The organism is Bifidobacterium sp. KRGSERBCFTRI (genome assembly GCF_025908335.1).
On sequence record NZ_CP109653.1, the window covers coordinates 1,191,826 to 1,249,496 of the forward strand.

Annotated in this window: 45 protein-coding genes, 1 pseudogene and 4 riboswitches (2 of these 50 only partly in view); of the genes and pseudogenes, 27 read left to right on the forward strand and 19 right to left on the reverse strand. The window is 60.2% G+C overall.

Annotation, left to right across the window (positions count from 1 at the left end):
- Positions 1-1,710: the 5' portion of a DEAD/DEAH box helicase gene (locus OGI63_RS05010; protein WP_004218140.1), read on the reverse strand. Its footprint begins 879 nt before the window's first position; 1,710 of the gene's 2,589 nt are visible here — the first part of the coding sequence; the start codon lies at positions 1,708-1,710; its stop codon lies beyond the left edge, outside the window.
- Positions 1,711-1,840: 130 nt separating this feature from the next.
- Between OGI63_RS05010 and OGI63_RS05015 the strand changes: the two genes are divergently transcribed.
- Together OGI63_RS05015 and OGI63_RS05020 are read left to right on the forward strand one after the other, a co-directional pair.
- Entirely contained in the window at positions 1,841-3,355 is a 1,515-nt protein-coding gene (locus OGI63_RS05015) for a replication-associated recombination protein A (protein WP_004218139.1), read from the forward strand.
- Positions 3,297-4,799 (forward strand): MFS transporter, encoded by a 1,503-nt coding sequence (locus OGI63_RS05020; protein ID WP_004218138.1) that lies wholly within the window; start codon positions 3,297-3,299, stop codon positions 4,797-4,799. The genes OGI63_RS05015 and OGI63_RS05020 overlap by 59 nt, the downstream gene beginning before the upstream one ends.
- 77 nt (positions 4,800-4,876) lie before the next feature.
- On the opposite strand, the gene OGI63_RS05025 is transcribed toward OGI63_RS05020, so the two are convergent.
- Complete coding sequence (locus OGI63_RS05025) at positions 4,877-6,766, reverse strand: AMP-dependent synthetase/ligase (RefSeq protein WP_012619963.1); 1,890 nt, start codon at positions 6,764-6,766, stop codon at positions 4,877-4,879.
- 226 nt (positions 6,767-6,992) lie between these two features.
- Here OGI63_RS05025 and OGI63_RS05030 point away from each other — a divergent pair, with 226 nt between their 5' ends.
- From OGI63_RS05030 to OGI63_RS05050, 5 genes are all read left to right on the forward strand, one after another.
- Positions 6,993-8,072 (forward strand): IS256 family transposase, encoded by a 1,080-nt coding sequence (locus OGI63_RS05030; protein WP_004218136.1) that lies wholly within the window; start codon positions 6,993-6,995, stop codon positions 8,070-8,072.
- 29 nt (positions 8,073-8,101) lie between these two features.
- Positions 8,102-8,254, forward strand: a complete 153-nt coding sequence (locus OGI63_RS05035) for a hypothetical protein (RefSeq protein ID WP_012619965.1) — start codon at positions 8,102-8,104, stop codon at positions 8,252-8,254.
- 284 nt (positions 8,255-8,538) lie between these two features.
- A complete protein-coding gene (locus tag OGI63_RS05040) occupies positions 8,539-10,104 on the forward strand; it encodes a DUF6508 domain-containing protein (RefSeq protein WP_004218134.1) in 1,566 nt (521 codons plus the stop codon).
- Between the two features lie 45 nt (positions 10,105-10,149).
- The gene (locus tag OGI63_RS05045; protein ID WP_012619967.1) at positions 10,150-10,866 is read left to right on the forward strand and encodes a GNAT family N-acetyltransferase; all 717 of its coding nucleotides are present in this window, start codon (positions 10,150-10,152) and stop codon (positions 10,864-10,866) included.
- 16 nt (positions 10,867-10,882) lie between these two features.
- A complete protein-coding gene (locus OGI63_RS05050) occupies positions 10,883-11,251 on the forward strand; it encodes a metallopeptidase family protein (RefSeq protein WP_004218132.1) in 369 nt (122 codons plus the stop codon).
- Positions 11,252-11,329: 78 nt separating this feature from the next.
- Here the strand turns inward: OGI63_RS05050 and OGI63_RS05055 are convergent, their stop codons facing one another.
- On the reverse strand, positions 11,330-11,740 hold the full coding sequence (locus OGI63_RS05055) for a YccF domain-containing protein (protein WP_004218129.1): 411 nt from the start codon (positions 11,738-11,740) through the stop codon (positions 11,330-11,332).
- Positions 11,741-11,804: 64 nt separating this feature from the next.
- Positions 11,805-11,904: riboswitch (TPP riboswitch) on the forward strand.
- Between OGI63_RS05055 and tenA the strand changes: the two genes are divergently transcribed.
- A complete protein-coding gene (tenA, locus tag OGI63_RS05060) occupies positions 11,895-12,635 on the forward strand; it encodes a thiaminase II (RefSeq protein WP_004218127.1) in 741 nt (246 codons plus the stop codon). It overlaps the preceding riboswitch by 10 nt.
- A gap of 122 nt (positions 12,636-12,757) precedes the next feature.
- Here the strand turns inward: tenA and yhbY are convergent, their stop codons facing one another.
- The 4 genes from yhbY to OGI63_RS05080 form a co-directional block, all read right to left on the reverse strand.
- Complete coding sequence (yhbY, locus tag OGI63_RS05065) at positions 12,758-13,063, reverse strand: ribosome assembly RNA-binding protein YhbY (protein WP_004218126.1); 306 nt, start codon at positions 13,061-13,063, stop codon at positions 12,758-12,760.
- 270 nt (positions 13,064-13,333) lie between these two features.
- Positions 13,334-14,170 carry an aldo/keto reductase gene (locus OGI63_RS05070; RefSeq protein WP_004218125.1) on the reverse strand — a complete coding sequence of 279 codons (837 nt, stop codon included), beginning with the start codon at positions 14,168-14,170 and terminating at the stop codon, positions 13,334-13,336.
- Between the two features lie 360 nt (positions 14,171-14,530).
- Positions 14,531-16,828: an energy-coupling factor transporter ATPase gene (locus OGI63_RS05075; protein ID WP_004218124.1), complete on the reverse strand. Its 2,298-nt coding sequence runs from the start codon at positions 16,826-16,828 to the stop codon at positions 14,531-14,533.
- Entirely contained in the window at positions 16,825-17,421 is a 597-nt protein-coding gene (locus tag OGI63_RS05080) for an ECF transporter S component (RefSeq protein ID WP_004218122.1), read from the reverse strand. The genes OGI63_RS05075 and OGI63_RS05080 overlap by 4 nt, the downstream gene beginning before the upstream one ends.
- A gap of 3 nt (positions 17,422-17,424) precedes the next feature.
- A riboswitch (FMN riboswitch) is annotated at positions 17,425-17,568 on the reverse strand.
- 293 nt (positions 17,569-17,861) lie between these two features.
- Here OGI63_RS05080 and ppgK point away from each other — a divergent pair.
- Both ppgK and OGI63_RS05090 read left to right on the forward strand, forming a co-directional pair.
- Positions 17,862-18,632: a polyphosphate--glucose phosphotransferase gene (gene ppgK, locus OGI63_RS05085; protein WP_004218121.1), complete on the forward strand. Its 771-nt coding sequence runs from the start codon at positions 17,862-17,864 to the stop codon at positions 18,630-18,632.
- Positions 18,633-18,733: 101 nt separating this feature from the next.
- Positions 18,734-19,897 carry a pyridoxal phosphate-dependent aminotransferase gene (locus OGI63_RS05090; protein WP_012619969.1) on the forward strand — a complete coding sequence of 388 codons (1,164 nt, stop codon included), beginning with the start codon at positions 18,734-18,736 and terminating at the stop codon, positions 19,895-19,897.
- Here the strand turns inward: OGI63_RS05090 and OGI63_RS05095 are convergent.
- Together OGI63_RS05095 and OGI63_RS05100 are read right to left on the reverse strand one after the other, a co-directional pair.
- Positions 19,876-20,691, reverse strand: coding sequence for an ATP-binding cassette domain-containing protein (locus tag OGI63_RS05095; protein WP_004218119.1), 816 nt, complete (start codon positions 20,689-20,691; stop codon positions 19,876-19,878). The genes OGI63_RS05090 and OGI63_RS05095 overlap by 22 nt on opposite strands.
- A 69-nt stretch (positions 20,692-20,760) precedes the next feature.
- Entirely contained in the window at positions 20,761-22,974 is a 2,214-nt protein-coding gene (locus OGI63_RS05100; RefSeq protein WP_004218118.1) for a hypothetical protein, read from the reverse strand.
- Between the two features lie 82 nt (positions 22,975-23,056).
- Here OGI63_RS05100 and OGI63_RS05105 point away from each other — a divergent pair, with 82 nt between their 5' ends.
- Both OGI63_RS05105 and ligA read left to right on the forward strand, forming a co-directional pair.
- Positions 23,057-26,386: a hypothetical protein gene (locus tag OGI63_RS05105; RefSeq protein ID WP_004218117.1), complete on the forward strand. Its 3,330-nt coding sequence runs from the start codon at positions 23,057-23,059 to the stop codon at positions 26,384-26,386.
- A gap of 113 nt (positions 26,387-26,499) precedes the next feature.
- A complete protein-coding gene (ligA, locus tag OGI63_RS05110; protein WP_004218116.1) occupies positions 26,500-29,091 on the forward strand; it encodes an NAD-dependent DNA ligase LigA in 2,592 nt (863 codons plus the stop codon).
- Between the two features lie 69 nt (positions 29,092-29,160).
- Here the strand turns inward: ligA and OGI63_RS05115 are convergent, their stop codons facing one another.
- The 6 genes from OGI63_RS05115 to OGI63_RS05140 all read right to left on the reverse strand — a co-directional run bounded on the left by OGI63_RS05115 (position 29,161) and on the right by OGI63_RS05140 (position 36,167).
- A complete protein-coding gene (locus OGI63_RS05115; protein ID WP_004218112.1) occupies positions 29,161-30,273 on the reverse strand; it encodes an Mrp/NBP35 family ATP-binding protein in 1,113 nt (370 codons plus the stop codon).
- A 130-nt stretch (positions 30,274-30,403) separates the two neighbouring features.
- Positions 30,404-31,012, reverse strand: a complete 609-nt coding sequence (locus OGI63_RS05120; protein ID WP_004218111.1) for an ECF transporter S component — start codon at positions 31,010-31,012, stop codon at positions 30,404-30,406.
- 25 nt (positions 31,013-31,037) lie between these two features.
- A riboswitch (TPP riboswitch) is annotated at positions 31,038-31,145 on the reverse strand.
- A gap of 104 nt (positions 31,146-31,249) precedes the next feature.
- On the reverse strand, positions 31,250-32,686 hold the full coding sequence (glnA, locus tag OGI63_RS05125) for a type I glutamate--ammonia ligase (protein ID WP_004218110.1): 1,437 nt from the start codon (positions 32,684-32,686) through the stop codon (positions 31,250-31,252).
- A 283-nt stretch (positions 32,687-32,969) separates the two neighbouring features.
- Positions 32,970-33,758 (reverse strand): DUF4191 domain-containing protein, encoded by a 789-nt coding sequence (locus tag OGI63_RS05130; RefSeq protein ID WP_014483157.1) that lies wholly within the window; start codon positions 33,756-33,758, stop codon positions 32,970-32,972.
- Between the two features lie 98 nt (positions 33,759-33,856).
- Positions 33,857-35,338 (reverse strand): dihydrolipoyl dehydrogenase family protein, encoded by a 1,482-nt coding sequence (locus OGI63_RS05135; protein ID WP_004218108.1) that lies wholly within the window; start codon positions 35,336-35,338, stop codon positions 33,857-33,859.
- Between the two features lie 220 nt (positions 35,339-35,558).
- A complete protein-coding gene (locus tag OGI63_RS05140; protein ID WP_004218107.1) occupies positions 35,559-36,167 on the reverse strand; it encodes a DUF3043 domain-containing protein in 609 nt (202 codons plus the stop codon).
- A gap of 110 nt (positions 36,168-36,277) precedes the next feature.
- Here OGI63_RS05140 and OGI63_RS05145 point away from each other — a divergent pair, with 110 nt between their 5' ends.
- Entirely contained in the window at positions 36,278-37,645 is a 1,368-nt protein-coding gene (locus tag OGI63_RS05145; protein ID WP_004218106.1) for a dipeptidase, read from the forward strand.
- A 202-nt stretch (positions 37,646-37,847) separates the two neighbouring features.
- Positions 37,848-39,005: a sensor histidine kinase gene (locus tag OGI63_RS05150; protein ID WP_004218104.1), complete on the forward strand. Its 1,158-nt coding sequence runs from the start codon at positions 37,848-37,850 to the stop codon at positions 39,003-39,005.
- A gap of 18 nt (positions 39,006-39,023) precedes the next feature.
- Here the strand turns inward: OGI63_RS05150 and OGI63_RS05155 are convergent, their stop codons facing one another.
- A complete protein-coding gene (locus OGI63_RS05155; RefSeq protein ID WP_004218103.1) occupies positions 39,024-39,464 on the reverse strand; it encodes a hypothetical protein in 441 nt (146 codons plus the stop codon).
- A 752-nt stretch (positions 39,465-40,216) separates the two neighbouring features.
- Here OGI63_RS05155 and OGI63_RS05160 point away from each other — a divergent pair.
- The 6 genes and pseudogenes from OGI63_RS05160 to OGI63_RS05185 all read left to right on the forward strand — a co-directional run bounded on the left by OGI63_RS05160 (position 40,217) and on the right by OGI63_RS05185 (position 46,340).
- Positions 40,217-41,062, forward strand: a complete 846-nt coding sequence (locus OGI63_RS05160) for a peptidoglycan-binding domain-containing protein (RefSeq protein WP_004218101.1) — start codon at positions 40,217-40,219, stop codon at positions 41,060-41,062.
- A 116-nt stretch (positions 41,063-41,178) separates the two neighbouring features.
- Positions 41,179-41,319 (forward strand): annotated as a pseudogene (locus tag OGI63_RS05165) (ATP-binding cassette domain-containing protein); the annotation flags it as partial.
- 145 nt (positions 41,320-41,464) lie between these two features.
- On the forward strand, positions 41,465-42,709 hold the full coding sequence (locus tag OGI63_RS05170) for an ATP-binding cassette domain-containing protein (protein WP_014710562.1): 1,245 nt from the start codon (positions 41,465-41,467) through the stop codon (positions 42,707-42,709).
- 35 nt (positions 42,710-42,744) lie between these two features.
- The gene (locus OGI63_RS05175) at positions 42,745-42,888 is read left to right on the forward strand and encodes a hypothetical protein (RefSeq protein ID WP_004218098.1); all 144 of its coding nucleotides are present in this window, start codon (positions 42,745-42,747) and stop codon (positions 42,886-42,888) included.
- Between the two features lie 88 nt (positions 42,889-42,976).
- Positions 42,977-43,086, forward strand: a riboswitch (TPP riboswitch).
- Positions 43,087-43,123: 37 nt separating this feature from the next.
- Positions 43,124-43,744, forward strand: a complete 621-nt coding sequence (locus OGI63_RS05180; protein WP_004218097.1) for an ECF transporter S component — start codon at positions 43,124-43,126, stop codon at positions 43,742-43,744.
- A 40-nt stretch (positions 43,745-43,784) separates the two neighbouring features.
- Complete coding sequence (locus OGI63_RS05185) at positions 43,785-46,340, forward strand: ATP-binding cassette domain-containing protein (protein ID WP_004218096.1); 2,556 nt, start codon at positions 43,785-43,787, stop codon at positions 46,338-46,340.
- Positions 46,341-46,422: 82 nt separating this feature from the next.
- Here the strand turns inward: OGI63_RS05185 and OGI63_RS05190 are convergent, their stop codons facing one another.
- Genes OGI63_RS05190 through OGI63_RS05200 form a run of 3 tightly spaced genes read right to left on the reverse strand, consistent with a single transcriptional unit; the run spans position 46,423 to position 48,874 of the window.
- A complete protein-coding gene (locus OGI63_RS05190; protein ID WP_004218095.1) occupies positions 46,423-47,142 on the reverse strand; it encodes an ABC transporter ATP-binding protein in 720 nt (239 codons plus the stop codon).
- Between the two features lie 37 nt (positions 47,143-47,179).
- Positions 47,180-48,559, reverse strand: a complete 1,380-nt coding sequence (locus OGI63_RS05195; RefSeq protein ID WP_012619976.1) for an ABC transporter permease — start codon at positions 48,557-48,559, stop codon at positions 47,180-47,182.
- Positions 48,560-48,613: 54 nt separating this feature from the next.
- Positions 48,614-48,874, reverse strand: coding sequence for a hypothetical protein (locus OGI63_RS05200; protein WP_004218091.1), 261 nt, complete (start codon positions 48,872-48,874; stop codon positions 48,614-48,616).
- 127 nt (positions 48,875-49,001) lie between these two features.
- Between OGI63_RS05200 and OGI63_RS05205 the strand changes: the two genes are divergently transcribed.
- From OGI63_RS05205 to argB, 7 genes are all read left to right on the forward strand, one after another.
- The gene (locus OGI63_RS05205; RefSeq protein ID WP_004218089.1) at positions 49,002-49,907 is read left to right on the forward strand and encodes a TrmH family RNA methyltransferase; all 906 of its coding nucleotides are present in this window, start codon (positions 49,002-49,004) and stop codon (positions 49,905-49,907) included.
- Positions 49,908-49,985: 78 nt separating this feature from the next.
- Entirely contained in the window at positions 49,986-51,053 is a 1,068-nt protein-coding gene (pheS, locus tag OGI63_RS05210) for a phenylalanine--tRNA ligase subunit alpha (protein ID WP_004218088.1), read from the forward strand.
- Positions 51,054-51,057: 4 nt separating this feature from the next.
- Positions 51,058-53,664, forward strand: coding sequence for a phenylalanine--tRNA ligase subunit beta (gene pheT, locus OGI63_RS05215; RefSeq protein ID WP_014482820.1), 2,607 nt, complete (start codon positions 51,058-51,060; stop codon positions 53,662-53,664).
- Positions 53,665-53,703: 39 nt separating this feature from the next.
- Positions 53,704-54,492, forward strand: coding sequence for a DUF4190 domain-containing protein (locus tag OGI63_RS05220; RefSeq protein WP_004218084.1), 789 nt, complete (start codon positions 53,704-53,706; stop codon positions 54,490-54,492).
- A gap of 128 nt (positions 54,493-54,620) precedes the next feature.
- Positions 54,621-55,715, forward strand: coding sequence for an N-acetyl-gamma-glutamyl-phosphate reductase (gene argC, locus OGI63_RS05225; RefSeq protein WP_004218083.1), 1,095 nt, complete (start codon positions 54,621-54,623; stop codon positions 55,713-55,715).
- Positions 55,712-56,884, forward strand: coding sequence for a bifunctional glutamate N-acetyltransferase/amino-acid acetyltransferase ArgJ (gene argJ / locus OGI63_RS05230; RefSeq protein ID WP_004218081.1), 1,173 nt, complete (start codon positions 55,712-55,714; stop codon positions 56,882-56,884). Before argC ends, argJ begins: the two co-directional genes overlap by 4 nt.
- Before the next feature lie 9 nt (positions 56,885-56,893).
- Positions 56,894-57,671, forward strand: the 5' portion of a protein-coding gene (argB, locus tag OGI63_RS05235) for an acetylglutamate kinase (RefSeq protein WP_004218079.1). Its footprint extends 179 nt past the window's final position; only the first 778 of its 957 coding nucleotides appear in the window; it begins with the start codon at positions 56,894-56,896; its stop codon lies off the right edge, out of view.

The window sequence follows — 57,671 nt, forward strand, 5'->3', positions numbered from 1 at the left end:
CTGCCGCTCCTGGGCGCGCAGAATCTGCTTTGGATCTTCCAACGTGGCTTCGGCCATAGAGATCACATCGAGTGCATACGACGGGGAAGCGGGATCGAGCAATTCAAGGGCGGCGATGAGGAATGGGCTTAACGGCTGGTCGAGCGCGAAATCCTGCGGAAGATCGACGGTGGTGTAGTAGTAGTCGCGGCCGTCTTCCTGTTCGATTTCGATTACATCGGTGTCGATGAGTGTGCGGAAGATCTCATCGGCGCGGGTGCGAAGTGCGTTCTTCTGCTCATCGGTCTGCGCGGAATCTTCGATGAGCCGGTCGATGCGTTTTCTGGCATCGCCTCCCTGGGCGACTTCATTGAGCACCATCGAATGGGTTATCTTCATATGGGGGATCAGCGTTTCCGGTTCTTTCCCGATTAGCTTGGCGAAGGTGGACTCATTCCATGTCACGAATCCCTCCGGTGCTTTCTTGCGCTTGATCTTCCTGAGTTTCTTCGGATCACCGCCTGCCTTCGCCAGGGCACGGGCGTTTTCGATCTCGTATTCGGGGGCTTCGGCGATCACCAGTCCTTCGGTGTCGAAGCCCGAGCGGCCCGCGCGTCCGGCTATCTGATGGAACTCACGTGCACGCAGTTTTCGCATATGGGTGCCATCGAATTTGGTCAGCTGCGTCAGAACCACCGAATGGATTGGCACATTGATGCCCACGCCAAGCGTGTCGGTGCCGCAGATGACGGGTAGCAGCCCCTGCTGGGCGAGTTGCTCCACCAGACGGCGGTAGCGGGGGAGCATGCCCGCATGGTGGATTCCCACGCCGGTGCGGAGCAACCGTTGGAGGATCTTTCCGAAGCCCGTTGTGAACTTCGTGCCCTTCATCGCCCTGGCAATCGCCTCGCGTTGCTCCTTGGTGGAAACCCCGGTGTTCGACAGCGACTGCGCGGTGTCGAGTGCGGCATCCTGCGAGAAATGCACGATGTAAATGGGGGTCTCACCGTTCTGCACCGCCAGTTCCACCGTCTTCTCAAGTGGATCGGTGGTATATCGGTAGCTGAGGGGTACAGGCCGGCGTGCTTCGGCAATGATGTCCACGTCGGTGTCGGTGAGGTCCTCGAGCGAATCTGCAATCGTGTCCACATTGCCCAACGTTGCGCTCATGAGTAGGAACTGGGCCTGGGGGAGGGTGAGCAGCGGCACCTGCCATGCCCAGCCGCGTTCGGGATCGCCGTAGTAATGGAATTCGTCCATGGCCACGCAGCCGATGTCAGCCCGACGCCCCTCCCGTAACGCTTGGTTGGCGAGAATCTCGGCCGTGCAGCAGATGATCGGCGCTTCGGCGTTGATATGCGAGTCGCCGGTGATCATGCCCACATTCTCCCTGCCGAACACGTTGACCAGCTCGAAGAACTTCTCGGAGACCAGTGCCTTGATCGGCGCGGTGTAGTATGAGCGCCGCCCGGTGCACAATGCCGCGAAATGCATGCCCAGCGCGACCAGTGACTTTCCCGAGCCGGTAGGTGTGTTGAGCACCACATGATCCCCCGCCAGCAGGTCGAGCACCGCCTCCTCCTGATGCGGCCACGGCTCTATGCCACGCTCCTCGACCACCCAGTCGAAGAATCGCTCATAGATCTCATCGGCATCCAGCGATCGGTTGTCCTCCCCTCGGGAGGGAACCAATCTCATCAATGCCGTCCGTTCGTCATCTGCCTCTGCCATGTTCGTTCCTCACGCCTGCGCATCCATATTCCGTTGCAATGCTAGTCGAAGAGCATGATGGACACACCATAGCGTCGAACATTTGTTCGAATTCGTCTTGGTGGCTACACTGTTGTCTATGAGCGATGACATGACGAACGACCTATTCGCGGCGAGCGACCCATCAGAAGAGGTGGTGAGACCGCTGGCGGTGCGTATGCGTCCGACCACCCTCGATGAAGTGGTGGGGCAGCGCCATGTGCTTGCGCCGGGATCCCCGCTGCGCCGTCTCGCCGACTCGGCCTCGACGGGTTCGCTCACCGCCCCGAGCTCGGTGATTCTATTCGGGCCACCGGGTGTGGGCAAGACTACACTGGCCCATATAGTCGCGAAGCAATCCGGCCGGCAGTACGAGGAGCTCTCCGCCGTCACGTCCGGCGTCAAGGATCTTCGCGAGGTGTTGCGCCGTGCCCATGAGCGATTGGTGAGTCAAGGCAAAGAGACCGTTCTGTTCATCGACGAGGTGCACCGCTTCTCCAAATCGCAGCAGGATGCATTGTTGCCCAGCGTGGAAAACCGTGACGTGACCTTCATCGCGGCGACCACGGAGAACCCGAGCTTCTCGGTGATCAAACCGCTGTTGAGCCGTTCCGTCGTGGTCAAGCTCGAATCGTTGGAACCTGAAGAGCTTCGGACCGTGATCGAACGGGCGGTGTCGAACCCTCGAGGCTTGGGCGGCAAGGTGCGCGTGCAAGGCGATGCCGTGGATGGGATCATTCGTCTGGCGGGCGGAGATGCCAGGAAATCTCTGACCATACTTGAGGCCGCAGCAGGTGCAGTTGACGAATCGGGATCGAATGTTCCTGCCGAAATCACCACAGACGTGGTCTCCACCGTGATGGACGTGGCGGCTGTGAGGTATGACAGGAACGGTGACGATCACTACGATGTGATCTCGGCGTTCATCAAATCGATGAGAGGTTCCGATGTGGACGCCACGCTGCATTACCTGGCCCGCATGATCCGGGCCGGGGAGGATCCGAGGTTCATCGCGCGCCGCATCATGATCGCCGCTGCCGAGGAGGTCGGTATGGCGGCACCGCAGATCCTGCAGATCACCGTGGCCGCGGCGCAGGCGGTGCAGATGATTGGCATGCCGGAGGCCCGGATCATTCTATCGGAGGCTGCGATAGCGGTGGCGACCGCGCCGAAGTCAAATGCCAGCTATACGGCCATCAATCAGGCATTGGCCGATGTGGATGCGGGGCTCATAGGTCAGGTGCCGCTGCATATTCGCAATGCACCCACGACATTGATGAAATCGTGGGGCAACCACGAAGGGTACCACTACGCCCATGATTACCCGAATGCGGTGGTGGAACAGCAGTACATGCCTGACGTGCTCGTCGGGCGTGAATACTATCATCCCAACAGTCGCGGCTATGAACGAGAGATAGGCCCGCGGCTCGACCGGATTCGCGCCATCATACACGGCGAACCGGCTCCACCGGCCCCGACCCAGACAGAACGGAAACCGACGGAACCGGTAGATCCTGCGCATACCGAGCATCCCGGTGAAACTCAACGCTCACAGATGAAAGGCAAGAATGACGACGCGACCGACACAGGGCGGAAAGAAGAGGATCGCGAACCCGGCGGCGAATGACGATCGCATTTCCCCGAAGCTCATCGGCTCGATCGTTTCGGTGGGATCCCTGGCATTCATAGGAATCCTGACCGAAACCGTGATGACCGTACTGTTCCCCGAACTTATGGTGGAGTTCTCGGTGAACACTGCGACCGTGCAATGGATCACCACGATCTATCTGCTATCGGTGGGTGTCACCATGCCCGTCTCCTCTTATCTCAAGCGTCGTTTCACAATGAAATCCGTATTCGTGGCGGCTGTGGCGCTCGCTGTTGTCGGTTCGTTCATCATGATCGTGGGCACCAGCTTTCCTGTCATCATCGTTGCCCGCGTCATTCAAGGTGTGGGTTCCGGCATCGCGACGCCGCTGATGATCAACATCATTCTTGAGCAGTCTCCCCGCTCCAAGGTGGGTAGGCTCATGGGCGTGGGTTCGCTCGTCATCACCGTCGCACCGGCCATAGGTCCCACCGTTGGTGGCGCTGTGGCCAGTATCTGGCCGTGGCGTTCTATTTTCGTCATCGTCATCCCCGTTATTGTGCTCATCTCGTTGCCCATAGGACTCAAGTGCATCACGCAGACGAAGCCCACGGAGGCGGTGAGTCTGAATCCGTTGCAATTCCTCGCCATCATCGTAGGACTCGCCGGCATGATTCTCTCGCTGAACCAAGGTGGCGTGGCCGTAAGTGAGGGCGTGTCCGGTGAGCCGTGGGGCCGGTCGGCCGCCATCGCCATCGTGAGTCTCGCTGTCGGCGTGGCTGCCCTTGTGTTCTTCGTGTGGTCGTCTCGCCGCTCGTTCTCGCCGCTCATCCGTCTGGGATGGCTCAAAGACAAGGTGGTGATGCTCCACCTCATTCCGTACACGCTGCTGCCCATGGTGGGAATCGGCTTCGGCTATGTCATCACCAACCTTGCGCAGCTGAGCCTTGGCACGAGTGCGCTCGTTGCGGGCATGCTCGTGCTGCCGGGGGCCCTCATCGGCGCGTTCTTTGCGCCGGTTGGCGGCATGTTGTACGACAAGCACGGTCCCACCAAGCCCATTCTGGGGGCATTCGCCTGCTGCTTTGGCGCCTTGGTGCTATTCCTAGGCTTCTCCATGTATCTGACGTCCGTGCTCATGGCGTCGTTCTATTTCATCTTCGGAGTGGGGTACGCCCTCGGCTTCTCGAATATCATGACGGACGCCATCTCCGGCATCCACCATGAGTTCACGCCGGATGGGAACGCCGTGTTCAACACCGCGCTGCAATTCGGTGGAGCGGCCGGCACCACGCTGTTCTCCACAATCCTGGCCATCGCGCAGGCTGGTCATGGTGCCGAGGGAACGCCTGTATACAGGCATGCCACTGCGGTTGGCGGCACATGGACTTTCGCCGTCATGCTGGCTATTGTCGCAGTGTCTTGGATTATGCTGGCTCGGGCTTTTGCCCTGAACAAAGCCCGCATGGAGCAGCGTGCATGAGGCCATGCGCAATATAAGGAGGCCTGTGCGATTCCCGGGAATCGCACAGGCCTCCTTATATGCATTCCGAAAGCTGGTCAGCTGGCTTTTTTGCGTGGCACGTAGATGACCGTGTCGATGAGTTTGCGGTAATGGTCGATGATCTGCTTGCGCCGCGTCTTGAGACTTGGTGTGAGCATGCCGTTTTCCGAAGTGAATTCGTCGGGCAGTATTTCGAACTTGCGAATCGATTCAGCCCGGGAGACCCCTTCGTTCGCCTTGTTCACAATGCGCTCCACTTCGGTGTGCACGATTGGGTTCTTTGAAAGCTCTTCCAGATCGGCTGCCGGTTTGGCTCCCTGCGAGGTCAACCATGCATTCGCATCTTCGAGGTCGAGGGTGACGAGAGCCGCCACGAACGGCTTGCGGTCACCGATCACCAGGCATTGGGCTACGACCGGCGAAGTCATCACAGTGGTTTCCAAATGCCCAGGGGAGACGTTCTTGCCGCCGGCGGTGATGATGAGGTCTTTCTTACGGCCGGTGAGGTGGATGAAACCCTCATCGTCGATGTCACCCAGATCGCCGGTATGCAGCCAGCCATCCACAATCTGCTGCTTGGTCACCTCCGGCTGGTTGTGATATCCCATGCAGATGTCGCGCCCCTTGAAGCACAGTTCACCGTCTTCGGCAATGCCTGCGGTCGTGCCGCACAGAGGCTGACCGATGGTGCCGATGTGGTTGTTCTCAGGCAATGAGACACAAACGGGTCCCGAGGTCTCCGTCATGCCATAGCCTTCGAGCAGCGGCATGCCTATGCCATTGTAGAAATGGGCCAGATCCGAGTCCATCGGCGCGCCGCCGGTGATGGCGAAGTCGGCATTGCGGCCGAACACCGTGCGAATCTTCTTGTAGACAACGGCGTCATAGAACGCATGGCGCATGCGCAAGCCTGCGGGAATTCCGTTGCCGGATTGCTTGGCCTTGCTCCATTCGCGTGCCACGCGTACGCCGCGGGCGAACATGCGGCCGGCGAAACCAGTGCCTGCACGTTGGGAGGCGGCGTTGTACACCTTTTCGAATACGCGCGGGACGGCGAGCAGCAGAGTGGGACCGAAGTCCTCGAAGTCCTTGATGATCGTCTTCATATTGCTGGTGAGGCCGAGAGTGAGTGTGCCGGCAAAGGCCACCGTGGCCATGAATCGTGCGAACACATGGGAAAGCGGGAGGAACAGCAGCAAGCGGCGGTCGGGGATGTCTATTGCGCGAGGCATGTACTGTAGGGCGTCCATGCATTCGGCGGCCATGTTCCCGTGGCTGATTTCCACGCCTTTGGGGGTGCCAGTGGATCCGGAGGTGTAGATGATTGTGGCCAACGTGTCGCCATGGACGGCGGCTTTGCGCTCGAGGAACTGCTCCTCGGTCACGTTGGCCCCGAAGGCGATGATTGCGTCAATGGCGGCCGAATCTATGACGAATGAACCACGCATCGATGGGGTGTCGTTGGCGATGGATTCGAGCTTGTCGCGTTGCGCGTCGTCCTCGGCGAAGGCGAGCACCACTTCGGCGTCGTTGAACACCATGCGGATTTGCGCAGGTGAGTTGGTCTCATACACCGGCACGGTGACACAGCCGATGGACATGATGGCCATGTCAAGGGCCACCCATTCCCAACGGGTGTGCGCGATGATCGCGATGGATTCGCCTGCGCGTGCGCCCCATCCGATAAGTCCCCTGGCGATGGCCACCACCTTGTCTCGGAACTCAGTAGCCGAGAAGGTCTGCCAGATGCCGTTGGCGTCTTTGTAGCTCACCATGGAGCCGTCGGGATTGCGCTGCGCGCGCCCTTCCAGAAAGTCGAACAGATTGATGTCCGGATCAATCTCGTGCTTGAGTGGGGTGGTGTACTCCTTGACGATGCCGGCGTCGGTCACTTCGTCTGCGCTTGGTGCGGGCTGCTGCGCGTTGGAATGATTTTCACTTGTCATACTTAAGGAATACAGGATTGAGGATACAAAATCCCGTTTAGGTGTTTCTTACGGCGTAGTAACCCGTAAGTCGCGCAAAACTGCCGATAGAGTCCCATGCAAAAATAGACAAAATAGCTTGAGGAGGGTTGTGTGTCAAATGTTGGTGTTTGGCTCCGGGTATGAAGGAGGTCATCGCCTGGAATCGGTTAAAGCCAAAAACAACTGATTTGAGGAGATGACCTTGATGACCAGTGTATCCGATGATGTGGCCCTGACGATGGATGACATGCCGTTGGGCGAGGACGGGCTGATCGATTTCCGTGCTCTGGCGGTGGGCCTGATTGAGACGGTGGCCGACCACGCGATGGAGCTGGAGGCCGACGAGCTGCTGGGCGAGGGCAACCGCAGGAACGGCTATCGTGAGAGAAGGCTTCGGACGGTGATCGGCGAGATCGTGCTGCGGGTGCCCAAGCCGCGCGAGGACACGTATTTCCCCGAACGGGTGATGCGCCCGTACTCGCGTGTGGACCGGGCGATGGTTGGCGTGGTCTACAGGGCATACGTCAACGGGATGAGCACCCGCAGGATCGAGAAGGTCGCGGACGAGCTGGAGTCCGGCCGGCTGAGCCCGTCGACCGTCTCGCGCATGCGCGCCTCGCTGGACGGCGAGGTCGACGCGCTGCGCCAGGCCGAGTTCGACGCCGGCTCGCCGGTGCAGTACCTGTGGTTGGACGCGACCTACGTCAAGTGCCGCGACGACGACTCGCGCGTGTGCTCCCAGGCCACCGTCACCGCGATCGGCGCGTTCATGGACGGCACGAGGCGTTTCGTGGGCTTCGACCTGGTGGACACCGAGTCGTACGACTCATGGAAGCGGTTCCTGCTCTCGCTGCGCCGTCGCGGCGTGGCGGGCGTGCGGCTGGTCACCTCGGACGCGCACGCGGGCCTTCGCCGCGCGATCATGGAGGTGTTCGACGGCGCCTCGTGGCAGCGTTGCTTCGTGCACATGCAACGCGACCTGACCGCCCGCATCAGGCACAGGAAGGACCAGGGGCGCGCCATGCACGCCCTGTCCGCCGTCCCACGCCAGCCGGACGCGGCCATGACGCGTGCCGCCTACGACGCGGCCGTCGTCCGCATCGGCGCCATCGACCGGCGCGCCGGCGAACTGCTCGAGGACGCGAGAGAGGACGCGCTGGCCCATCTGGCGTTCCACCGGGAACACTGGGTCAGGCTGCGCACCAACAACGTGCAGGAACGCGCCAACGCCGAGATCAAGCGACGCACCCGCGCCGTGCAGTCTTCCCCTCACGCGAGTCCCTGATCCGCCTGGTCGGCGCCGTCCTCGTCGACATGAACGAGACCTGGGCGACCCGCAGGTTCATGAGCGGCGACGACATGGCAACCGCCCTGAACCCGCGCACACCCCGACGCGCCGAGATCACCGACGAGATGCAACGACGCGCCGACCAGATCATCATGACCGCACTCGAGTCCGCGGCATGAGCATGTAATCAAAACCAACCGATGCCGGCGACGACGCTGACACCAACATTTGAAACGCGATCTTGAGGAGTGTGAAACGCGCTTGATAATCTGCTGAAAGCGAACTATGCTCAAATTAGACAAATGAACAGACAATCAATGGCATCTTAGACGGTTCCTCTAAAATATTACGACGCACAGCTCCCTTCGGGTCGGATAAAGTCCAGATGGACGTGCATTCTGGGAATTCTCGTAACGCTTACACGGAATGCACATGTGAACAGGGGAGTGGAAAGAGAGTAGGCATGGTCCGACGGCAATGCATCTGCGGCGCGCACCTCTATGGCCTCGGCCACACCGGTCCGAACATGTTCGGCTTCATCCCGTCGTCATCGCTGGCGCATTACAACTACGACTGCGAATTCAACACCGGAGTTACGCTGCCGGGAGGGCGAATCCTCGAGCAATGCGAGAACTGCGGTGCCATCGTGCTGTGCGAGTACCCCACCCTCGACGGTTCCAGACGAGGGGAGGATCCACTCATCGCCTACGGTCCTGGCACTGTGTACGAACAATGTGACATCGAATCGGTGCCGCTGACCTACCGCTCGTTCAGGGCGCTCATGTCTTCGGGCGTCACCGGCGGCGTCATGTATTCCGAGGCGTTCAAGACGAACATTGCGAAGCTCTTCGACACCGACATCGACCACCTGCCCAGTTGGAAGGTGCTGAAGGATGCCTTGCTTGATTCCGAGAACTGTGCGCTCGACGAATGGTGGCAGGCCGCGATCGGCCGCAACTTCATCGTGCTGTACGAGAACTCCAAGGCATTGCGGCTTGTCGCCGCATGGCATCGTGTGCCGGGGACCGAAATTCTCAACACCGACATGCGACGGGTGATCGAGGAGAACCGGGATCCCATGCGTCACACGGCCTCCGATGCCGATGAGATGGAACAGGCCGGGCGGGAACTCGAAATCAGCGATGCCACCAAGAGGCTTCTGCTCACCGGTACGCATGCGCGCCTGCGTCTCATAGCCAGGTCGATGAGACTTGGCAAGCCGATCACCGAACTGGCTCGATTCGTCTCCCTTGAATCGTTGATGGGCGGCAAGCAGCTATGGGAGAATGGTGATGTACGCGAGTTGCATTTCGTGCCGTTCGGCATTTTCCATGCCGAGGTGGCCGATGATACCGAAATGCACACCGTCGACATCATTATGCGTCATAATTTGCTGTCGCGCATGATGTGCTCATGCGAGCAGGCACAAAGTCTGCACGTATGTCGGCATGAGGTGGCCACAATCCTGCAGTTGGCCCAGCAGTTCCGGTTCGCCATAGACCTCGACGTCGAACATGGTGTGTCGATGCGCGAGGGTGAGCATGGGACAGGCGGCCAGTTCGGGCATTACGCCAATATGCTCGACGTGATGCGCGAACATGAGGATTCCAGGGATACCTATGAATGGCTCACCGCGTACATTCAGCCCCTTGAAAGCGACACCGGCGACCTCTATCACACCGAGTTCATGACGATGCCAGGTGTGATGAGCAGCGTGCCATACGTGGTATATGAGCCGATTATGCTCGGCTTCATCGATTCCGTGCTCACCCGATGTTCCGCTGACTTCACCAAGACGCTGCGCCGTTATGGGCTCGATGCCGATGTGGATCCGAAGATCTTGAATATGCGTTCGTTGGACATGGAATTGGTGAGCGCACTGATCACCATGATTGTGTACCGCGAACGCCGTTCCGACGGGTACCTCGCCGAATGCTTGGAGAATGGCGTGCTCGTCGGCCTGCTCAAGCGTATGAGGGAACTCGTGGAGGAACACAAGGGGCGTCAGTCACGGCGCATACGCCAATAGGTTGAAGCCAATGACCTCATGCGGCTGTGGGATACACTTGGGGTTATGAATGATTCGATCAGTTACAGGACGTTGCAGCGCACCGATTACCCAGCGTTAACGAAGATGTTGTGCGAGACGTGGCACAAGCAGGATCCGCAGATGGATGAGGATCTGCAAATGAAGCTCGCCCAGATAGATCTCGAATACTGCCTGGCACGCACAACCACCGCAGAAGTGGCTGTACGCGATGGTGAGGTGGTCGGCGCCGTTCTGGGTCGCATCGACGCCCAGGAGACCCGCAAGGGAATCAACCAGCATCATCGCAGCGTCATGAAGATCATGGGCCCGCTTTTCTTCAACAAGTCAGCTCATCAGGCGTTGAAGAACATGCTCAACGCCGAGAAAGCCGACCGGCAGATGATCAAGCAGGCGAAGAAGGACGGCCATGCCTATGACGGCGAGATCGTGCTCTTCATTGTGCGCGAGGACATGCGCGGCCAGGGCATAGGCCAGCATCTGTTCGACTGGATGCTCAATGAGTTCAAAGTAAACAATGTGGAACACTACTTCCTGTACACCGACACGGATTGCGACTACGGTTTCTACGAGGATCGCGGCATGGTGCGTCGCATGGAGATGCCCATGGAACCCCACACGCCGAAGGAGGACACCGAGGCGCATCAGGAAGCTGATTACCTCGACAACCATTTGCATGCGCTGATGTTCGACAACGAGACGTCACCAGCCAATGAGGGTGTCAATCCGCTCGGCCGTGACTAATTGAGAAGGCGTCGACATGCATATGAGCGAACCTGAATTCGAGCGGACCGTCACCGAGGCGGTCCGCTCCGTTCCAGAACGGTTTAAAAAAGCGCTTTCCAACATTGCAATCACCGTGGCCGACGAGCCGACGGACAAAGAATACGTCAGCATGACCCACGGAGACGGGGAGCTGCTCGGCCTCTACCAAGGCACGCCGATCACCCAGCGTACCACCGGATACGCCGGCGTGCTGCCGGACCGCATCACGATCTTCAAGGGCCCCCATGAACGCATCTGCGCCACGCATGCGCAGATGGTCGAACAGATTCGCAAGACCGTGCTCCACGAGCTGGGGCATTATTTCGGATTCGATGACAAGTACCTGCACTCGCACGGCTACTGATGCTGGCGAATATACGCAATGACGGTGGCCGGAGACCTTGAGAACCAAGGTCGCCGGCCACCGCCACCTTATGCGGGACTAGTCAATGGTGGTGCCGAAAGGCCACAGGGCAAGCTTGCACATCTTGAATGACTGAATGCCGAAAGGCACGCCAATCACCGTGATGCAATTCAGCACACCGGCAATGAGATACCCAAGCGCCATCCACCAGCCGACCAGCACCACCCATACGATGTTGAGCAGCAGCGAACCCACCGAACCGCCATAGACGACGTGTTGGCCGAATGGGGTGAGCGTGAGCTGGGCCATCTTGAACGACTGCACACCCAACGGGATGCCCACGATCGTCACACAAAGCACGAGGCCGACCACGAACCAGGCGAAGGCGATCTCCAGACCACCCAGAACAAGCCAGATCAAATTACCGATGAATCTCATACCGACAGTGTAGGCCGGCCATGGATACGCGGCCAAACGCACGATGTCCATCGGCGAACATGCAGGGACCTGCACGGAGACGACATGGCGCTTCGTCTGCCGACCATGTGACAATACGAAGATGCGGGGGGACTCAGACGAGTTGAGAACGCGACAGCGTGACCCTTTGAACCTGTTGGCTAACACCTACGTAGGGAGACATCATATGGCGAAATCCATGCCGACCACCATCACCAGAACCGACCTGCCACCGTTCGCGTCGCGCATGCGCCAGGCCGCCGATCCGGTATGGGAAGAGGGCTACAGGCAGCCATTCATACAGGAACTCGGCGCTGGAACCCTTGACCGTTCGAAGTTCGCATTCTACCTGATGCAGGACGAGCTCTACCTCGGCGCCTATGCGAAGGTGCATGCGCTCGCCGTGACGAAGACCGACGACCGTGAGGTGATGGCATGGATGGCGAGTGTTCAGGACGCGATCCTGCATGTGGAGACCTCACTGCATCGCGATTATCTGGCATCATTCGGCCTGACCGAGGAGAAGGTGCTGCACGGCCAGCAGTCCGCATTCGCGCGCGCCTACACGACGAACATGCTCACCACCGCGTATTCGGGCGATCTGCTCGACATCCTGGTGTCCGTGCTGCCCTGCGCGTGGGTGTACGCCGACTATGGCGAGCGACTGGCACGTGATTTCGCACAGGGACTCGAGCACAATCCATGCCGGCAGTGGATCGACATGTACAAGACCGACGAGTTCTGGCAGAGCTCCGTATGGCTGCTCGCGCAGATCGAACGCCGCGTTGCCGGCGTGGGCGAGGAGCGCCGGCGTGGACTGGTGGATTCGTTCGTGCGTGGTGTCGAATACGAGTACATGTTCTGGGCGAGCGCCTATGAGCGCCAGATGACCTGGAAACCGCAGTGGGAGGGCCTCACCTCACGCTGATCCGGTATCGGCGTGCAGATTTGCGGATGCTCCGCGCTTCGCCGCACGCGATTGATGTGCCAATGAAAACGCCCGGCTCATGTGGGCCGGGCGTTTTCATCCGTAAAGGCTTTGCATTCGTTCTATTCGCGCACAAGCTGGATGTGCTCGATGTCGTCGCGATGTGAACGACGGTAGAGCACGGCACGGTTGCCGATCACCTGGACTACCTCGGCCCCCATGCGATCGGCGAGTCCCTGTGCGGCCTCCTTGGCGTCTATGCCCGAGCCGTCGAGCACCTGCACTTTGATGAGCTCGCGTTTCTCGATCGTCTCGTCCGCCTGCTTGATCACGTTGTCGCTCAGATCGCCTTTGCCGATCTGTACGAGCGGCTTGAGCTGGTTCGCCATCGCGCGCAGCTGCCTGACCTGCTTCTTCGTCAATGCCATATTCTTGTTCCTACCTTTGGAAACCCGGTTGTCTTACAGATTCCGTGCGTAACAGACCGCTCCATCGTACAGGAGCGTTGGGTCAATGCGTGCCGATCGCGAGGTTGGGCTGAATACGAAGACAGTCGGAATACGCGTGTGAGATATGCGCTGGGGTTGGGCGCCCACGGGACGGGGAGTGTCTCGTCACTGGATCGCAAGCGCCCTTTACGTTCCTCAACACTCCCCGTCCCGTGGGCGACCAACCCCAGCGCAGGCAATCAGTGGCGATCAGAAGTCGACGTGATGGGGATCGGCACCCTGACGTTCGCCGGTGTCCATCGCGTTGATCCGGGCCATGTCGTTCTCGCCCAGTTCGAAGTCGAATACGTGGATGTTCTGCACGATGCGGGTTTCATGCACCGACTTCGGCAGCGGAATCACCTCACGCTGCATGTGCCAGCGAATCATCACCTGGGCAGGGGACTTGCCGTATTTGTCGCCGATATCGCGCAGCGTCTCGTTTTCGAACAAATCACTGCCCCGACCTCCCATCGGATGCCATGCCTCGACCGCAATGCCCTTGCTGTGGCAGAAGTCGATGAGATCCTGATTGGCGAAGAGCGGGTTGGACTCGATCTGGTTGACGGCAGGCTTGATCTCGGCGAGATCCAGCAGCTCTTCGAGCTGATCCTGCTCGAAGTTGCATACGCCAATGGCCTTGACGCGGCCGTCGCGGTAGAGCGTCTCCAGTTCCTTCCATGCCTGCTGCCAGCCTTCGACCGGCCAGTGCAGCAGGTAGAGGTCGAGATAATCGAGATCGAGGAGCTTGAGGCTCTTGTCGAAGGCCTCCTTCGTCTTGCCGGCGCGAATGTCGTCGTTCCACACCTTCGTGGTGACGAAGATCTGGTCACGTGGCACGTCGGACGAGGCGATGGCCTCTCCCACCGACTTCTCGTTCTTGTAGAACGCCGCCGTGTCGATGAGACGGTAGTTGTTGGCCAGCGCGGCCTTGACGGCGTTCACCGTCTCTGGGCCTTCTTCGGCGTGCCATACGCCGAAGCCGATTTCGGGCATGAGTACCTCGTTGTTCAGTGCGATGGTATGTTCGCCATCCTGCAATGCCATGACTTCCTCGTTTCTGTACTTGTGGTGGGCATATTCTCCTGCGTTTCATCTTAATGGCCCCAAACAATGGACATGCAGCATCGTGCTCTATGAGAACAAGGCGGCAGTGGAGAGGAGTGCGGAAATAAAAAACCACCCGCCATGCGGCGGGTGGTCACGACTCATGTGCGTCGCCTACGGCATTGGGTCCTTGTGGGACGAACCGTGCGTCATACATTCGACGTGGACGGAACGGCGCTCAATGCTATTCGCGTCAACCTCATTCGTCGGCGCCGCCGTGCGCGGTGATTGTGTCATCGTACATGACGGGTGTCGTTGTGAATATTTTGCATGAGTATTCGTTTTGAGCGTAACTACAATTCATATGGTGAACACATTCATGGCGATTATGGCCGCCAACGTCGTCACGGTGAGCGTCATGAACACGATGTCACGGCCGCGTATGTGCATGGCATGCCAGGTGGAGCGGGGGCGCCCCTCTTCGAAGGAGCGTGCCTGCAGGGCCAACGACAGGTTGTTGGCATGGCGTATGGCGCCGGCGAATACCGGTATGATGGTCGCGCACATCGCGTTGACCCGTTGTGGCAGGGAACCCGATTCTATGGAACCGCCACGAATCGCCTGCGCATCTCGAATGGAGAGTGCCTCCTGGGCCAACGTGGGCACGAACCGCAGGGCCAACGACAGCACCAATGCCGTCTCCTGCGTATGCCAATGCAGTCGCCGCAGCGGTGAGAGCAACGAAGAGAACGCCGCCGTCAGACGGGTGGGGGTCGTGGTCTCAAGCAGGAGAGCACCTAATATCAACACGATGGCAAAGCGCGTCGTGTAGATGATGGCGACGGACACGCCGCCGGTCGTGATCGGCAGGGGACCGATCCTTACCAACACATCACCGGTATGAACGACACCGATGTTGAGGGCACCCATGACCGCGAACAGGACAAGGAAGCCACGCACCGAACGCAATAGCCTGGTGAAGCCGACACGACTGGCGCCCCAGAGAGCAGCCGTCAGCAGCACACCCACAGCCAACTGGGCCCAGGTGTTCATGGCGAAAGCCGCACACATCACCGTGAGGATGCATACGATCTTCACGCGTGGGTCGAGGCCGGACACCCAGGAGTAACCCGTGTCGGTGGGGGAGAGTACCTCACGCTGGACCTCGCCGCCGCTATCTGCGTGAGCCCGTCCCTGTTGCTCATTGCCGAACAGGATAACCTGATCGGCCAAACGGTCCACCTGATCGGGGTCATGGCAAATGAGAATGACGGTGACCCCTCTGTGGCGAAGATTCTCCATCAGGCGCTCGATGTGTCTGCTCGCCGAGGTGTCGAGCCCTGCACATGGTTCGTCCAGCACCAGCACCGACGGATCGCAGGCGATGATTCCGGCGATGGCGACCAGCCTCTGCTGGCCGCCTGACAGTTCGAACGGATTCCTGCCGCGTAGGTCAGACACGCCGACGAGGTCCAAAGCCCAATCGACGCGTTCACGCACCTGTGCCGCATCCAAACCCTGGTTGGTTGGACCGAACGCCACATCGTCGGCCACCGTTTCGGCAAATAGCTGGCGTTCGGGATGCTGCATCACAAATCCGAGCACTCGACGCAAGCGTCTGCGCTCGCGTCGTCTCGCTTGCGTCACGTCGATGCCCTCCACCACGATTCGGCCGCCGCGCGGTTTGTCGAGCGCGCACAGCAGACGCGCGAAAGTGGTCTTCCCGGATCCGTTCGGACCCATGATGGCCGTCAGGCATCCGCGTGGAATCCGTAGATTCATATGGCTGAGCACATCCGCCGATTCCCGCTCATAGCGGAACGATACGTCATCGAACACCACAGCGGTTGGTGCCGCCCCGATTATTCCGGCATGCTCGGTGTTGACATGTCGGGCCAGGGTATCGAGCTGGGCGAACGTGGTCACACTGGGGGAATGATGGTCGTGTTGCGGCATGTGCTGTGCGCAATCCTCACCGGTGATTCTGCCGTGCTCGATATGCACGATGCGATCGGCATGCCGTAGTTCCTCGGGCAGATGCGAGACAATCACCAAGGTCGTCCCCGATGCCTGGATGCGATCGAGTAGCGCCAGCACCTCGGCGCGCGCCTGCGGGTCGAGCATGGCGGTGGGTTCATCGAGCACTAGCAGACGGCTGTGTATGGCGAGCATGCCGGCGATGGCGATGCGTTGTTGCTCGCCACCGCTCATATGTGTGGGGTCGGCCCCCCATGCTGTGAGCATGTCGACACAGGAAAGTGAGGCATGCACCCTTGCGCCGATCATGTTGGCGGGTACATCGAGGTTCTCCGGGCCGAATGCCACATCGTCGGCGGTCACCGTCGTGACGATCTGATCCTCGGGATTCTGGAACACCGCGCCGATGCCACGTCGTGCACATGCGTACGCATCGGCGTCGGCGCCACCTTCGTCGGTGAACACCGTGTGCCCCAAGAGCGTCACGGAACCTGTGTCGGGCGCGCTGAGTCCGGCCATCACACGTAACAATGTGGATTTCCCCGACCCGTTCGCACCGACGATGCACACGCGTTCGCCGGCGCGAATGCCAAGGTTCACATCGTCGAGCGCCCATGTCTCACCGCCGTCATAGGAGAATCCGACATGCCGCAGCTCGATCTGGAATCCCGAGGCGTTCATCGGGCGATCAGCTTGCAGACCGGGCGATAGCACAGGAAGCTCACGACGCCGTTGATTGCGAATTTGAGCAGATTGAACGGCAGCAGAATCGGCACGATCATCGAGGCGACTTGCTGCATGCTCATGTGCGCGTAGAGCGGGGTGATGAACAGATTGCCTACGATGGCCGCCGCGAGTGCGACGGCGGCGCCGAGGAGGATGCCGGTGAGTGCGCCTGTGCGTGTGGAACGCCTGCGGTAGATGAAGGCGACCGGCAATGAATACCCGAGTGCCACGAGAATCGCCATCACTGCGCCCAGCGGGTTGACGAACAGATGAGGCACGAACCCGAGCACGCTGACTATGACCGCACCCGAGGGGCCGAATGCGAAGCCTGCGAGAATGCAGACGATGCCCGATGGATCGTATTTGAGCCAAGGTGCGGCAGGCATCAACGGAATCTCGATGAAACTGACCGCCATGGCAAGTGCGACGAACAACGCATACATGGCGATGCGCTGCGTGGACCAGCGTCCGCGGTCTGCCGCCCCAGTGGAGTGGCTGCCGGAGACCTGGTTGGGTGAAATCGAATCTGGGTGTGAAAAAACACTCATGCGAGCTCATTTCTTTCATCCGGACTATAACCGTTGGCCCTGGACTCGCACCAGATCCACCGCTTGCGCGGGTTGCGGGCTCCGCATGCGGGCACGGGCCCGTTGCGCTACCGCCAGTAAGGAGTTTCACCTTCCCTGAAATTGCACTACCTATGTATAGTCCACCGCACGGATTTGCCTGCCCATTGTCCACAATATGGGCGATATCGGATGGGACGCGGCCCAGATCGGACGCCTATTTGTTAATGCGATGTATTAGTATGAGTTCGGAATGAATCGCCAGAACGGCAAACGATTGCTTCCCAGTGCATGCCAATTGCGTACCATATAAGGAAAACCAAGCTATCCAGCGTTTTCATGTCCGACAAATACGCCACAATATGGGGTATGAGGCATGCAACGAGTGCACGCCTCGGATTCGAACGGCAAGGGAGATTGCAATGATTGACACTGCACAAGCATTCGGCGTTGACATCGGTGGCTCGGGCATCAAGGCCGCTCCGGTGAATCTGGAGAAGGGCGAATTCGCCGAACCCCGCCTGAAGATCCTCACTCCAGAGCATTCCACTCCCAAGGCTGTGGGAGACATTGTGCGCCAGCAGCTCGAGCATTTCGAAGTGCCCGAGGACGTACCGGTGGGAATTGCGTTCCCGGCCCCGATCAAGCCGGGTAAGAAGCTCGACTTCATGGCGAACCTCGATCAGTCGTGGATTGGTGTGGACGTGACCGAGGTGTTCTCCGAGGCATGCGGCCGTCCTGTCACCGTGGTCAACGACGCGGACGCGGCCGGTCTGGCGGAACAGGCGTTCGGTGCGGCGGCGGGCCAGGATGGGCTTGTCATCGCCACCACCCTCGGCACCGGCATCGGTACCGCCCTGATCTACGATGGCGTGCTCATCCCCAACACCGAGCTCGGCCACATCCAACTGCCGAAGGGCAAGGGCGATGCGGAGAAGTATGCGGCATCCTCGGTCCGTGAGAAACTCGACATGGGCTACAGGAAGTGGGCCAAGCGCCTCACCAAGTACTACGGTCTCATGGAGCTGTACTTCAGCCCCGAGTTGTTCGTGGTCGGCGGTGGTGTGAGCCGCGTCTCCGAGAAGTTCCTGCCGTACATCGACATCAAGACCCCGATTGTCGCCGCCAAGCTGCATAACGAGGCGGGCATCGTGGGTGCCGCCTACTACGCCAACCAGCAGTCGGCCAAGTAGGTCGCATTACATTCATGCAAGACTCGAGGCGCCATGGGATTCCATGGTGCCTCCAGCCGTATTCGCCCTGTTATGGACGACGCTGGGAGTAGTATTATGCCGTGCGTTTTTCCAGCAGAATCGATGTGAGCCAGCCGAATCCAATCGCCGCATGCGAAGCAGAGGCCAAGGCTCGTGGGGTGGACCTCGACAAACTCAATGACTCGAATCCCACGGCGCACGGCCTTGCGCCGCAATTGCTCCCGCAGGTGTATCGGGCACAGCCACGTGGTCAGATGGAGGCACGGCGTCGCCTTGCCAGGGCAATAGGATGCCCGGATCCGGAGCGACTGTATCTGCTCAGTTCCACATCGCAGGCCTATGCATGGCTCATGATGTTGCTATGTGATCCGGGGGAGGCGGTGCTCGCGCCGAAACCGGGATACCCGCTCATCGAATCGATCGCACGGCTGTGCGGAGTGAAGACGGTGGAATACCAGTTGCAATTCGACGGTTCCTGGTACATGGACATCGCGGCATTGCGGACCATACTGGAACGGGACGGGCAAGCAGGCCGGCACATCCGTGCGCTTATTGTGATCAATCCGAATAATCCGACCGGCCAATACGTCAAACCCAGCGAGCGGGAGCATCTCATCGAACTGTGCCGTGAGTTCGGCATCGCACTCATTGCAGACGAAGTGTTCTTCGACTATGCGTTGGAGCCATTCGAGGGCAATAGGAGATTCGCGGGCGAGCGCCGTGTGCTCACGTTCGCGCTTGATGGTTTTTCGAAGCGTCTCGCCGCGCCGCACGCCAAGGTGGGTTGGATCGAGGTCAGCGGTCCCGACGACGATGTTCGGGAAGCGATGCGCCGGCTCGATGTGATCGCCGATGACTTCCTGCCGATGAGCGAGCTCATCGCCGAACGCATGGACGACATGATTGCCGAACTCGACAGTCAGCATGACCGCGTGCAGGAGCGCATCTCACGGAATCTGGAATCGCTGCACCGGCTGCTCGATGCGGACGACCTGGGCGTGGTGAGCGTGCTCCGTGCCGAAGGGGGATGGAACGTGCTGCTGCGCTTCCCCTCGTTCATCGACGAGAACGAGCTGGTGACGACGATGATTCGCGACAATGCCACGTCCGGCCAGCCCGGCTATTTCTTCGACATGGAAGCCAATGGGTATTTGGCGATATCACTGCTGCCGGTACCGGATCTGTTCGACGCGCATGTGCGTCTGGTGCTCAGTGCCGTACGTCACTGTGTCGAGGAGATCTGACGGTATTTGCTGCGGATGAGCTGTGCATAGTATGCCGATGCACTCGCCGGTTCGCCGTCGAATGCAATCTCGCCCTCGTCCATCACAATGACACGCGTGATGTTGAATTCGTCATTGCGAATGAGATCGACATTATGCGTGGCGAAGACGACCGGCTTGCCACAGGTGAACAGACGGTGCGCGACATGCCGTGAGCTGATCTCATCGAGTCCGCGCATAGGCTCATCCGCGAGCAGCACACCTGGATTGGCGGCATATGCGCGGGCGATGGCGAACAGGTGCAACTGCTCGCCATCGAGTTCGTCGAGCGGGGTGCGCATGTTCGTATCCAACGAGAACTTCGCGAGTGCGTCACCGGCGATCGCAAGACGCTGTACGGTGGTGAGCCGGTATTTCCTGAGCAGCTCATCGATGGATTGCTCGATGCTCACATTGTGCCGCAATCGGTACAAATCCGCCTCACGCTGCACGGTGCCCACAATACGTTGGATCTGCGCCCGGCCGCCATGCGACGCATCGTAGCTCTTGCCATCGGCCTCGACGGTGACCTTCCCGGAACTCGGAGTGAGTGTGCCGTTCATGAGATCGATGAGTGTGGATTTGCCCGCTCCGTTGAGCCCTATGATCGCCGTGTTGCCATTTGAACATGACAGATCGAGTGAGATGTCGCGCACGCCGTATGTCTGGGCGTCATATGCGTATACGGCGTGGTCGAAACCGAACCCGACCTTTTGCGGCGGTGTTACGGGTCTGGTCGTTTTGAACAGCGATGTGAGCAATCCCATGCCGAACATTGTAGTCTGCAAATGTGCGCTTGCGTGCCTATACGCAGAACGAACAGCGGAGGGCGTCCGCATGCCACCTCACGGCAGCAACGTGAACCATGAACGCACGTCGGCGAATCTCGAGGGCATGATGTTGATCATGGCGTCATCACGACCGATGACGAACATGGAGGCCAATGCGAGCATGATGGCATACACCAGCACGATGACGAACACCACACGCCATGCGGGATGCCGTTCCACAAGCCATGCCATCACCGCCAATGCGCACAGCATGACGAGCCAGGAGAAATCCGCCAGATACCGCCACGCGAACCCACCCACATAGGCATCGAACACGAGCAACACCATGGACAGGGCGAGCATGGATGTCAGCGTGGCATACAGTCTGCCGAGCGGGCGTCTCATGAACGGGACGGCGAAGGCCAACAGGGCGAGTGGCATCAGCACGAACAGGCCAGCGGGCGTCGTCTCGGTGAAGAACCAGATGGGCGTCGGCGCGGGCGTAAGCTCAAGCCATGGGAAGTCATTGCCAAAGGTGAGCGGCAGAAACAGGTAGCAGCACAATGCGCGCGGCATCTGCGGGAGCGGTGTGTGGAAGTCGGTCATATTCGCCACAGTGATCTGGTAAGCGTTGCCGAAATCGGTGAACGAGCCGAAACGCATAGCGTTATAGGCAATCACCGGAACCACGATGAGCATGGCGGGTATGATGAGCGCGCACAGGAAACGCAACGCCTGAATGCGAGTGGCGCGTTCCCGCCATGTGGATGCGCTGAACACCGCGCGCACCTGCGGGAAGAACAGGGCAATGGCAAGCAATGCCGTCAATGCGAAGGTGGGACGACAGCCGATGGTGGCGGCGATGCACAGCGCGCCTAATGCCACATGCAGAAGACTCAATGAGGCGGCATCCGCGGAATCGGAACGGCCCAACGTGCATGTGCGTTTTCGCGCGACCGGGGCGCCAAGCCAAAGCCACATTCCCAGGAAGGTCAGGAACAGGCCGGAGGCGAAGGGAATCGAATAGAAATTCGTGCGATGCCAGAAATACAGCAGGTTCGAACCGAGCACGAACGCCAGACAGGAGAGCGCGCAGGTGGCCACGCTCACCTGCACCGGCATGCGTTTGAGCAGGCGGATCACCAGCAAACAGCCAAAGACGGCGGCACCGAACATGAGCAGCAGGTCGGCGCTCGCATTCGGCAACATGAGGCCGCCGGGAACGAACAGCGAGGTGATGGCACGATAGGGCAGGAAGAGCAACAGCGCAGGCAGCACACCGAAATAGGAATACCAATGGCCATCGTGATATGCGTAATCCCAGTAGATGTGCGTCACGCCCTGCTCGAGCAGACGGTCACGCGCAGCCGTGTCGTAGGGATTGCGCAGTTGGGCGAACTGTTCCGGCACGGGAAGGTCGAGCCATGCGTGGCCGTTCATAAGGGCCTGTGCGACATGGTCGTATTGGTCGTAGTCGTAGGAGTATCGGCCCGGAATGTGATAGGCCATCGGTGCGGCCCCGGCGATCTGCCAGTAGATCTGGACAGCCGTATAGCCGGCGAGAGCCAGCGCCCCAATGGTGAATGCGCCGCGTTGCAATCGCGAACTGGTGTCGAGTGGAATGAGCCACAGGCGGCTTCTGGGCGAGAATGCGATGAGCAATGCGGCAAACGCGGCCATGAGCAGCACCTGCGCCCAGTTCCAGCTGAACGGTACGCGTGCGTTGGCGTCAAGCCCCACAATCGGTATGAGGGAATCGGTTGCCTCCTCAATCCACAGGCGCACCGTGTGGTCACCATTAGACTGCGCATGCCGGGTTTCGGAATCCTGGTAGGGCAGGTAGGTGGAGCGAGGGGCATCGACGGCAACGGTCTGCATGCGGCCTCCGTCAAGCCGCACATGCACAAGCTCGCGGTAGAGCTCGTCACGTTGGACTTGGGTCATGGTCGTTCTGGCGAGGGCAATGTCATTCAGCGAGGTCATGAGCACCTGCGCGTAGGGTGATGAGCCATTCGTAGGCGCATCAATATATGCCTTGGTTGCGTCGGTGACCTGCAGCAGGCCATCGCCATGGATTGCGAGACCCGGGCCGAGTGTCACCTGAGGGTCGGCGGCGCTGTTCGACCCCTGTTCGATCAACGATTGTGAGGCGTCTGCAGGCCTCGCGGAGCGTGAGCGCAGGCATGCGAAATTGAATACGAGGCATTCCACGAGCACAATGACGGTTGCGGCGACGAGCGCGGCGATGAACGGATGGGTCCGGCGTGCAGGTGTGTTCACATGCGTCATTCTAACGGCATGCGAGTAACTGCCGTGACCTTGTGCGGGTAATCGGCAGACATATTGCGCCTTGACGTGTAGATTGGAACACATGACAGGCACGAATTCAAACACTTCCGACCCACAGCCACGCAAGCCGGCGCGGTGGCTGAGGAACCTGGGTGTCAATGCGGCCAGATATGCGCGTCAGGTGGAGTCGACGGCGCAGAGCATGTTCGCCGGCGCATTGCCCACGCACAACATGTTCACGCCGACTCCGACGAATCCGCTACTTGGCGTCAAGATGCCGTCAGCGGAGACGATCGTGCTTAATCCGTTGATGCGCCGCCGGTCGTTCTCGGTGGCTGGAACGGGACTGCCATTCGAGCGTGTCGGTTGGGTGCAGATGCCCGGCCTGCGCAGATTCGCCCTCGGCTATTTCACCTCGCATGACCGTTTCTGCACGCTGGCGATGGCCGATGACACCGGCGCCGTGTATATGACCGGCGACCTGTATGCGAACCTCGATGCACGCGAACCGGATTTAGAGCTTGACGTCACCGATTCACTCACGACCGATGACGATTCCCGCTTCGGCGGGACGAAACCGGCACACATCGCCACCGTGGAAGGATCCGCACGGGCACTTGTCGGCGATATCAGGGGGCGTGATGGCAACGGACGCATGGTCTGGCTCGCTCGCTTCCTCAAATCGGCGAATCGGTATACGATCGAAAACGCCCGTGCCGAATTGCCTGCGCGCCTTCGCACGGATCTCGAATACCGCGATCTCATGGCCGTGTGCTTCTTCCATCTCTACCTTGCAGTGTCGGTCAATGGCGGCCTGCAGGGGTATGGGGCCGGCAACATCATTTCGAATTTCCGTCGATTCTCACCGCTCGCAGCCATTCGCACCAGCGTGTCACAGACGGACACGGCACGTGCGCACCGCATGCGGGTGAGCGGTCTCGAGGAGTACTTCGCCGACACGATGAGACGCATAGGTGTCATGGGTGACCTGTCCGAATTGGAGGCAGACCATGGCAGTGAACCGCTGTATATGATTGAATCGCCCGTCTCCCATGCGCGTTTCCTCGTATGGGAGAAGCGCATGCCATATGATGCGATGCTTACCAGCCTCAAGCTCGAGGGGGCGGTCAACCGGTTCCTGCTGATCGACAAGTGGCTCGATTACAATGCCGCCCACAGCGAACAGCCGATCGAAGATACCGTGACGTTCAAGCAGGTCGCCCGCATCGACCGTCGTCTGTTGCGCAACCCGTCGCTGTCCGCCCTGCCGCCGACCCATCCTGTGCATATTCTCGACGACCCCGAATGTTTCCGTGTAGACGATTACCTGCATTTCGGCAGGGGCATGTCGCTGTCCGCGTCGCTCGACGCCTCACAGGCCGGCGTTGGCGTTGATGTACGGCATCTCGTCGGCAGCGAATGGATATACCGGCACGCCCTTGCAAATGCAGTCAACGCCCTATGGCTTCCTTTCAGATTCGACACGGATTTCCGTTCGAACCTGCAACAAGGTGAGGTGGCATTCGCCTTCACCTCGGCAAGCCGCACGCTCATGCCCGACGAGCTCATCAACATGCGATCCGGCGCCATGGCCGAACTCGATGAGGCCGAGCGTTCACGGATCAGCGCGGAATACAATCTGCAGATCGGGCTCATCTTCGCCTCCCTCGCATTCGGTGCCAGCGAGCAGATCAGACGCGTCTCGTTGCGCATGGATTCCCTCGGGCTGGAGGAGGCCGTCTACGAACGCGACAATGCCATCAAGACGCTCATGGACAGCGCGATGACGCAAATCTCCGATCTGACGAATCTTGAGGATTTCACCACGCACGCCGGCCAGGGAAGATTCGGCGAACGCGGCAGCGCCCTGTTCTCCGGCTCGGAAGAAACCTCGGGAGTCGGCGACGATGAGCATGATGGGGTTCAGACGCAGGCCATGCAGACCGATGCCGACTTCGACCGCGAATTGCGCGACCTGCTCGAGCACGACGAATCCACGTCGTCCGATGATACGACGACGCATCATGCCGAATCGGAGGACGACACGGTGCAATCCATCCTGAACGTGGATGAGGAATTCGACCGATTGCGCAACAGCAACCCCTCCATAAAACACCTGCTCACCGTCACATTCACGCGTGATGAATTCATCGACTACATGCACGCCAACAGCTGTGCCGACCCGTTCGCCGTATACGACGCGTTCGGCGCGCAATACGATTACGATGGCACCGAAGGATTCCGACCGGTCGAACCAGGCTTCAGCATGGACGACACACGCTTCACCGGCGACGCGGCCTACACGATTCCGGAACGACGCGACAGGCCTCTCGATGCAACAGTGGCGCGATCACTGGGCGCACACAATGTACGCGACCTGTCGATCTCGCGAGAGGAAATGTTCCGGGGCACCCTCGAACTCATTGCGGACACTGCGAAGAACGACGGCCTACGTGCCGACCGGAAGGCCACCTATGCAATGGGCCTGATCGAGCAGTGCGCAGATCCCGAACTGCGCAACCACGCCACCGAGATCACCACCGCAATCATCGACGGCACCCCCATACCGCAGATCACCAGCACCGTGGAGAGAGCACTCGCCGACGCACGCCGTAAATCACAGGAGATGGTGTTCTCCGGTGATGAGGAGGGGGCAATCGCGAACATGGAACGCGTGATCGGCGAACTCGACGAGATGTTCGAATCGGACGGCGTGGTGCCGCGCTACTTCACCTCCTACACCGACCGGGTGGTGTACAACCGGCTGTTCGCCATGCCGGACGAGCGCATCGCCCTCGTGCCCGATGCGCTGTTCCAAGCTCATCTCGACATGGGCGAAGTACTGTTCCGCTATGACAGGGGCGAGGAGGCGATGGCCCACCTCAATACCTTGGTGAGATACGCGCCCGCCACCGCTGGCGTACACATCCAACAGGCCATACGACTATGCGTCTCTGAGGATTGGAACTCGGTGCGAGCAGCCGCACTGAACGCGCTGCGCGTAGCCTGCGACCCGGTGGATGCCGCCAACGCATACTACTACTACGTCTGCGCCAGCTGGATGAAAGGCGACACCGCCGTCGCAGTGGCGGCCGGCAACCTCGCCACGTCGCTCACCCAGAACCTCGCACCCGCGCAACGTGCCAGGCTCGAACGATTCCGCAACCTCGCCATGGCACAGGGCGAACAGATCGCACAGACCGGTGCCCAGGCCGTCGGAGTCCTGATGCGACATGACGTGCCGGTGTGGCCGCAGGTGGAATGCGCGCAGATTATTCGCGACGCTGCCTTCACCGCCACCAACGAGAAGATCTTCCCCGTGGCACAGGCACTCAACGTGAGCTGGTATGCGCTGCAGGGAGGTAATCTGGGCCCGGGAGGCATGCAGTTCCTGCGCTCGCTGAATGCGTAGGACGATGGTATACGGCGCGTCCGGCACCCTCTCTGGTGCGTAGATGCGTAGGATTGACCAATGGGCCAAGACCGTGGCGTTTCGGATTGGGTAGGATTTGGAGGAATCCGGTTATGGAAGATGCATTGATTGCAGACGAGCAGCTCGACAGGTATCCGATTGGTTCGGATCCGTGGATTGACTCATTGCGTGACATCGACAGTGATGCGATGGAACTTGATGATCTCGACGTGTCGAAGCTCAATGTAGAGCAGGCGGTGCGGCTGTGGTCACGTCTGAGTGCTTGGGTGGAGGGCGATCAGGTGGCCTATTACGTCAAGGACGCCCCGCTTTCCTCCGATGCAGCGTACGATGCGCGCATGAATTGCCTCAAACGACTGGAGTCGGAGTTCCCCCAGCTTGACACGCCTCAGTCACCGACCCATCGGGTAGGTGGCACATTCTCGAACGACTTCACGGCGGTGCGGCACCCCTCCCAGATGATGAGCCTCGATGATGTGTTCTCCTTCGAGGAACTGCGTGCCTGGTACGATGGCGTGCGCAAGGACCTCGAATGGCCGGAAGACAAGCTGTTGCCCATGACCTGCGAGGTGAAGATAGACGGTCTGGCTCTGAATCTCATCTACCGCAACGGAGTTCTGACGCAGGGACTCACCCGTGGTGATGGGGTCACTGGCGAAGACATCACGATGAATGTGCGCACGATACACTCCATCCCCACCAATCTGGATGGCCCGGAGGGCGATATTCCCGATATGGTGGAGATTCGCGGCGAGGTGTTCATGCGGTGGGATGATTTTCACAAGCTCAACGAGGCGAACGAAGATGCGGGCAGACCACCGTTCGCCAATCCACGCAATGCGGCCGCGGGATCGCTACGCCAGAAGGATCCGCGCATCACCGCGCAGCGGCATCTGAGTTTCTATGCACATGGCATCGGCGAACTGGTATGGGGGTCGGGCAAGCCGGTGGATGTGGCCGACGAGGTGAGGAACCAGTCGGATGCCTACACGATGTACCGCAAATGGGGGGTGCCGATTTCGCCCCATAACCGCGAGGTCACCGACTTCGACCAGATTCTCGACATGATCGAATACTACGGCGAGCACCGGGGTGACATCGAGCATGCGCTCGACGGCATTGTGGTCAAAGTGGACGACCTCGCGTTGCAACGCAGACTGGGCAGCACCTCACGCGCGCCGCGTTGGGCCATCGCCTACAAATACCCGCCCGAGGAGGTCAACACCAAGCTCCTCAATATTGTGGTGCAGGTCGGGCGCACGGGCAGAGTCACACCGGTGGCCATACTGAACCCGGTGTATGTGGCCGGATCCACGGTGTCGCGCACCACGCTGCACAATGCATACGAGGTCAAACGCAAAGGCATTCTCATCGGCGATACGGTGGTAGTGCGCAAGGCCGGCGATGTGATCCCCGAACTGGTCGGCCCAGTAATCGCCAAACGCGAAGGGCATGAACAGGACCTACGCGAGTTCGTCATGCCTACACGATGCCCATCCTGTGACACCGTGTTGCGGTATGAGAAGGAGGGAGACAAGGACCTGCGATGCCCGAATTCGGAAAGCTGCCCGGCCCAGCTCGCCGAACGTGTGATCAATCTGGCGGCCCGCAAGGCATTCGACATTGAGCATCTGGGTGACCAAAGCGCGGTGGCGCTGACGAACCCCGAAGACAACAGGCCGGACTCGGTGGAAGCCTACGCCCCCGGCGTGCGTGAGATCGTGGTGGAACCAGGCGAGGAGCCGGCACCGTATCTGGCTCCGAGCGGGCTGGAACTTCCGCCCATCCAGGAGCCCGTACTCACCAGTGAAGCGAATTTGTTCGACCTCGAAGCAAGCGACCTCCGGGATGTCTATGTGTGGCGTGAAGCGCAGATCATCGAAGTGCGCAGGCACGTGGATTCGCATGGCAAGGAGAGGAAGGTGCGCCATCGTCTCGGCGGTTCCGGCCTGTGGCATAGGGAGCCGGCTTTCTGGTCCGGGGTCAAGGATGCCCCGCTGAAGAAGGACGCGAATCGCAAGACGGTGAAGGACTCCGAAGGCAACCCCGAATACGAGGTCAAACCGGATGCCGTGATTGTGGGCCATGGCAGGAATGGGCGGCCGCGCATCGAGGAACCCACCGAGAACACCAGGAAGATGCTCGATGAGATCGAGAAAGCCAAGCATACCGATCTGAGCCGCGTCCTCGTAGCGCTCTCCATTCGCCATGTGGGCCCACCGACCGCATTCACGCTGGCCAAGCACTTTAAGACACTCGATGCGCTGGCCGACGCCAGTGCCGAGGAACTCGAACAGATCGACGGCATAGGCGCGGAGATCGCCGATTCCATTGCGACATTCTTCGAGGAGGCTCGCATGCCGGGCAATTGGCGCGGCCGTGTGCTGGAGGCGTGGAAAGCCGCCGGTGTGGGCATGAGCACGCATGACGAGGGTCTTCCTCAGACGTTGGAAGGCAAGAGCGTGGTGGTCACCGGCACCCTTGAGCATTTCTCCCGCGAATCGGCTAAGGAGGCCATCGAACGCCGTGGCGGCAAGGCCTCCGGATCGGTGAGCAGGAAGACGGATTGGGTGGTCGTCGGAGCCAATCCCGGTTCGAAGGCCACGAAGGCCGAGGAACTGGGCATCCCGATCATCGACGAGCAACAGTTCGACACTTTGCTCGCCACCGGCGACGTGCAATGATTCGGCGTCCGGACAAGGCGATGGCATGTGGGCAGCGCTGCAATTGCACGCTGCCCACATGCCAGTTTGCTATGCCAGAAGACTCTTGGCCAGATGTCCGAAGGTACGACCGAAGTCGTCGTCGCGGAGCGTGCCGTCATCATTGAGCACGGCCGGACGTCCCTCGCTTTCGCCGATCTCACGGATACGCGGGTCGAGCGGCAATTGCGCCATGAGCGGCACCTCATAGTGCAGCGCATCGGTCAACTGGGAACTCACACGAGCTCCGCCTCCCGTGCCGAATATGTCGATCCGTTCGCCTGCATGCTCGAAATAGCTCATGTTCTCCACCACGCCACGCACCCGCATCGGCACCTGAAGTGCGACCAGGCCGGAACGCACGGCGATGTCCGACGCGGAGGGCTGTGGGGTCGTGACCACAACGAGCTCGGCGTTCGGCAATGCCTGCGCCACCGAAATCGCCATGTCGCCGGTGCCGGGGGCGAGATCAAGAATCAGCACATCGGGTTCGCCCCACCACACATCGGCCAGAAACTGTTCGAGCGAACGCTGCAGACGGGGGCCTCGCCATAGAATGGCACGGTCGGAACCGGCGAACATGCCAATCGACATGAGTTTGACGCCCCACGCGGTCACCGGCATCAGCATCCCGTTCAGATTCGTGGGCTGGTCGTGGACGCCGAAGAGGCGGGGGAGCGAGAAGCCGTAGATATCGGCGTCGATGGCCGCGGTGTCGTAGCCGAGTGCGGCGAACGTGGCCGCAAGATTGGCGGAGATGGAAGACTTTCCCACGCCACCCTTGCCTGAGGCGATGGCGAAGATGCGCGTTTTCGTACCCGGTTTGCTGAACGGGTTCTCACGACGGGCGGCTTTCAGATCGTTCACCAGCGACTTGAGTTTCTCCTCATCCATCGCGCCGACGACGATCTCGGCGGTGAGCTGCGCCTCGGCATAACTGGTCACGGCCGCCTCGATCTGCCTGCTGATCTCGGCAGACAGCGGGCAGCCAGGCACGGTGAGCTCCACATTGACCCGCACATTGAAGGAATCCAGGCCTGTGGGGCGAACATCGACGCCGCAGATCATACCCAGATCGGTGACCGAGCGGCCAAGCTCAGGGTCGATCACGTGGCTGAGCCGCTCAATGACGGCGGTTTCGATAATCTGCGTCTGATCAGTCATGCCATGCCTTTCTCAACTTCAAAGAAATCGGTGTCACGATCAACGCCCCACTATATTGCATAACCTCCCAACGCGCCAGAGATTGCACAGACATGGTCATTGGCGGCAGAGCCACCGTATGGCGTGCGAATCAGGCACGCTTCGCCTCACTGTCACGAACACGCCAGTGAGCGAACTGAGCCAAGGCTCCGGTGCGGGCGATGGCACGCGACAGCGCGATGCACGCAGCGGCTGCGATCACACCGCCCACCACCGAGGTACCCAAATAGATGGAGACCCGCATCATTCCCCACCCCGGGTTCGTGAACCAGTAGTAGACGCCGCACATCGCTCCGGACAATGCCCCGGACAGCAGCACCACAAGATTGGTCCACACCTTATATGCGAAGAGCGCGAAAGCCAGTTCGGCGCCGAGCCCCTGCATCAGACCTACGATGAGGGAGCCTCCCACGCCCCATTGGTTGCCGAGCGTGAGCTCGAGGAACGCCGCAACCGTTTCGGCATAGAGTGCGGCACCCGGCTTGCGCACGATGACCGCGGCTAAGGGACCTGCGAACAGCCAGAATCCATTGAGCAGTCCCTCGAAGCCGGGTGTGATGTTCTCGAATAATGTGAGTGGTGCCATGCACACCCAGTCCCACATCCAGAACACCACACCGGATGCGACGGCGATCACCGAGGTGACGGTGATGTCGAGAACACGCCACTTGCGCGAGCTTGCTTGTGATGGGTAGATCATATTGTGCCTTTCTGAGATATCGAAAGACACGGGAAATACGACGTCCGTGCGCCGGCATTATCCGGTTCACGTTCATGCGGTCGAAGCGTTCGCTTCATCTCAGCCTGCCAAGCAAGCCCCCGTGTCTACATCGATCATAGGCACAAGCCCCGAATTTGCAGGGCATGCCCGTCCGCATAACGGAAAAGGTGGGTGCACGTATGCGCACCCACCTTGGAAATGCCAGTATTCGGCGAATCAGATGTGGAAGTAGAGCTCGTACTCAAGCGGAGTAGGCTGCAGGCGAGCCTGATCGATCTCGCCGCGCTTCAGGTCGATCCACGTCTCGATGAGATCCTCGGTGAACACGTCACCGGCCGTCAGGAAGTCATGGTCCTCTTCGAGCGCATCGAGGGCCTCGGCGAGCGAGGACGGCACCTGCTTGATGCCGGCATGCTCCTCCGGAGGAAGCTCGTAGAGATCCTTGTCGACCGGCTCCGGCGGCTCGATGTGGTTGAGAATGCCATCAAGGCCTGCCATGAGCTGTGCGGAGAAGGCGAGGAACGGGTTGCACGACGGATCCGGCGCTCGGAACTCGATGCGCTTGGCGGCAGGCGAGGTGCCTGCGAGCGGGATGCGGATCGCGGCGGAACGGTTGCGGGCGGAGTAGACCAGATTAACCGGCGCCTCGAAGCCCGGAACCAGACGGTGGTAGGAGTTCAGCGACGGGTTGGTGAAGGCGAGCACCGACGAGGAGTGCTTGATCAGCCCGCCAATGTACCAACGGGCCATGTCGGAGAGGCCACCATAGTTCTTCTCATCGTAGAACAGCGGCTTGCCGTCCTTCCACAGGGACTGGTGGCAGTGCATGCCGGTGCCGTTGTCGCCTGCGATCGGCTTGGGCATGAAGGTGGCTGCCTTGCCTGCGAGAGCGGCGGTCTCGTGGATGACGTACTTGTACTTCATGAGGTCATCGCCTGCATGCTGCAGGGAGTTGAAGCGGTAGTTGATCTCCTGCTGGCCTGCGCCGGCGACTTCATGGTGTGCACGTTCGAGGATGAGGCCGACCTTCTGCAGGTTGGCGACCATGTCGTCACGCAGATCCTGGGTGTGGTCGGCCGGTGGAACCGGGAAGTAACCGCGCTTGACACGGTTCTTGAAGCCGATGTTCGGAGTGCCGTCTTCCTCGACGTCCAGTCCGGAATTCCACGGTGCCTCGATGGAGTCGACCTCGTAGAAGGAGCCGCGCATGTCGTTGCCGAAGCGCACCTTGTCGAAGATGAAGAACTCGGCCTCGGGAGCGAACGATGCCGTGTCCGCGACGCCGGTGGACTTGAGGTATGCCTCGGCCTTCGCGGCGACCTGGCGGGGATCACGGGAGTAAGGCTCGTCGGTGAGCGGGTCGACAATCGAGAAGGCGACGTCGAGCGTCTTGTGCTTGCGGAACGGGTCGACGAAGGCGGTCTCGATATCCGGAACGAGCTTCATATCGGATTCGTTGATGGCCTGGAAACCTTCGATGGAGGAGCCATCGAAGGGCATGCCCTCATCGAACGCGTCCTTGAGGAATTCGCTGGCAGGAACCGTGAAGTGCTGCTGAACGCCAATCAGATCGGTGAAGCGCACGGAAACATATTCGATGCCTTCCTGATTGACGAGAGCTTCGGCGTCTGCCTTGGTTTTGAGTGGGGTCACGGGACCGCTCCTTTCACGATGTTGCTTACGTTCCACAAGCATAGGGACTAGCATTTCGCCCACTCGTAATTTGAGTTAACAACATGTTTCATACGTGGACTAACACTTCGAAAACGTTGTGTTTCCAATGGTTTTCAAATAGTGGACACGTGCTGTTCCGTGTCACATTCCAAATCCGTGCCACTCTCGGGGCTCGCCGGTTTTCGGATTCGCATGCCTCACGGAGCCGAAGGCCCAAAAAGAAATCCCGGCCAGATGGCCGGGATCGTCGAATGTGAATGGCTCACCTGCCGCGTATCGCGCGACGGCTCACCTTGTGCGTCTTCATCGGGTCCATGCCCTTGGGAATGCCCATGCCGCTACGGCGCTGCAGTGTATGCAAGCGGTCGTTCAGTGTGATGAGCTGCGGTTTGGAGAGTGCGAAACGATGGCGCGGATGAAGCTTGCGCATGATTGGATTGGTGTAGTTGTTCGGCACGTACGTCTTCTTCTTGAGCACCGTATTGCGCAGATCCTTGAGACGAACCTGCTTGGGACCGTCTCCCACGCAGATGCGGTAGACGGGAATATGCGAACCCGCAGTCACGCCTTTGATCTGCTTTTCCTGGCGGTCCATCGCCTGCATCACGCGACCGTAATTGCCTTCGCCGATCAGGTAGATGCCCTGATACCCGGTGCCGCGCCACACTGCGTCACGGGTACGCGGGTCGACCCACACCGGTTCCTGCGGGAAATCGAATCCGGCGCGCTTCATGTTGCCGAGAATGCTGATCGCGGCACCGGACTTGCCTTCCATCTGCTTGTACCCGACATTGTCGGCACGGCGGGTGAGCACGATCGTGAACAGCAGCAATCCAATCATCACGGCGAGAATCATCAGCGTGATCCACGAGACCCAACCCCAATGGAACACGATGCCGCAGATGATGCCCACGACGATCGGGGCGGCGAACACTGCGCCGGTGATCCATGGCAGCGCCTTGTCCTCGGCTGCCGTGAACTTGTAGATCGTGACGATCTGCTCGAACATTCCGCGTTTCTTTGGCTTCTCAGACTTCTCTTGCTGCGCCATGTATCCCTCTCTAGCTTGTTTCAACACGAATACGGGCAATGTATTTACTGTATCAGCATGCGCTGTCCCAATGTGACGGTTGCGTATCCGGCGAGGGGTCAGCGGGTGTGCAACGGTCGGCCATCGGCTTTGAGCAGCGTTTCCCCGAGCATCTCGCTGAAGGTCGGGTGCGGGTGAATGTTGCGCGCGGCAGCGCTCAATGGAACATGGTTGCCTATGATCTGCTGTGCCTCGGCGATCAGATCGCTGGCGTCGGGGGAGACGATATGCACGCCGAGCACATGAACGTCATCCGATTGATCTGCGGACTTCTTCCCGCTCACCACCGACACTGAACCGGATGCCCCGCTCATCAGCATGCGCGCGTTCGACATGACCGGGATGAGCGTTTCGGTTACGTCGACGAGCTCGGTGTCGGCCTTGGCTTCGCGCAGCGTGTAGCCGACGGAGGCGAATTCCGGGTTCGAGAACACAACGGTTGGGATCGTGTATTCGTCCACCGGGGAGGGATCGAGTCCGGCAATCGTTTCGGCCACCACATAGCCTTGTTGATATGCACGGTGTGCCAGTTGGTGCCCTGGGGTGATGTCGCCCAACGCCCACACATGTTCCCGGCTGGTGCGGCCGTAGGCATCCGTTTTCACCAAACCGTTCTCATCGAGCTCAATCGATGCCTTCGCGAACCATGCGCCGTCGGTATTCGGCACACGCCCGATGGCTGCGAGCGCCCACTCGGCGAATACCTCCTGCCCGTTGCCGTCTGCGTCCGTGTAATGCACGGTGACACCCAGATTCTCCCCAGTGTCGACCGCCGTGATGGCAGCGTTCGTCACGATCGTGATGCCCTGTCGCTTCAGTTCGCGCATCAGTATCTTCGCAGCCCGCCTGTCGGAGCGGGAGAGCACGATGTCGCCGCGCATGATGAGCGTGACGTCTGCTCCTGCGGAATTCCACATCGACGCGAATTCAAGCGCCGTGGCCCCCGAACCAATCACCACGGCGCTGTGTGGGAAGGAGTTGAGTGCCAGTGCTCTCGTCGAGTCGATGAGCACATGATTGAACGGCGCCACATCAAGCGGTTTCGGCCGTGAGCCGGTGGCGATCACCACATCGCCTGCGGTGACGTCGAGAGATTGCCCACCGTCCTTGAAATCGCCGTCTGCAGTGCGGATGCGGATCGTTTGCCCGCCCTGTGCCGGTCTCACATGGACATGGCCGTCCTCTACAACCGAGGCGATGCCCTGCACCATATGAACGCCGCGGAAGGTGAGCAGCGCGAGCAGTCCGTCGCGCATCGTCGAGACCGTGCCATCGCGGAACGCACGCAGTTTGCCGAAGTCGATTTCCTGCAGCTCGCAGTCTATGCCGATCTGTTCGCCGCGATGTATCGTGTCAATGGTGCGCGTTGCCGTGATGAGTGCCTTCGACGGAATGCACCCGCGGTTGAGGCATGTGCCACCCACCACATCGTCGCGTTCCACCAACAGCACTGATTTGCCCAGTTCCGCCGAGCGCAGCGCCACTGTGTAGCCGCCGGGGCCTGCGCCGATAATTACCACGTCGTAATGTTCACTCGTCATACGCTTCGTTCCTGTTTCGTTTGTTCCCATGCACGGCGACATTGGCCGTCATGCACGCTGCATACAGATTACTCGCCCAGCCCGCATGCCACAAGAGTGCAACAGGTGCTTCGGGGGATCTCTTTGGAAAACACTTTCCGTGGGCATGTGCAAGGCTGGTCGTAATGAAGGAGGGGAACGCATTGCGTTCCCCTCCTTGTATGTCTCGGATAGGGTGCGACTACTCCGGGAAATGCCCGCGCTTGGCATAGCGTGGTTTGGGCAGGCGCCAGCGGCGGAACTGGATGGAACGGCTCCACGCATAGGATCCGGTGCGCATGCCGCGTGCCACCGACTGCTCGCCGTACTTGGCGATGAGCAGTTTCTTGAGCTTGCGCCACATCACCACCTCGTCGATGACGATGGCGAACAGGTACAGGTATAGCAATGTCATGATGATAATCGACACGAGCGGTGACGGGAAGATCACGGTGAAGATGACCGAGGCGACGAGCATGACCAATGCGACGGGAATGAAGTATTCGCCGATGTTGAAACGCGCATCGATGTAGTCGCGGGTGTATATGCGCCATGGCAGGCGTTCGGCCTTCGGCATGTTGTTGAGGTCGCCGGTGCGCATCGCCTCGTACTCGCGGTTTTCACGCTCGCGCAGCTTCTGCTTGGCGAGCTTGCGCTGCTCCTTGGTGTTCTCGGGAACCAATGGGCGCAGATTCCTTGCCTCGGCATCCTTGCGCTTGGGGGTGGGGCGTCCCTTGCCCACGGTCGGCTCCGCAGGGGCCTGAGCCACGTCCTGCTTGCTTTCCGTCTCTTTCTTCTTGAACAAAGCCATAATCTGCTAGGGTACGGGCAACTCTCGACGCGAAATCGTGGGGAAAGCCGATTACAATGGCGTTGCGGAACCGGATTTCACACAATTTGGAATCCTCGGAAAGGACGGACATGATTTTGACAGCAGATCAGATTCGCGCACGCGTGGACGCCGATTGGCCGCAGATTCTGGGCGTGGTGGAGGACCGCATCGCATTGCGTCCCATCTCCGCGCATGGCATCAATGGGGAGCATATGCGCAAATCGGCGGAATATGTGGCGAACAAGCTTCGCGAGGTGGGCGTGGACGCCAAGGCTGTGCAGGCGCGTGACAAGGACGGCAATCCGAGCGCATGGGAGGTGATCGGCTCTCTGGAAGTCAATCCGAACGCCCCGACCGTGCTGTTGTACGCCCACCATGACGTGCAGCCTGTGCCCGACGAGAAGGAATGGGATACCGCACCCTTTGAGGCCACATTGAAGGGTGACAGGCTTTATGGCCGCGGCGCCTGCGATGACGCTGGTGGCATCGCGATCCACTACGGGGCGCTCAGGGCTCTGGGCGACCAGCTTGGCGTGAACATCAAGGTGTTCATCGAAGGTGAGGAGGAGATGGGTTCGGCGAGTTTCATCCCGTTCATCGAAGCACATCACGACGAATTCGACTCAGATGTGATCATCGTCGCCGATTCTGGCAACTGGGCGCCGGATGTGCCGTCGCTCACCACGAGCTTGCGTGGCAACGCCACCTGCGACGTGCATGTAAAGGTGCTCGGGCATCCGGTGCATTCGGGACAGTACGGAGGCCCGGTGCTCGACGCGAACACACTGGCCTCGATGCTCATCGCGAAGATGTATGACGAGAAGGGCGAACTGGCAATCCCGGGGCTTATGGAGGGCGAGCCGATCGGCGGCCTGCAGCGCGATCTGGATGAGGCCGACATGCGTGCGGCCGCCGGCGTGGTCGACTCGTTCACGTTGGTGGGCACCGGTTCGCTGGCGTCACGGTTGTGGACGAAGCCGAGCGCCACGGTGATCGGCTTCGACGCCCACCCCGTCAAGGACTCATTCAATGTGATCAGCCCCGAAACCACATTCCGGGTGAGCCTGCGCGTGGCGCCGCAACAGGACCCGCACGTGGCCATGGACGCGATGGTGGACTTCTTCGAGAAGAACGCGCCCTTCGGCGCCGAGGTGCACGTCGAACCGTTGGAAGCCGGTATGGGCTGGGCCATGAACCCAGACTGCGAGGCCACGCAGGACGCGCTCACATCGCTCAAGGAGGCTTTCGGCATCGACCCGGTGAACAAGGGGGAGGGTGGCTCCATCCCGTTCATTCCCGAACTGCAGAAGATTTTCCCCGACGCGCAGGTGTTGGTCACCGGCCCGGAGGACCCGATTTCGAACGCGCACAGCCCCAACGAATCCGTGAGCGTGTCAGGGTTGAGGAAGGACGTCGTTGCCGAGGCGCTGCTCCTTGATAAACTGGGCAGAGCATAAGTCCATGCCCTGTAGCGGCAAATGAGAGGAGACGCCATGTCGGTTGTATCAGCGGTGGTTTCGGTGTTGTTCGCAGCCTCGACGCAGGTCGGGTCACCGGTGTGCGCCGACATGGTCTGGTCTTCCCGGGTCAATGTTCTCCTAGCGACCACAACGACCACAATGGCCGCAATGGCCACAAGGGAGTGCCCTGCTTGGATGCATGCGTTGGGTTGGTGCTGATGCATCTGGTTGCACCATGCAGAAACGCCTGAAGAACATCGCCCACCCATTCCTCGCATTCATCATCGCGGCATTCTCCTTGGTCTTCGAATGCGATGTCTGGTTGTTCACACCACCAAAACAATGGTGGTTCATCAGTGTACTTATGCTTGCGCAGGCGCTCGCCATCAGCTGCTACTGGTCACCGGTCTGGTGTTCGGTCGCACTGCTTCTGCTCAATGGCGTAGGCGAATACGCCATTTCGGGGTATGCGCAGTTCACATCGTACTTCATGTTCCTGGCCGTGATACTGATCTGCTACAAGACGTCCAATCGCATCGCCGCGGCACTATGCCTGCTGATGATGTCGTACACCTGCCTAGAAACGATGATTCGACCAGGATCGTTCACCGGCTACGGGTGCCTGGCGTTCTGCATGATCTATGCCGTGGCGTCGACGATCGGCCGATACATGGCATGGGAGCAGCGACGGATGGAGCGCATGCGTGAGAGCGTGATGGTCGAAAGCCGCCTCAGGCAACTCGAGGCAAACCAGTATCTGGCCGCATATCTGCACGACGCATTGTCTCAGGAGTTGGCGCTCATCTCGATGGAGACGCAGCTGCACGCCGTCGACAAGAGCGTGCCCGACGAGGAACGCTGGCGGCGTGTGTCCGATTACACGCAGAACGCACTCGCGGACCTTCGCGGCATCATCACCCAACTGCGCGGCGACGGCGACTTCAAAAAGAATGGCGACGAGCCGGAGAATGTGGTGGCGCTGTTGCGGCGGGAGGCCGCCGCAGGTGACAGGCTGCTGCATGACCATGGATTCTCCGGCGAGACCGTGTTGGAATCGGCACAGGATGCAAACATGCATTCGTCGGAACTTTGCGGCCTGTTGAGCCTCATCTGTCATGAGCTCTATACGAACATGCTCAAGCATGCCGAGACCGCACGCCCATACCACGTCTCGATCTCGCTGTCTTCATCGCACGTATGCATCCGCTACGCCAATGGTATCGGCGAGCAGTCGGTGGCCGGCGGTGGCAACGGTTTGCGCTCGCTGCAATCGCTCATCACCTCGATGGGCGGCGACTTCTCGCATGATGCCGACGATGGTGGATGGAGCGGCACCGTCGAGATCCCGTTGCAGTAAGGGAGGGAAGTTTGAGAGTCACCCGAATGGCTTCCAAGCCTCCAATCTGGTCTGCAGCAGCGGGGATTTGTCCGATGCAAGGCAGGTGAGCATGGCGCTGTCATTCAAATCGAAGCTGAACCAATCGTCAGGCACGCTACCTGCCTTGGTGCCGTTCATATACGCCTCGAATTGCAGCCAATACTTGTTGATCGTGTAATCCTTGGGCATCAGATTCCCGCGGTGGAGGCAATCGATCAGCGCCACCTCCGGATCTCCGTAGAATTCGGGATTGCCCAGCTGGGTTTGATGCCCCAGGTCTATGGCAGAAACATGCAGATCCTTGCATTCGTCTATGTCCTCGTCCAATTTCCGGCTCTGCGCGTCAGACAGGCCTTCGGAGGAAACGCAGATGGGTGCGAAATATACTCCGTTGCTCTGGTTCTGCGGCGGCTTGGTGTACCCCGCTCCATTAGGCATTGCCTATAGGATTCCCACGCCGTGCTGTATGCCGCATACGGGATCTTCCCATCATGTTGCAACGCGGTGCGCAGCACTTTCTTCTGAGATTCGCCATACTGTCTATTGTTCAACATTGAGTCGATAAAATCTGTTGTACTACTTGCGAACTTGCCCGTGTCGGCCCCCGCCATGCTGTCGTCGGTCTTGGAGACATTCCCCGAGCAGGCTGATATGCTCAGGACACATGCGATGACGGCGATCAAAGATGGTATGCTGCGTGTTCTCTTCATTCATGCCCCTTTGCAGAACGGAAAGCCAAACACGATGCATCAACTATGGCCGATGTTCGGCTTCCCAAGGTGGTAAAGATGTCTATCGCAACGCTTTGATACGTGTCAGAACAAGCAAATGCCCATCCTAAGTCTCTCCACCATGAAGCACCCGATATGCGTGCCACAATCTGCGTGTTTTGTTGAGAAACGCCGTGGCGCGTCTTAGGAGGATAGTGGTGCGCCGCATTCGAAACCACATCAACAAAACGTGTAGACAGGTTGCGAAACGGAGACAAACCATGTAAGGCTGAAATCAGGCCATATCGACGAGGATGTGAGGAAACATGAAGCAGAAGGGGACAAGGCCACGCCGCGAACAGACCCGCGGTCGCAGTACCGCAGTGGTATGGGTGCTGCTCGCCGCCATCACCGCGGCCGCGCTCACGACAGGGGGCATGCGCGCTCTGGCTGCCCGATCGGGCTCCCACGATGCTCGGTATGCCTCATACCGTCGAATCGGCGCCTGCAAGCTCGCAGGAGTATTCCGGCACGCAACAGGTGAATGTGGTGCCCACCATCGCGGCCGACCGGCAGCTGCCCGGTAATGCCACCGGAACCGTGACCGAGAACTGGATGGCCGGCGAGCTGCGCTCCGGGTCTCGCGCCTATCAGGTGAACGACCGCACGGTAGTCGCTCTGCACACCGCAACACCGCTCTACCGCGACCTCAAGGTGGGCGACCGCGGCGAGGATGTGCGCTCGCTCAACGACGAACTGTCACGGCTCGGATACGACAGCGTGCCGCAATCCGGTGAATACAACCGGAACACCGGCAATGGCTGGCGCCAGCTCATGGTGGACGCCGGAAATTCGGATGGCGCTGGCGAAGACGACATGAACCTGCGGCTGTCGGACACGATGTGGATTCCCCCGGATTCGGTGAAGGTGCAGGGGTGGAGCGCCACTCGGGGCAGCGCGGTGCAGGCGGGAGCGCCGTTGGGCACCGTGCCGGGAGGGCTAGTGAGACTGGCGATCCGCGGTGGCAAACCTTCCGATGAAGGGCGCCCGCTCACGGTATTCGGCGTGGCTGCCCCGTTGGCGCCCGGTACCACCGACATCACGGACGGCGAACTGCTGCAGCGGATTGCAGCCACCGAAGGTTACCAAGGCAAGAGCGCTGAGGAACGCGCCGCCGGCATGGACCCAGCTCACGCTCAACAAGGCGATCCAGACCCTACGCGTGCCGGTCGGTTCGGTGTTCGGCATCAATGGGACCTCGGCATGCATCGCCACCGGCACGTTCGACAATCCCCATGTCGTACCGGTGCGCATCATCACCAGTGAACTCGGTGCGTCGCTGGTGCAGCCGTCGAGTGGTGGAGGAGAGGGCGTCGATCGCGTGCTGATTGGACCGCGCCTGGGTACCCTGCGCTGCTCGTGAACGTGGGGAGGTGAATGTGATGAGACTGGTGGTGCATGATCTGGGTCATAGATTTCCAGGCACCGATCTATTGTTCGAGCATCTTGATTTCAGTGTGGAACCGGGAACGACAGCCGCAATCTGCGGGCCGTCCGGTTGTGGGAAGTCCACGTTGCTGTCGATTCTGGCGGGCTGGGAGAAACCATATGCAGGCAGCGTGGAACGCGAGGGCATCGCAAGAACCGGCTGGGTGTTCCAGAACCCGGTGGGTGTGGCGCAACGCACCGCGCTCGATCACGTGGTGTTCCCGCTGCTCGCCAAAGGGCATGGACCGGCGGCAGACACAACCGCAGGCATTGGAAGCCATGAGGTTGTTCGATTTGGATTATGCGGCAGACCGTCGGTTCAGCGAATTGTCGGGCGGCGAGGCACAGCGTCTCATGCTGGCGCGGGCCGTATGCTCGAGACCCGACATGCTGCTCGTGGACGAGCCCACAGCTCAGCTCGACACGAGGACCGCGCATTCGGTGAGCCATGTGCTTGGCAACCTCGCGAACCAGGGCATGATCGTGCTGGTGGCGACGCATGACCCCGACACGAGGGACGCCTGCGCGCGTAATAGATCTGGCTTGCTATGCGCCCGCGGAGGACGAGGGAGAGTCGGCATGGGGCTCAGGTCAATATTCTCGGAGGCGATACGCAACATCGGCAGCGGTACGGCGCATGCCCTCGCGCTGTTCCTCGTAGTGCTGCTGGGCGGGGTGCTGCTGGGCGGCTATGAGGCCTACACTGTGGTGGCCATGGAGTGTGAGTCGCTGACGCGGGTGCGTGCCGTGGCCGATGTGGATTCGGTGATCGGCGGAACTGTCGACGGCAGCGCCTGCGACCGATTGACGCGAACCACCGACGGTGCAATTACGCAGGCTGGCGCCATGCGTGCCGGCGGCGAGATCACTGCATTGTCGACACCGAACAACGCATTGCAATCGTATGAGGTCACGCCAGGCATGTTGTCGCTGGTCGCCTCGAATGGAACCACCACTGACTCAATCGACATGTCGGGCATATGGGTGCCCACGGAAGTGGCGCGCGATTTTGGATTGACAATCGGTTCGACGCTGAGTACGAGCCATGGCGAGGCGATGGTTGCTGGGATCTATTCATGGCCCAATGATGGGCGTGATACACGGTTTGCCTATACGTTCTTGGTGCCCCGTGCGGCATCTCAGGGTACGTACAACGAATGCTGGGTGAGGCAATGGCCTCGGTCTGGGGCGGCGAGCAACCTGCTGTATTCCACGCTGGGGGTAGGCGAGGGGTCGGGGCAGGCTGGCGTGACCTCCCTCGACAAGGGATTTGACTCGCATTACGACCCATATGCCACGTATATGGGGCGTGTGACACATTGGATTCCCTACCTGTCCATACTCATCGGCGTGGTCATCGGTGTGCTTGCGGTGCGTGTACGGCGACTGGAATACGCCGCCGCGCTGCATTCGGGGAGTCGAAGCCGGCGCTGCTGCTCGGCATCTGCACGGAGGTGCTCGTCTGGGCCGGATTGGGAGCATTGAGCGCATGCGCGTTGATTTGTGCGTATTGTGCGCGCATGGCCATTGGTGACGTTGCGTCGGTGATGCTCGCCTCCTGCCGGGCGCCATTGGCCATGTGCTCCGGAACGTTCGTCGGCGCCATCGCCATGGAGATGACGGCGCGCCAATCGCAATTGTTCCTCTTGTTCAAGCGACGCTGAATGAGATGACGGTAGTCGCATCGCACCCAGGCTGTGCGCCCACATTGTGAGGGAACGTGCGGCGTCGGTCAGCGGTGTGCATTAGACTCGGCATCGACACGGGAGCTGGTGCAAAGCACCGGCTGAGAGAGGGTAACCTCGACCGATTGAACGTGAATCCGGGCAATGCCGGCGCACGGACGTCGCTCTACACCCGTGCCTGTATTCAAATAGGGAATTGAGAAAGGCACACATCATGTCAGCTTCTGTCATCGAAGCGAAACCGGTCCTCAAATGGCGTGTGGTCGATATCGCTGTCGCCTCGGTCATCGGCGTGGCTTCCGCGCTCATCTATTGGTTCGTGGCATTCGCCACAGCGGCACCGTGGTCGCTGCTCGAAGGCGTGGTGCCCGGGCTCGCCGGTATTTTCAACGGTCTGTGGCTGTTCGCCGGACCGCTCGCCGCAATCATCGTGCGCAAGCCGGGCGCCGCGCTCTATGCGGAGATCGTCGCCGGCGTGCTCGAGGCACTCATGGGCAACATGTGGGGAGGTGTCGAAACCTTCCTCATCGCATTGGTTCAGGGTCTGTTCGCTGAGATTGCGTTCGCCGTCTTCGCCTACAAAAAATGGAACCTCGGCGTCACCGTGCTCTCCGGCGCGTTGAGCGGCGTGGGTTGCTGGGGGTATTCGTTCTTCACCCACCTGCAGGCCATCGATCTGGGCGGCTCCTACGGCGTCGTGTATTTGATCACCACCGTGCTTTCCGGCGCGCTCGTCGCCGGCGTGGTCATGTGGTACCTGTATCTTGGCATCGCCAGAACCGGAGCGCTCGACCAGTTCGCATCGGGCCGTGCCGTGCGCGGCGCCAAGCATTGAGCTCAGCACCACAACTCTGAGGAATACCGGAAAGCACGTTATGACCACTGTGAAATCCGCCTGCGTGGAACCCACGACGGGCATCGCCCTGCAATTCGACCATTGGGGCTACCGTCATGCCTCGCGCAAGCATTTCGCGGTGCGCGGCCTGGATCTCAAGATTCATGCCGGTGAGCATGTGCTGCTCCTTGGAGCTTCCGGCATAGGCAAATCCACCATTCTCGAGGGGGCTGCCGGTCTGCTCGGTGACGAGACCGGGCAGACCGACGCATCCCGAGTGAACAATGCGGCGGAGGGAGAGCCTCCGGTTGCAGTGGAGGACGCCGACGGCGGCATCACCGAGGGGGCCATCCGAGTTGGTGGCATCGAGGTGCATGCCGCGCGCGGCAAGGTCGGGCTGGTGCTGCAGGATCCGGATGCACAGGCGATCTTCCAACGACTGGGGGATAACGTGGTGTTCGGGCCGGAGAATCTCAACGTGCCGCGTGATCTCGCATGGCAACGTGTAGATGAGGCCCTCAATGCCGTTGGTCTGGCCGGTGTACAGCTCGACCGTTCGGTCATGCACCTGTCGGGCGGCCAAATGCAAAGGCTCGCCCTCGCCGGTGCACTCGCCATGCGCCCGGAGGTGCTGCTGCTCGACGAACCAACAGCCAATCTCGATCCCGATGGCGTGGTGCAGGTGGTCGGCGCGGTGGATGACGTGCTCCGGCAGACGCATGCGACGATGGTGCTTGTGGAGCACCGCGCCGACCGGTGGATCGACATGATCGACCGTGTGGTGGTGCTCGGTCTCGAGCGCACCGACGACACCCGGCAGGTCGGCAACAGCGGCGAGGAGAGCGAGATCGCCCGCACGAACTTCCGAAACACCGTGGTCGTGGCGGATGGCACACCTGACGAGGTGTTCCACAACACCGACATCGACTTCAACGAACTCGGAATCTGGGTGCCGGAGCGGTATCGTACAGCAGAGGACGAGATCACGCGCATCCACACGGTGGATGAGCCCGAATATGCTCCACAGACAGGTCTGCCCGAAGTGCTGCTCTCCACGAAGGAGCTCGGCATCGGACGTGACGGCAACGCCATCGCCGAACACATTAACCTGGACTTCCACCCAGGTCAGATCACCGCACTCGTGGGGGCGAATGGGGCAGGGAAATCCACGTTGTCGCTCACGCTGGCGGGATTGCTCAAACCGGTGGAGGGTGAGGTCATCGCCCATGACGGGCTCGCAGGCGAACTCGACAAGGTGTGGCCCATCGACTGGACGTCACGTCAGCTTGCCTCGCGCATATCCTACGTGTTCCAGAACCCCGAGCACCAATTCGCCTGTTCGAGCGTGCTCGACGAGGTCATGCTCGGCCCACTGCGCACGGGAATGGCTGAGGAGCAGGCGCGCGCACGGGGCATGGACCTGCTCAGGAGATTCCATCTCGACCAATACGCGCACGTCAACCCGTACACGTTGTCCGGTGGCGAGAAACGCAGACTCACCGTCGCCTCCGCACTCGCCTCCGCACCGAAGGTGCTGCTGTTCGACGAACCGACCTTCGGACAGGACAGACGTACCTGGATGCAGATTGTGCGGCTGATCCACGATTTGCGTTCCGACGGCGTGAGCATCGTCGTCGTCACCCACGACCGTGAGCTCGTCACCGCATTGGGCGCACGGGTGGTGGAGCTCGTGCCGACCCGCAATCCGCAGGGCCTTGGCGACGACGTTGCTGCGACCATCGCCGCTCGTCTGGCATCGCCCCAGGATGCGGTGGATACCACACTTGTGCCGGTCAGCCAAGTGAACGAGCGTGTGGAGGAGGCCAAACCGGCGAGCCGTTCGCGGTTCCTTGCCTCAATCAATCCCGTATACCGCCTGTTTGGAGCATTCCTCGCCTCGCTGCCGTTGCTGGCCAGTCTGGACTGGGTTTCGGCAAGCGTGGCGCTCGGCTTGGAGTTCGTGGTGCTCATGGCCATCGGCTTCACGCCGTGGCGCATCGTGCGTTCCACCTGGCCCATCTTCATCGGTGCGCCCGGCTCGGCCCTTGCCGTGCTGCTGTATGGCAAGTCCGGCGGCGACACCTGGTGGCAATGGGGGTGGGTGAACATCACCGACCGATCCGCCGAGCTTGCGTTGGCCACTGCGCTGCGCATTCTCGCGATAGGTATTCCGGCCATCATCGCGGTGCTCGGCATCGATGCGACCGATCTGGCGGATGGCTTCAGCCAGATCCTGCATCTGCCGGACCGTTTCGTATATGGCGGTTTGGCGGGCATGAGACTGTTCTCGGTGCTGCAGGACGACTGGACCGCGCTCACCGCCTCCCGCCGTTCGCGAGGTCTCGGCGACGACAGTGCGGTGGCATCGTTCTTCCCGCAATCCTTCGCATTGCTTGTGCTCTCGATTCGCCGTTCCACCACCCTGGCGGTTGCGATGCAGGCGCGCGGGTTCGGCGGCACCGCACCACGAAGCCATGCGCGCATGAGCCATGTGCATGCCCGCGACTATTGGTTCCTTGCCGGATGCCTGCTCATCCCAGTCATTGCATTAGCAAGTGCGGCATTCGCCGGCACCTTCAGCTTCATGGGGAATTGACGCACTGCTATTCTCGCGATTCCGCAGGGAGTAGGCAAAGACCGCGCGGCGCATGTCGTGCGGTCTTCGCATATTTCAGATCTCAATCACGCTTGCTCAATTGGAATACGCGGTCGGATCGTTCGGCAATCTGGGGTGAATGCGTCACGATGATCACGCATTTGTTCTGCTCATGCGCGAGTTCAATAAAGATGCGCATGATGTCGTCCTGCGTGGCAGGGTCGAGATTGCCGGTCGGCTCGTCGGCGATCACCACTTGCGGGTTCGTGCTCAATGCGCGGGCAATTGCCACGCGCTGCTGTTCGCCACCCGACAGATGCAGGATGCGCTCGTTTGCATACCGTTCGGGCAAATGCACCTGCTTGAGCAGATCGAGTGCAATGTCGCGCTTCGGCCTGTCGAATCTCTTGCCGCTCGCGTCCATCGTGAGCATGATATTCTCAAGCACGGTGAGGCCGGGCAGCAGATTGAAACTCTGGAAGATCACGCCGATGTCGCGGCTGCGGTAGCAGTACCGGTCCATCTTCGCCAGATTGTGCCCCTCGAACAGCACCTCGCCGCCGGTGGGTGTGGTCAATCCGCTGATGAGCGACAGCAGCGTGGTTTTGCCGGCGCCTGACGGGCCGACGATCGCAGTCACCGACCCGCTGGGGAAGGTGTAATTGATGTCGGAGAGCACATTGCGTCCTCCTTTGGCGTAGGCATAGCTCACATCCTTGAGCTGCAGAATCGGCACGGACGTCTCGCCGTCCGCCATGGCGCTATGTGTGGTGGGTGTTTCGGTTTCGGTATGCATGGTCATCGATGTTCCATTCTGTTAGGTGTGTGGGGATTCCCGTTCATGAACGGTCTGCGAGAATCTGCAGTGGCTCGTAGCGCATCACGAATATCGCCGCGGTGAGGGAAGCGAGAAGCGTGAGCGCCGATCCGATGAGCAACATCCATCCGATGGTCGCCCAGCTCACCGTCGCATTCACCTGTTTAATCGCATTCGATGCGTGCTGCAGGCCTTGCGGCATGCCGCTTTGAGGCTGCTTCCCCTCGTTCGGTACCGCGGATTCGCCCTGGGTATTGTCGGTATTCGGTTTCGCGGACTGAGCGTTGCCGTCCGGTGCTGCGCCGGGGGCACCTTGCATATCGCGTCCGAACTGTGCTCGCCGGGATTCCTGCTGTGATTGTTGCGAAGCCACCTGCGAGGAGAGCAGCGCATCCGATACCGGCACGGAGGTCGCCGCCCCTATTCCGGTTCCGACGATGAGTCCGATGAGTACAACGGTGAGCAGCTCGACTGCGAACTGTGCGGCCACCTTCCACTTCTTCACGCCGATGGCGGTGAGCACGCCGATCTCGTATTTGCGCTCGCGAATGTTGAAGATCGTGAGGATCACCAGTACAACCGCACCCACTGAAAGCACGACGATGAGCATCGTCCTTGCGAATTTGGAAAGATTGTCGATGGGCACGAGTGACTGCCCGTACTGTTCGACGTCCATCGATGAGACGGTGTAGTCGTCCGAGAGTCCCGCTTTCCTCACATCCTCGGTGAATCTGTCGTAGTCCGCCTTGCCGTCGAAGACGTATGTGAAGCTCAACTGTGCGGCGGAGGTCTCACGCGTATTGCCCTTCGAATCGGTGATGCTCAGGGTTTTCGTGCTGTCGAGACCGATCTTGCCGAGTGTGGCGGCGGACATATAGATTGCGTTGGCGGCGTCATTCGCGCTCGACGCCATGGGGCCGCCCATCGGCATGTTCGATTCCTGCGTGTTCGAATAGATGCCCGCCACGGTGAACGTGTAGGTCTTCTTCGAATCGGAGATGTTGGCGAGTTTGAACGTGCTGCCAACCTTGAGATTGTTCGCGTCGGCAAGCGTCTTCGAGACGAGCACAGGATTTCCGTCGGAAGCATCATAATCGAACGCTTTGCCGGAGTTCATGGTGAACGAGCCGTTCGGTGCGTTCACCAGTGCCTCGTCGCTGGAGAAGCCCACCAACGAGAAGTCGCCTGTGGTCATGGCCGGGCCGCCGTTCTGACCGCCCATGTCCCGCGGCATGTCATTCGGCATGGCGCCCTCGGTTCCGGCTCCTGCGGTCCCGGTATCGGTTCTTGAATTGGCGTTGTCTGAGGATTCCTGCGAGGAACCGTTGTTCGTGTCGACCGCTTCGATTCCTCCGTCCACTGCAGCTGCGGAACTCGTCTCGATGTAATACGAGCTGCTCACGCCGTACTCGGATTTCGCGTACTGTTCATAGTCGCCGAGCGTGAGTTGCTTCTCCTACGTGGCCTTGCCGAAACTGCCCATATCAGGCTTCTGCCCGGAGGAGTTCGCGGATTGCATGATCTTGTTTCGGTCCAGCGAGATCTGCGCGCCGATCGTCGTGTTCTCCAACGCAGAGGCACGGGCGCGTTGTGCCGCCTGAACAATGGCGAAGCCGATCGTCGAAGCGGCGGCGATGATCGTCGCCACGATGATGATCAGCACACTGCGTCCTTTGTTGCGCCATAGATTCCGTATGGCGTTGTGCACAATGAACATGACTCTCCTTATGCAAAACACAAATATCGGAATGGTGTGCATTTGCCCATAGCGTATCCGGTGCGGGTTGTGAGGAGCGGCAAACGCGCTGGCATCTTCCCGTATGTTTACTGGGAGCTTTCTGAAAATGGGCACCGCGCGCTACGCTGGCGGTATGCCCATAGATCAGCAGGTACTCACGAACACCAAGGCGGAACGTATCCGTCGCATATCCGAACTCACCAACCGAAAGCACCGTCAGAAGGCGGGGAAGTTCCTCATCGAAGGGCCGCAGTGCGTTCGCGAGGCGCTCACATGGCAGCCACAGATCATTCAAGATGTCTATGTGCGCACCGATGGGGCGGATCCGGATTCCCCGATCGCCTCGACCGCGTTGGGCAAGCTTGCCGGTGAGGCGATGGAGGAGCGGATCCATGTGCACAAGATGACGCAGGAGGTGGAGCACAGGGTTTCCCATGATGCCCAGGGGGTGTTTGCGGTTGCCGACCTGAATTCCTGCCGTGACCTGCTTGGACGGGTTCCGCAGACTCCCCATCCGTTCCTTGCCGCATTCTGGCAGATGCGCGACCCCGGCAATGCAGGCACCGTGATCCGCAGTGCCGACGCCGCTGGTTGTGACGCCGTCGTTCTGGTGGGCGATTGCGTGGACATATTCAATCCGAAAGTGATTCGTGCCACCACCGGCTCGTTGTTCCATCTGCCGGTGCTTGCTATGGATGAGCGGGCGTTCTTCGACCTGTGCAGGGAGCGCGATACCACCGTGCTGGCCGCAGACGTGTACGGCACCGAGGGCAAGCCTCCGGTGAGTCTGCCGGATCTGCTGCGCAACAGAGAGTTGGTCGAGGGGTCCAAGGCCGTGTTGTTCGGCAATGAGGCCCGTGGCCTCACCACGGAACTGCTTGACGAATGCGCGATGAGCGTCTCCATTCCGATCTACGGGAAAGCCGAATCGCTCAATCTGGGAACCAGTGCGGCGGTGATGCTCACCACGTTGGCCATGTCGAGTCGTATTGAAACAATGGGAAGTCGGTAAACCGTTGGAATGATGCGACTTTCTCTATTGTCGCAACAGGGTTTTGCATATGTGTGCACGATGTAGGAAAGGGTTCTTGTGGCAGAAGGCATAGTATTCGACGCCGATGCGGTGTCCAAAGACATCGCCGAAGGCATCGCCGCGATACAACAGGCCTCCACGATGGAGGAACTGAAAGCCATCAAAGCGAAGTACGCGGGTGCAAATTCCGCGATGACGAGGGCCAGCAAGGCGATCGGCTCGTTGGCGAAGAACGAGAAGAAGGAAGCCGGCAAGGTCATGGGCAAGCTGCGTGCCGATTTCGGCCGTGCCTATGGCACGAAGGAGGCCAGCGTGAAGGCGGCCCAGGAGGCTGCCGAGCTGGCCGCTGAAACCGTCGACATGACGTTGCCGATTCGCCGCAAGCCGCTTGGTGCCCGCCATCCGCTGCCCAAGCTCATGGAGGACGTCGAGGACTTCTTCGTGGGCATGGGATGGCAGATTTCGGACGGCCCTGAGGTGGAGACCGAATGGTTCGACTTCGATGCGCTGAACTTCGGTCCGGACCATCCGGCGCGCCAGATGCAGGACACCTTCTATGTGAAGGGCAACCAGTCCAAGGATGCCGCCGGTTTTGTCGGCTCCAACATGGTGCTGCGCACGCAGACGTCGTCGGATCAGGTGCGCGGGCTGATCTCCCATGGCGTGCCGCTGTACATCGCATGCCCGGGACGAGTGTTCCGCACGGATGAACTCGATGCCACGCACACCCCGGTGTTCCATCAGGTCGAGGCGCTGGCGGTGGACAAGAACCTCACCATGGCAGATCTCAAGGGCGTGCTCGACAAGCTCGCCGTCGCGATGTTCGGTCCGGAGGCCAAGAGCCGCCTGCGCCCGAGCTACTTCCCATTCACCGAGCCGAGCGCCGAACTCGATCTGTGGTTCCCCGACAAGAAGGGCGGCCCCGGGTGGATCGAATGGGGCGGCTGCGGCATGGTCAACCCGAATGTGCTGCGTTCAGCCGGCATCGACCCGGACATATATACCGGATTCGCTTTCGGTGTGGGCGTGGAGCGCACGTTGCTGCTGCGCCATGACATCAACGATATGCACGATCTCGTCGAGGGTGATGTGCGTTTCAGTGAACAGTTCGTGATGGGGGAGTGAGAATATGCCAATGGTAGATATGGGCTGGCTGCGTGAGCATGTGGCCGTGCCGGAGAACGAGACCTATGAGGAACTCGCCCGTGACCTGGTGCGGGTCGGCCTTGAGGAGGAGGAGATCCACACCAGCAACGTGACGGGTCCCATCGTCGTCGGCTATGTGGTGGACGCCACCCCTGAACCGCAGAAGAACGGCAAGGTCATCAACTGGTGCCATGTGGATGTCGGGGAGGAATACAACGACGTCGACGAGCATGGCAATAAGGTGCCACGTGGCATCATCTGCGGCGCGCCGAACATGAAGGCCGGCGAGAAGGTCGTCGTCACACTGCCTGGCGCAGTGCTGCCAGGTAATTTCAAGATTGAGCCACGCAAGACCTATGGGCATATCTCCGACGGCATGTGCGCTTCGGAACGTGAGCTTGGTTTGGGCGACAGCCATGACGGCATCATACTGCTGCGCGATTATGGCTTCACGCCTGAGGAATACGAGGCGTTGCAACCTGGCGACGATGCCATGCACCTGCTGCATCTCGACGAGCCGATTCTTGAGATCAATGTGACCCCCGACCGCGGCTATGCCTTCTCGTATCGCGGCATCGCACGCGAGTTCCACAACTCCACCGGGGCGGAGTTCACCGATCCGGTGGCCGCCTTTGAAGAGCGTGCGCCACAACTTGAGGACCAGAACGGTCAGACGCACGACATCGATGTGATCATCGATGACGACAATCCGATCCATGGTGTGGTCGGATGCGACCGTTTCTATGTTCGTGCGGTTCATGACTACAAGCCGGGCAGCCCGACGCCGAATTGGATGCGTCACCGTCTGTCGCGAGCGGGGATGCGTTCGTTGAGCCTGCCGGTCGATGTGACGAACTACGTCATGCTCGATCTGGGGCAGCCCATGCATGCGTACGACCTCGACAAGATCAGCGGGCCGATCGTCGTGCGTCGCGCCAAGGCTGGTGAGACGCTGGTCACATTGGATGGCAAGAAGCATGACCTAGATCCCGAGGATCTGCTCATCACCGATTCCCCGAATGGTGAGCAGGGATCGCGCATTCTCGGCATCGCCGGTGTCATGGGTGGAGAATATGGCGAGGTGACGGACGAGACCACGAACATTCTGCTTGAGGCAGCGCATTTCGACCCGATCACCGTGGCACGCTCTGCACGCCGCCATAAGATTCCCTCAGAAGCCTCCCGCCGCTTTGAACGCGGGGTGGACACCCAGATCCAACCCGCTGCGGCTCAGATGGCCGTCGACTTGCTCACCAAATACGGTGACGCGAAGGCCAGCGACACCCCGCGAGACGTGAACAACGTCAAGCGTGGCCATCCGATCGCCTTCAAGGCCGGAGAGGTGAAGCGACTGACCTCGCTCGATCTTGACATCAACAAGATCAGCGATATCCTCACCGATATCGGATGCAGTGTCGCCGGAGGTGGCAATGGCGAATTCTCGGTGACGGCCCCCAGTTGGCGCCCCGATCTCACCGCAGCCTGCGATCTGGTGGAGGAAGTGGCCCGTATCTATGGGTACGACCGTATTCCTGTACGAGTCCCGCATGCCCCGGTGGAAGGCCATGTCGGACTCACCGACGATCAGCTGCACAAGCGTCAGGTGGCCGACGAGCTTGCCGAATATGGTCTGGTGGAAGTGCTCAGCTATCCGTTCGTGGGCAAAGCGGACTTCAAGAACTTCCAGATCGACTCGGAAGAGGTCGAAAAGGTGAGCGTCGAGATAGTCAATCCCCTCGCAGGCGATCGCCCGTTCCTGCGTCGGCAGGTTCTGCTCACGCTGGCGACTACGGTGCAACGAAACCTGCACCGCGGTCTCGAGAACATCTGTTGCTATGAACTTGGGCATGTATATCTGGCAGATCCTGAAGCTCCTGCCGTTCCGGCTCTCCCCGGCGCACAGCGCCCCAGCGACGATCAGCTCTCGGCTCTTGATGCAGGGTTGCCCGAGCAGCCGCTGCACGTTGCGGCCATTCTCACCGGCAATGCCGAGGACGATGGATGGTTGGGCGACAAGCGTCCTGTGGATTGGACGGATGCCGTCGAGGCTGTGCATCGCATCGCCGATCGTTTGGGTGCGAAGATCGTGCTCGACCAGTCGGACGGTGACAAGGCAGGTGCCCAATGGCATCCGGGTCGCGTCGCGCGCATCATGTCCGGCGACACCCCGGTCGGTGTTGTAGGTGAGCTTCACCCGAAGGTGGACGATGCACTCGGTTTCCCACGCCATAGCGCCGCATTCGAAATCGATCTGACCGCTCTGTTCTCCACTCTGAGCAACAAGCCGGTTCAGGCGAAGCCGATCTCCACCTTCCCGCCGGTCAAGCAGGATTTGGCGTTCACGGTGCCGACCTCGGTCACGGCGCACGAACTCACCGAGACGATTCGTCAGGCGGCGGGCGATGTGCTGGAATCCATCGAGCTCTTCGATGTGTACACGGGCGATCAGGTGGGGGACGGCAAGAAGTCACTGGCCTATGCCGTCACATTCCGTGCACCGGATCGCACGCTCACGTCGCAAGACAGTGAGGAAATCCGACAGCGTATTGTTGAGAAGACGGCTACACTTGGTGCGCAGTTGCGTGCTTAGCGTCGGCAGGCATCCCAGCATATGAAATGAGGTAGGGAAATGAGCGAACAAGAGCAGCATGACACCTCCAACGGTGTTCCGAACGAGCCGAACGACCAGCATCATGCTGCTCCGACCGCCCACGGCGAACGCCATGCAATCAATCCGGATGCCGCACAGGACGATGTGAGGGGGCTGGTGCTCGATGGGCGTTTCGACGACGACCCGCCGAGCGTCGGTTCCTCCAATGGCCTGGAGTACGGCGCTTTGGACAGCCAGTTCCCTGCCACCTATGATCCGTATATCTACGGGCATCCGGACACTGACGATGCTTTGGGGGCAGCCGCTGCGCGAGCCCAGGCCCAGCGGGGGAACGAGTATGGCCAGCCGTCCCAACAGAATGCCTACGGACAGCAGGCCGGACTGCCGTACCAGACCCAGAACCAGCCCGGTTCCGGACGTCAGGGCAATGGAGGACGAAACCAGCCGCCATTCAATCTGAACGACCCAAGCTTCATCAACAGCATGAACCAGATGAACCCGGACGACCCCAATCAGAATCCGCTGTATGGGCACTGGGATCCGGGCGCCATCATCGCGTTCGTGTTCGCGCTGATTCTCCCGTTACCGGTGCTGCCGGCGCTCTTCGGATGGTTCAGCATGCGTCGCACGAAAATCTACCATATGAAAGGCTATGGATTGGCTGTGGCGGCGCTGGTGATCAACGTGCTCTATACGATCATGTGGCTGTACTTCCTTGTCTCAGGTGTCTCACCAACTGAATATCTCAACCAAATGTTGAATACTTTGAATAATGGTTCCGGTGGATCTGATTCCGTAAAAGCCTAGTATTCCAGTGGTTAAATCAACTTTGCCCATATTCTGACTTCATTCAGACATGCATGTTTATGCAATGTACTGTATATTTGTTAGGATATGGGCAAAGTTGTAATGACGTCGGCATGGGAGAAGAGCATATGACGAAATACACGGTTGCCGTGGCAGGGGCTACGGGCTATGCCGGAGGGGAGGCGTTGCGGATCCTGGCCGCCCATCCGGCCTTCGAGGTCACGGCGGTGGCTGGCCATTCGTCCATAGGGCATCGACTGGGGGAATACCAGCCACATATTCCGCAACTCGCGGATCTCATTGTGGAGGACACTACGCCAGCCGTGCTCGACGGCCATGACGTGATCGTCCTCGCGCTGCCTCACGGAGCCTCAGGAGCCTTGGCGGCGCAGCTTGACGATGACGCGGTGGTGGTCGATCTGGGTGCGGACCATAGACTTGAGCGGCAGCAGGCGTGGGACGACTATTATGGGGGAGATTTCTACCAGCATTGGACCTATGGCATGCCTGAGCTCATTCTTGGAATCGGTTCCGACGGCAAGTATGTTCGCCAGCGCGACGAACTCACCGGAGCCAAGCGCATCGCCGGTCCAGGGTGCAACGTGACGGCTACCACGCTGGCATTGCAGCCTGCGATTGCCCAAGGGCTCGTCGATACGAAGAGCATTGTCGCCGATCTGGCCGTGGGGTATTCCGGCGCGGGCAAGAACCTCAAGCGCACCAATCTGCTCGCTTCGGAGGCCATGGGGTCGGCGTCGCCGTATTCGGTGGGCGGAACACACCGGCATATTCCGGAGATACTGCAGAATTTCGCCCATGCAGCCGGACTTGGTGCGTCACAGGCCGATATGTTCTCGCTTGCGTTCACCCCCATTCTCGTGCCGATGTCACGTGGAATCCTGGCCTCGGTGAGCGCAAAGCTCACCGATGAGGCCCTCGCGCTCACCGATGAACAGATCCATGACATCTGGGTGCAGGCCTATGAAGGTCAGGAATTCATCTTCGTGCTGGATCCCGGCGTCATGCCGGCCACCCAGAACGTACTCGGGTCGAACGCGGCCCATGTGCAGGTCGCTGTCGATCGACGATCCGGCACACTGCATGCCTTCACCGCCATCGACAACCTCAACCGGGGGACGGCGGGGCAGGCCATTGAATCGTTGAACATCGCATTCGGACTGAATGATGCAACAGGATTGAGCAAGATTGGAGTGGCACCGTGAGCGTTACATTCGCAAAGGGATTCGAGGCGGCTGGTGTGGTTGCCGGCATCTCCTCGCAGACAGGCAAGCAGGACGTCGCATTGGTGGTCAACAACGGGCCGCTCAATGCCGCGGCAGGCGTATTCACCTCGAACCGTTTCTGTGCGGCACCCGTGCAGTGGTCCCGCAAGCAGGTTTCAGACGGAGAGCTCAAGGCGGTCATTCTCAATTCCGGAGGCGCCAACGCCTGCACGGGAGAGGAAGGGTACCAGCAGACGGTGCGCACCGCGGAAGCCGTCGCGTTGATGATGCATGTGGAGCCGTCGGAGATAGCCGTGTGTTCCACTGGCCTTATCGGTGAACTGCTGCCTCTCGACAAAGTGATCGAAGGCGCGCAGAAGGCCTTTGACTCATTGGATTCCAGCGCCCAGGCAGGCAGTGATGCGGCTCATGCGATCATGACCACCGACACGAAGCCTAAAACGGTGAATCGTCTGGGGTCGAATGAATTCCGCATCGGCGGCATGGTGAAGGGATCCGGCATGATCGCCCCGCAGCTGGCCACAATGCTATGCGTGATCACCACCGATGCCGTCGTCTCGGCAGGTCAGCTGCAGGCCGCCCTCACCGCCGCCGTCGATCGTAGTTTCAACCGCATCGATGTGGACGGTTGCATGTCGACCAACGACACCGTGCTGCTGCTGGCATCGGGTGCCTCGGGAATCACTCCGGACCCCGACGAATTCAACGGCTTGGTGGCCGATTGTTGCTCCAGTCTCGCGAGGCAGATCATCGGTGACGGAGAGGGCGCCAGCCATGACATTCGAATCCGGGTCACCGGTGCGACCAGTGAGGATGCCGCATTGGCGTGCGGGCGAGCGGTTGCCGCATCGAACCTGCTCAAGTGCGCCATCAGCGGCAATGACCCGAACTGGGGTCGTGTGGTCAGTTCCCTCGGCACCGTTCCCGCCGATGTGGCCCCGTACGATCCGAACGAGGTCTCAGTCACCATCAATGGCGTGAGAATCTGCGCCAATGGCGGTCCGGACCGGGACCGGAGCGAGGTGGACATGACGCTGCGCGAGATCGACATAGACATCGACCTGAACGCCGGGGAGAGCGAAGCTTGCGTGTGGACCGACGACCTTACCCACGAATATGTACATATCAACGCGGATTACGAAAGCTGAGTGTGACTCATGGCAAGCCCGTTGCGCGGACCCGGGTATCATCTCGATGTGCATACCGATCTGGGGCCCGATCAGAAAGCGGAGGTACTCATTGAGGCACTCCCATGGCTGGAGGAGTTCTTCGGCAAGACCATTGTGATCAAGTACGGCGGCAATGCCATGGTGAACGACCACTTGAAGGAGTGCTTCGCCGAAGACATGGTGTTCCTGCGTCAGGTGGGCATCCACCCCGTGGTCGTGCACGGTGGAGGCCCCCAGATCTCCCAGATGCTCAAGGCGTTGGGCATTCATTCGGAATTCAAGGGCGGCCTGCGCGTGACCACTCCGGAGGCGATGGATGTGGTTCGCATGGTGCTCACCGGCAAGGTGTCACGCGAGCTCGTCGGGCTCATCAATGCCCACGGACCTTTGGCGGTGGGTCTTTCGGGTGAGGATGCGGCCCTGTTCTCGGCCAGCCAGCGCAAGCCGATCATCGACGGCGAACCCACCGACATCGGTTTGGTGGGCGATGTGGTGGGGGTCGATGCCTCCGCCGTCGTCGACCTCATCCATGCCGGTCGCATCCCCGTCGTTTCCTCCGTGGCCCCCAACGAGGACGATGCCACCGAGGTGCTGAATGTGAACGCCGATTCAGCGGCAGCCGCGCTGGCCTCGGCTCTGGGTGCCCATAAGCTCGTGATCCTCACCGATGTGGACGGCCTGTATGCCGACTGGCCCGACAAGAACTCGCTGGTCGGACGTATCGGCGTCGAGGACCTACGGGATCTGCTGCCGGAATTAGAATCCG

What these genes read in the sequence shown, in the direction of transcription:
- OGI63_RS05015 (WP_004218139.1), top strand. Translation starts at nt 1,841, where the DNA reads ATGACGAACGACCTATTCGCGGCGAGCGACCCATCAGAAGAGGTGGTG.
- OGI63_RS05020 (WP_004218138.1), top strand. Translation starts at nt 3,297, where the DNA reads ATGACGACGCGACCGACACAGGGCGGAAAGAAGAGGATCGCGAACCCG.
- OGI63_RS05025 (WP_012619963.1), bottom strand. Translation starts at nt 6,766, where the DNA reads ATGACAAGTGAAAATCATTCCAACGCGCAGCAGCCCGCACCAAGCGCA.
- OGI63_RS05030 (WP_004218136.1), top strand. Translation starts at nt 6,993, where the DNA reads ATGACCAGTGTATCCGATGATGTGGCCCTGACGATGGATGACATGCCG.
- OGI63_RS05035 (WP_012619965.1), top strand. Translation starts at nt 8,102, where the DNA reads ATGAACGAGACCTGGGCGACCCGCAGGTTCATGAGCGGCGACGACATG.
- OGI63_RS05040 (WP_004218134.1), top strand. Translation starts at nt 8,539, where the DNA reads ATGGTCCGACGGCAATGCATCTGCGGCGCGCACCTCTATGGCCTCGGC.
- OGI63_RS05045 (WP_012619967.1), top strand. Translation starts at nt 10,150, where the DNA reads ATGAATGATTCGATCAGTTACAGGACGTTGCAGCGCACCGATTACCCA.
- OGI63_RS05050 (WP_004218132.1), top strand. Translation starts at nt 10,883, where the DNA reads ATGCATATGAGCGAACCTGAATTCGAGCGGACCGTCACCGAGGCGGTC.
- OGI63_RS05055 (WP_004218129.1), bottom strand. Translation starts at nt 11,740, where the DNA reads ATGGACATCGTGCGTTTGGCCGCGTATCCATGGCCGGCCTACACTGTC.
- tenA (WP_004218127.1), top strand. Translation starts at nt 11,895, where the DNA reads ATGGCGAAATCCATGCCGACCACCATCACCAGAACCGACCTGCCACCG.
- yhbY (WP_004218126.1), bottom strand. Translation starts at nt 13,063, where the DNA reads ATGGCATTGACGAAGAAGCAGGTCAGGCAGCTGCGCGCGATGGCGAAC.
- OGI63_RS05070 (WP_004218125.1), bottom strand. Translation starts at nt 14,170, where the DNA reads ATGGCATTGCAGGATGGCGAACATACCATCGCACTGAACAACGAGGTA.
- OGI63_RS05075 (WP_004218124.1), bottom strand. Translation starts at nt 16,828, where the DNA reads ATGAACGCCTCGGGATTCCAGATCGAGCTGCGGCATGTCGGATTCTCC.
- OGI63_RS05080 (WP_004218122.1), bottom strand. Translation starts at nt 17,421, where the DNA reads ATGAGTGTTTTTTCACACCCAGATTCGATTTCACCCAACCAGGTCTCC.
- ppgK (WP_004218121.1), top strand. Translation starts at nt 17,862, where the DNA reads ATGATTGACACTGCACAAGCATTCGGCGTTGACATCGGTGGCTCGGGC.
- OGI63_RS05095 (WP_004218119.1), bottom strand. Translation starts at nt 20,691, where the DNA reads ATGTTCGGCATGGGATTGCTCACATCGCTGTTCAAAACGACCAGACCC.
- OGI63_RS05100 (WP_004218118.1), bottom strand. Translation starts at nt 22,974, where the DNA reads ATGACGCATGTGAACACACCTGCACGCCGGACCCATCCGTTCATCGCC.
- OGI63_RS05105 (WP_004218117.1), top strand. Translation starts at nt 23,057, where the DNA reads ATGACAGGCACGAATTCAAACACTTCCGACCCACAGCCACGCAAGCCG.
- ligA (WP_004218116.1), top strand. Translation starts at nt 26,500, where the DNA reads ATGGAAGATGCATTGATTGCAGACGAGCAGCTCGACAGGTATCCGATT.
- OGI63_RS05115 (WP_004218112.1), bottom strand. Translation starts at nt 30,273, where the DNA reads ATGACTGATCAGACGCAGATTATCGAAACCGCCGTCATTGAGCGGCTC.
- OGI63_RS05120 (WP_004218111.1), bottom strand. Translation starts at nt 31,012, where the DNA reads ATGATCTACCCATCACAAGCAAGCTCGCGCAAGTGGCGTGTTCTCGAC.
- OGI63_RS05130 (WP_014483157.1), bottom strand. Translation starts at nt 33,758, where the DNA reads ATGGCGCAGCAAGAGAAGTCTGAGAAGCCAAAGAAACGCGGAATGTTC.
- OGI63_RS05135 (WP_004218108.1), bottom strand. Translation starts at nt 35,338, where the DNA reads ATGACGAGTGAACATTACGACGTGGTAATTATCGGCGCAGGCCCCGGC.
- OGI63_RS05140 (WP_004218107.1), bottom strand. Translation starts at nt 36,167, where the DNA reads ATGGCTTTGTTCAAGAAGAAAGAGACGGAAAGCAAGCAGGACGTGGCT.
- OGI63_RS05145 (WP_004218106.1), top strand. Translation starts at nt 36,278, where the DNA reads ATGATTTTGACAGCAGATCAGATTCGCGCACGCGTGGACGCCGATTGG.
- OGI63_RS05150 (WP_004218104.1), top strand. Translation starts at nt 37,848, where the DNA reads ATGCGTTGGGTTGGTGCTGATGCATCTGGTTGCACCATGCAGAAACGC.
- OGI63_RS05155 (WP_004218103.1), bottom strand. Translation starts at nt 39,464, where the DNA reads ATGCCTAATGGAGCGGGGTACACCAAGCCGCCGCAGAACCAGAGCAAC.
- OGI63_RS05160 (WP_004218101.1), top strand. Translation starts at nt 40,217, where the DNA reads ATGCCTCATACCGTCGAATCGGCGCCTGCAAGCTCGCAGGAGTATTCC.
- OGI63_RS05170 (WP_014710562.1), top strand. Translation starts at nt 41,465, where the DNA reads ATGGACCGGCGGCAGACACAACCGCAGGCATTGGAAGCCATGAGGTTG.
- OGI63_RS05175 (WP_004218098.1), top strand. Translation starts at nt 42,745, where the DNA reads ATGGCCATTGGTGACGTTGCGTCGGTGATGCTCGCCTCCTGCCGGGCG.
- OGI63_RS05180 (WP_004218097.1), top strand. Translation starts at nt 43,124, where the DNA reads ATGTCAGCTTCTGTCATCGAAGCGAAACCGGTCCTCAAATGGCGTGTG.
- OGI63_RS05185 (WP_004218096.1), top strand. Translation starts at nt 43,785, where the DNA reads ATGACCACTGTGAAATCCGCCTGCGTGGAACCCACGACGGGCATCGCC.
- OGI63_RS05190 (WP_004218095.1), bottom strand. Translation starts at nt 47,142, where the DNA reads ATGACCATGCATACCGAAACCGAAACACCCACCACACATAGCGCCATG.
- OGI63_RS05200 (WP_004218091.1), bottom strand. Translation starts at nt 48,874, where the DNA reads ATGTTCATTGTGCACAACGCCATACGGAATCTATGGCGCAACAAAGGA.
- OGI63_RS05205 (WP_004218089.1), top strand. Translation starts at nt 49,002, where the DNA reads ATGGGCACCGCGCGCTACGCTGGCGGTATGCCCATAGATCAGCAGGTA.
- pheT (WP_014482820.1), top strand. Translation starts at nt 51,058, where the DNA reads ATGCCAATGGTAGATATGGGCTGGCTGCGTGAGCATGTGGCCGTGCCG.
- OGI63_RS05220 (WP_004218084.1), top strand. Translation starts at nt 53,704, where the DNA reads ATGAGCGAACAAGAGCAGCATGACACCTCCAACGGTGTTCCGAACGAG.
- argC (WP_004218083.1), top strand. Translation starts at nt 54,621, where the DNA reads ATGACGAAATACACGGTTGCCGTGGCAGGGGCTACGGGCTATGCCGGA.